Source organism: Onishia taeanensis (genome assembly GCF_003268885.1).
GTDB classification, from domain to species: Bacteria; Pseudomonadota; Gammaproteobacteria; order Pseudomonadales; family Halomonadaceae; genus Onishia; species Onishia taeanensis_A.
Genome location: NZ_QLSX01000006.1, coordinates 172,576 through 230,246, shown reverse-complemented (window position 1 = coordinate 230,246; position 57,671 = coordinate 172,576). Strand labels below are relative to the sequence as shown.

At 63.4% G+C, this 57,671-nt stretch carries 46 protein-coding genes, 1 tRNA gene and 2 pseudogenes (2 of these 49 only partly in view); 17 read left to right on the top strand and 32 right to left on the bottom strand.

Going from position 1 to position 57,671, the window contains the following annotated elements:
- The 3 genes from malG to malE all read right to left on the bottom strand — a co-directional run.
- Positions 1–802, bottom strand: the 5' portion of a protein-coding gene (gene malG / locus BCL93_RS10160) for a maltose ABC transporter permease MalG (protein ID WP_112055160.1). 89 nt of this gene lie to the left of the window's left edge; the window shows 802 of its 891 coding nt (coding positions 1–802); it begins with the start codon at positions 800–802; its stop codon lies off the left edge, out of view.
- Between the two features lie 13 nt (positions 803–815).
- Positions 816–2,369, bottom strand: a complete 1,554-nt coding sequence (malF, locus tag BCL93_RS10155) for a maltose ABC transporter permease MalF (protein ID WP_112055159.1) — start codon at positions 2,367–2,369, stop codon at positions 816–818.
- 84 nt (positions 2,370–2,453) lie between these two features.
- Entirely contained in the window at positions 2,454–3,638 is a 1,185-nt protein-coding gene (malE, locus tag BCL93_RS10150) for a maltose/maltodextrin ABC transporter substrate-binding protein MalE (protein ID WP_112055158.1), read from the bottom strand.
- Positions 3,639–4,095: 457 nt separating this feature from the next.
- Here malE and BCL93_RS10145 point away from each other — a divergent pair.
- Positions 4,096–5,042, top strand: a pseudogene (locus BCL93_RS10145) (IS1595 family transposase).
- A gap of 6 nt (positions 5,043–5,048) precedes the next feature.
- On the opposite strand, the gene rmuC reads toward BCL93_RS10145, so the two are convergent.
- The 3 genes from rmuC to BCL93_RS10130 are packed head-to-tail and all read right to left on the bottom strand — an operon-like array spanning position 5,049 to position 9,532.
- On the bottom strand, positions 5,049–7,103 hold the full coding sequence (rmuC, locus tag BCL93_RS10140; protein ID WP_258396332.1) for a DNA recombination protein RmuC: 2,055 nt from the start codon (positions 7,101–7,103) through the stop codon (positions 5,049–5,051).
- A gap of 56 nt (positions 7,104–7,159) precedes the next feature.
- The gene (gene cysK, locus BCL93_RS10135; protein WP_112055157.1) at positions 7,160–8,131 is read right to left on the bottom strand and encodes a cysteine synthase A; all 972 of its coding nucleotides are present in this window, start codon (positions 8,129–8,131) and stop codon (positions 7,160–7,162) included.
- Between the two features lie 57 nt (positions 8,132–8,188).
- On the bottom strand, positions 8,189–9,532 hold the full coding sequence (locus BCL93_RS10130) for a DUF2252 domain-containing protein (protein ID WP_112055156.1): 1,344 nt from the start codon (positions 9,530–9,532) through the stop codon (positions 8,189–8,191).
- 185 nt (positions 9,533–9,717) lie between these two features.
- Here BCL93_RS10130 and BCL93_RS10125 point away from each other — a divergent pair, with 185 nt between their 5' ends.
- From BCL93_RS10125 to BCL93_RS10105, 5 genes and pseudogenes are all read left to right on the top strand, one after another.
- The gene (locus BCL93_RS10125; RefSeq protein WP_112055155.1) at positions 9,718–9,927 is read left to right on the top strand and encodes a hypothetical protein; all 210 of its coding nucleotides are present in this window, start codon (positions 9,718–9,720) and stop codon (positions 9,925–9,927) included.
- A 105-nt stretch (positions 9,928–10,032) separates the two neighbouring features.
- Positions 10,033–10,506 (top strand): NfeD family protein, encoded by a 474-nt coding sequence (locus BCL93_RS10120; RefSeq protein ID WP_112055154.1) that lies wholly within the window; start codon positions 10,033–10,035, stop codon positions 10,504–10,506.
- 2 nt (positions 10,507–10,508) lie between these two features.
- On the top strand, positions 10,509–11,558 hold the full coding sequence (locus BCL93_RS10115; RefSeq protein ID WP_112055153.1) for an SPFH domain-containing protein: 1,050 nt from the start codon (positions 10,509–10,511) through the stop codon (positions 11,556–11,558).
- A gap of 322 nt (positions 11,559–11,880) precedes the next feature.
- Entirely contained in the window at positions 11,881–12,336 is a 456-nt protein-coding gene (locus tag BCL93_RS10110; protein ID WP_146742484.1) for a DUF2946 domain-containing protein, read from the top strand.
- 101 nt (positions 12,337–12,437) lie between these two features.
- Positions 12,438–13,825 (top strand): annotated as a pseudogene (locus tag BCL93_RS10105) (PepSY-associated TM helix domain-containing protein).
- A gap of 55 nt (positions 13,826–13,880) precedes the next feature.
- Here the strand turns inward: BCL93_RS10105 and zapE are convergent.
- From zapE to BCL93_RS10075, 6 genes are all read right to left on the bottom strand, one after another.
- Positions 13,881–15,044: a cell division protein ZapE gene (gene zapE, locus BCL93_RS10100; RefSeq protein ID WP_258396331.1), complete on the bottom strand. Its 1,164-nt coding sequence runs from the start codon at positions 15,042–15,044 to the stop codon at positions 13,881–13,883.
- Between the two features lie 241 nt (positions 15,045–15,285).
- Positions 15,286–16,629, bottom strand: a complete 1,344-nt coding sequence (astB, locus tag BCL93_RS10095; protein WP_112055151.1) for an N-succinylarginine dihydrolase — start codon at positions 16,627–16,629, stop codon at positions 15,286–15,288.
- Positions 16,626–18,095 carry a succinylglutamate-semialdehyde dehydrogenase gene (gene astD / locus BCL93_RS10090; RefSeq protein WP_112055150.1) on the bottom strand — a complete coding sequence of 490 codons (1,470 nt, stop codon included), beginning with the start codon at positions 18,093–18,095 and terminating at the stop codon, positions 16,626–16,628. The genes astB and astD overlap by 4 nt, the downstream gene beginning before the upstream one ends.
- 114 nt (positions 18,096–18,209) lie before the next feature.
- A complete protein-coding gene (astA, locus tag BCL93_RS10085) occupies positions 18,210–19,268 on the bottom strand; it encodes an arginine N-succinyltransferase (RefSeq protein WP_112055149.1) in 1,059 nt (352 codons plus the stop codon).
- On the bottom strand, positions 19,268–20,332 hold the full coding sequence (locus BCL93_RS10080) for an arginine N-succinyltransferase (protein WP_112055148.1): 1,065 nt from the start codon (positions 20,330–20,332) through the stop codon (positions 19,268–19,270). Before BCL93_RS10080 ends, astA begins: the two co-directional genes overlap by 1 nt.
- 65 nt (positions 20,333–20,397) lie before the next feature.
- Complete coding sequence (locus BCL93_RS10075) at positions 20,398–21,612, bottom strand: aspartate aminotransferase family protein (RefSeq protein ID WP_112055147.1); 1,215 nt, start codon at positions 21,610–21,612, stop codon at positions 20,398–20,400.
- A 259-nt stretch (positions 21,613–21,871) separates the two neighbouring features.
- On the opposite strand from BCL93_RS10075, the gene BCL93_RS10070 reads away from it, so the two are divergent.
- Positions 21,872–22,666, top strand: a complete 795-nt coding sequence (locus BCL93_RS10070; protein ID WP_112055146.1) for an SDR family NAD(P)-dependent oxidoreductase — start codon at positions 21,872–21,874, stop codon at positions 22,664–22,666.
- A 158-nt stretch (positions 22,667–22,824) separates the two neighbouring features.
- Positions 22,825–23,457 carry a class I SAM-dependent methyltransferase gene (locus BCL93_RS10065; RefSeq protein WP_112055145.1) on the top strand — a complete coding sequence of 211 codons (633 nt, stop codon included), beginning with the start codon at positions 22,825–22,827 and terminating at the stop codon, positions 23,455–23,457.
- On the opposite strand, the gene rluF is transcribed toward BCL93_RS10065, so the two are convergent.
- The 4 genes from rluF to fabV form a co-directional block, all read right to left on the bottom strand.
- The gene (gene rluF, locus BCL93_RS10060) at positions 23,437–24,600 is read right to left on the bottom strand and encodes a 23S rRNA pseudouridine(2604) synthase RluF (protein ID WP_112055144.1); all 1,164 of its coding nucleotides are present in this window, start codon (positions 24,598–24,600) and stop codon (positions 23,437–23,439) included. The genes BCL93_RS10065 and rluF overlap by 21 nt on opposite strands.
- 202 nt (positions 24,601–24,802) lie before the next feature.
- Positions 24,803–25,777, bottom strand: a complete 975-nt coding sequence (locus BCL93_RS10055; protein ID WP_181463077.1) for a GlxA family transcriptional regulator — start codon at positions 25,775–25,777, stop codon at positions 24,803–24,805.
- Between the two features lie 201 nt (positions 25,778–25,978).
- Positions 25,979–26,182 (bottom strand): hypothetical protein, encoded by a 204-nt coding sequence (locus BCL93_RS10050; protein ID WP_112055143.1) that lies wholly within the window; start codon positions 26,180–26,182, stop codon positions 25,979–25,981.
- A gap of 65 nt (positions 26,183–26,247) precedes the next feature.
- Complete coding sequence (gene fabV / locus BCL93_RS10045; protein ID WP_112055142.1) at positions 26,248–27,447, bottom strand: enoyl-ACP reductase FabV; 1,200 nt, start codon at positions 27,445–27,447, stop codon at positions 26,248–26,250.
- Between the two features lie 139 nt (positions 27,448–27,586).
- Between fabV and BCL93_RS10040 the strand changes: the two genes are divergently transcribed.
- A complete protein-coding gene (locus BCL93_RS10040; RefSeq protein ID WP_112055141.1) occupies positions 27,587–27,982 on the top strand; it encodes a DUF7079 family protein in 396 nt (131 codons plus the stop codon).
- Positions 27,983–28,038: 56 nt separating this feature from the next.
- On the opposite strand, the gene BCL93_RS10035 is transcribed toward BCL93_RS10040, so the two are convergent.
- From BCL93_RS10035 to BCL93_RS10015, 5 genes are read right to left on the bottom strand one after another with little or no spacing between them, the layout of a single operon-like run.
- A complete protein-coding gene (locus BCL93_RS10035; protein ID WP_112055140.1) occupies positions 28,039–28,533 on the bottom strand; it encodes a glutathione peroxidase in 495 nt (164 codons plus the stop codon).
- Positions 28,534–28,552: 19 nt separating this feature from the next.
- Positions 28,553–30,925, bottom strand: coding sequence for a transglutaminaseTgpA domain-containing protein (locus tag BCL93_RS10030; protein ID WP_112055139.1), 2,373 nt, complete (start codon positions 30,923–30,925; stop codon positions 28,553–28,555).
- A complete protein-coding gene (locus BCL93_RS10025) occupies positions 30,922–32,094 on the bottom strand; it encodes a DUF58 domain-containing protein (protein WP_112055138.1) in 1,173 nt (390 codons plus the stop codon). The genes BCL93_RS10030 and BCL93_RS10025 overlap by 4 nt, the downstream gene beginning before the upstream one ends.
- A 3-nt stretch (positions 32,095–32,097) precedes the next feature.
- Positions 32,098–33,027 (bottom strand): AAA family ATPase, encoded by a 930-nt coding sequence (locus BCL93_RS10020; RefSeq protein ID WP_112055137.1) that lies wholly within the window; start codon positions 33,025–33,027, stop codon positions 32,098–32,100.
- Complete coding sequence (locus tag BCL93_RS10015; RefSeq protein ID WP_112055136.1) at positions 33,024–33,563, bottom strand: NUDIX hydrolase; 540 nt, start codon at positions 33,561–33,563, stop codon at positions 33,024–33,026. Before BCL93_RS10015 ends, BCL93_RS10020 begins: the two co-directional genes overlap by 4 nt.
- A 163-nt stretch (positions 33,564–33,726) precedes the next feature.
- Here BCL93_RS10015 and BCL93_RS10010 point away from each other — a divergent pair, with 163 nt between their 5' ends.
- On the top strand, positions 33,727–35,379 hold the full coding sequence (locus tag BCL93_RS10010; protein ID WP_112055135.1) for an acyl-CoA dehydrogenase family protein: 1,653 nt from the start codon (positions 33,727–33,729) through the stop codon (positions 35,377–35,379).
- Between the two features lie 74 nt (positions 35,380–35,453).
- Here BCL93_RS10010 and BCL93_RS10005 read toward each other — a convergent pair whose 3' ends face one another.
- The 4 genes from BCL93_RS10005 to BCL93_RS09990 form a co-directional block, all read right to left on the bottom strand.
- Positions 35,454–36,713 (bottom strand): EAL domain-containing response regulator, encoded by a 1,260-nt coding sequence (locus tag BCL93_RS10005; RefSeq protein ID WP_112055134.1) that lies wholly within the window; start codon positions 36,711–36,713, stop codon positions 35,454–35,456.
- 108 nt (positions 36,714–36,821) lie between these two features.
- Positions 36,822–37,430 carry a LysE family translocator gene (locus BCL93_RS10000; RefSeq protein ID WP_112055133.1) on the bottom strand — a complete coding sequence of 203 codons (609 nt, stop codon included), beginning with the start codon at positions 37,428–37,430 and terminating at the stop codon, positions 36,822–36,824.
- A 339-nt stretch (positions 37,431–37,769) separates the two neighbouring features.
- Entirely contained in the window at positions 37,770–38,594 is an 825-nt protein-coding gene (locus BCL93_RS09995; protein ID WP_112055132.1) for a DODA-type extradiol aromatic ring-opening family dioxygenase, read from the bottom strand.
- Between the two features lie 153 nt (positions 38,595–38,747).
- Positions 38,748–39,218 carry a DoxX family protein gene (locus BCL93_RS09990; RefSeq protein ID WP_112055131.1) on the bottom strand — a complete coding sequence of 157 codons (471 nt, stop codon included), beginning with the start codon at positions 39,216–39,218 and terminating at the stop codon, positions 38,748–38,750.
- A 178-nt stretch (positions 39,219–39,396) separates the two neighbouring features.
- Here BCL93_RS09990 and BCL93_RS09985 point away from each other — a divergent pair, with 178 nt between their 5' ends.
- A complete protein-coding gene (locus tag BCL93_RS09985) occupies positions 39,397–40,329 on the top strand; it encodes a LysR family transcriptional regulator (RefSeq protein ID WP_112055130.1) in 933 nt (310 codons plus the stop codon).
- Positions 40,330–40,372: 43 nt separating this feature from the next.
- Here BCL93_RS09985 and BCL93_RS09980 read toward each other — a convergent pair whose 3' ends face one another.
- The 5 genes from BCL93_RS09980 to BCL93_RS09965 all read right to left on the bottom strand — a co-directional run bounded on the left by BCL93_RS09980 (position 40,373) and on the right by BCL93_RS09965 (position 48,662).
- Entirely contained in the window at positions 40,373–41,995 is a 1,623-nt protein-coding gene (locus tag BCL93_RS09980) for a putative bifunctional diguanylate cyclase/phosphodiesterase (RefSeq protein ID WP_181463076.1), read from the bottom strand.
- Positions 41,996–42,288: 293 nt separating this feature from the next.
- Positions 42,289–44,046: a methyl-accepting chemotaxis protein gene (locus BCL93_RS09975; protein ID WP_112055128.1), complete on the bottom strand. Its 1,758-nt coding sequence runs from the start codon at positions 44,044–44,046 to the stop codon at positions 42,289–42,291.
- A 287-nt stretch (positions 44,047–44,333) separates the two neighbouring features.
- Positions 44,334–46,088: a methyl-accepting chemotaxis protein gene (locus BCL93_RS09970; RefSeq protein ID WP_112055127.1), complete on the bottom strand. Its 1,755-nt coding sequence runs from the start codon at positions 46,086–46,088 to the stop codon at positions 44,334–44,336.
- A 1,061-nt stretch (positions 46,089–47,149) separates the two neighbouring features.
- Positions 47,150–48,031, bottom strand: a complete 882-nt coding sequence (locus tag BCL93_RS17120; protein ID WP_146742483.1) for a hypothetical protein — start codon at positions 48,029–48,031, stop codon at positions 47,150–47,152.
- Positions 48,032–48,575: 544 nt separating this feature from the next.
- Positions 48,576–48,662: transfer RNA gene (locus BCL93_RS09965), tRNA-Leu, on the bottom strand.
- Positions 48,663–48,819: 157 nt separating this feature from the next.
- Here BCL93_RS09965 and queA point away from each other — a divergent pair.
- The 5 genes from queA to secF all read left to right on the top strand — a co-directional run bounded on the left by queA (position 48,820) and on the right by secF (position 54,496).
- Positions 48,820–49,878 carry a tRNA preQ1(34) S-adenosylmethionine ribosyltransferase-isomerase QueA gene (gene queA, locus BCL93_RS09960; protein WP_112055126.1) on the top strand — a complete coding sequence of 353 codons (1,059 nt, stop codon included), beginning with the start codon at positions 48,820–48,822 and terminating at the stop codon, positions 49,876–49,878.
- Between the two features lie 174 nt (positions 49,879–50,052).
- Positions 50,053–51,180: a tRNA guanosine(34) transglycosylase Tgt gene (gene tgt, locus BCL93_RS09955; protein ID WP_220086268.1), complete on the top strand. Its 1,128-nt coding sequence runs from the start codon at positions 50,053–50,055 to the stop codon at positions 51,178–51,180.
- Positions 51,181–51,280: 100 nt separating this feature from the next.
- The gene (gene yajC, locus BCL93_RS09950; RefSeq protein WP_112055124.1) at positions 51,281–51,610 is read left to right on the top strand and encodes a preprotein translocase subunit YajC; all 330 of its coding nucleotides are present in this window, start codon (positions 51,281–51,283) and stop codon (positions 51,608–51,610) included.
- A 118-nt stretch (positions 51,611–51,728) separates the two neighbouring features.
- Positions 51,729–53,576: a protein translocase subunit SecD gene (gene secD / locus BCL93_RS09945; protein ID WP_112055123.1), complete on the top strand. Its 1,848-nt coding sequence runs from the start codon at positions 51,729–51,731 to the stop codon at positions 53,574–53,576.
- Between the two features lie 11 nt (positions 53,577–53,587).
- The gene (secF, locus tag BCL93_RS09940; protein WP_369700255.1) at positions 53,588–54,496 is read left to right on the top strand and encodes a protein translocase subunit SecF; all 909 of its coding nucleotides are present in this window, start codon (positions 53,588–53,590) and stop codon (positions 54,494–54,496) included.
- Between the two features lie 157 nt (positions 54,497–54,653).
- On the opposite strand, the gene BCL93_RS09935 is transcribed toward secF, so the two are convergent.
- Together BCL93_RS09935 and BCL93_RS09930 are read right to left on the bottom strand one after the other, a co-directional pair.
- A complete protein-coding gene (locus BCL93_RS09935) occupies positions 54,654–55,544 on the bottom strand; it encodes an NAD-dependent epimerase/dehydratase family protein (protein ID WP_112055121.1) in 891 nt (296 codons plus the stop codon).
- Positions 55,545–55,967: 423 nt separating this feature from the next.
- Complete coding sequence (locus tag BCL93_RS09930) at positions 55,968–56,765, bottom strand: inositol monophosphatase family protein (protein WP_112055120.1); 798 nt, start codon at positions 56,763–56,765, stop codon at positions 55,968–55,970.
- Between the two features lie 173 nt (positions 56,766–56,938).
- On the opposite strand from BCL93_RS09930, the gene BCL93_RS09925 reads away from it, so the two are divergent.
- A protein-coding gene (locus tag BCL93_RS09925; RefSeq protein WP_112055119.1) for an RNA methyltransferase crosses the window boundary here: on the top strand, positions 56,939–57,671 show its 5' portion. The gene runs 101 nt beyond the window's last position; only the first 733 of its 834 coding nucleotides appear in the window; it begins with the start codon at positions 56,939–56,941; its stop codon lies beyond the right edge, outside the window.

The following is a 57,671-nucleotide window of genomic DNA, read 5'->3' as shown; positions in this document are numbered from 1 at the left end:
CCGCCGCTGCAGCGAAGTCCCCCCAGCGCTGGTTGTGATCTGCCAGGTATTGCTGGGCACCAACTGCCAGGGTCAGCTTGTCTTCGTCGAGCAGAAGCACCGAGGCCATCGGATACTCCATGATCGACATGATGAAGGCGAGGATGAACACCACCATCAGGATCGGAACCGATAACGGCAGCAGAATATGGCAAAAGGCCTGCCAGGTGCTGGCTCCGTCAACCATGGCGGCTTCCTCAAGCGAACCGTCGATAGACTCGAAGTAGCCTTTGATGGTCCAGATATGTAGCGCCACCGCCCCCAATGAGGCGACGATGAGCGCACCATGGGTATTGATGCCGAGCCAGGGAACCAGTTGCCCCAGACGGTCGAACAGGGCGTAAAGAGCCACCAGCGAGAGTACCGCTGGGAACATCTGAAAGATCAGCATGCCCTTGAGAATCGGCGCCTTGCCTTTGAAGCGCATTCGGGCGAAAGCATAAGCGCTGGTGGTGGAGAGCAGCAGGATCATCAACGAGGACACCACCGCCACCTTGATCGAGTTCCATAGCCATAGCAGAACAGGAAATGGCGGCTGCACCACGCTGCCATCGGCACGCTCCCAAGGAATGCCCAGCGCCAATGCCCAATGCTCAAGGGCGAAACGCTCGGGGATCAGGCTACCGGTCGCAAAATTGCCCTCGCGAAAGGAAATTGAGATCACCAACAGCAGCGGAAACACCACCAGCGCGACAAAGCTTAGCAAGGCGAGGTGTGCGCCTAGTTTGCGGGCGCGGATCGAACGGGGTTGAACCATAGCCATAAGACAAATCCTTCTAGACCTTGACCTTCGACAAGCGCAGATTGAGCAGCGATAAGCCAACCACCAGCAGAAAAATCAGGGTGGCGATGGCCGCTGCCAAGCCAAAGTTCTGGCCGGCATCCTGAAAGGCAATGCGATAGGTGTAACTCACCAGCAAATCGGTGGTACCCGCTGGCGTGCTCGCACCCAGTATGTCGGGGCTTCCACCCGTAAGCAGTGCAATCAAAACGAAGTTATTGAAATTGAAAGCGAAAGCGGCGATCAACAGTGGCGTCAGCGGTTTGAGGATCAATGGCAAGGTGATCTGCATCATGTTGGTGAGCGGCCCACCTCCATCCACCGCCGAGGCTTCGTATAGATCACGAGGAATAGATTGGATCAGCCCCATGCACAGCAACAGCATGTAGGGGTAGCCCAGCCAAGTGTTGACGATCAGCAGCATGGCTCGGGCCAGAGCCGGATCCGTAAACCAATCAGGACTGATGCCAAAAAGGTTCTCAAGGATCAGATTTATCTCACCGTAGTTCTGGTTAAACATGCCCTTGAAGATCAGGATCGAGATAAAGGCCGGCACCGCATAGGGCAGAATCAAAAGGGTACGATAGACAGCCTTGCCCTTGAGCTGCTCCCACTGCAGTAGGGTGGCTAGGATGAACCCCACCGCCAGAGTGAAGACCACCGTCAATCCGGCAAAAACGAAGGTCCATACGAATATCTGCATGAAGGGACCGCGGATGGCCGGGTCGGTGAAGATCTTCTTATAGTTATCCAATCCAACCGCTACCGGCCAGCCCGGGTTGATCCTCTGGCCGCTCTCATCGACAAAGAAGCCGATCTCTTCATCCGGCGTCAGTACTCCCCCATCTCGCTCGTCTAGAAGTCGCCCTTCAGCCAGTTGTGAGTAACGCGGCAACAACGGTGCAAACTGGCGGAGTCCGGCCATGCGTAGCTCTACACCATCAGGGGTCTGCAGCGTAAGGCCCTGCAGCAGGGTGCGCTGACGGATCACCTCGCGCATCGCCAGCGGCTTGCCTGCGGGCGGCTCAGACGCACGGTCGAGCCCCACCCTGCGCGGTTCCGAATTGGCCAGGTTGAGCGGTGGGCTGACCAGGCTGGGGTCCCCTTCAAGATAGAGCCTGGCCATACCGTCTTCTTCATAGAGCGAGAAATCGAAGGCGCCACCTTCGGCCTGATAACGCATATCCAGAAGTTGATCGCGGACCCGCTCCTCACTTAGCAGGTTACTGGAGCTGTAATTGCTGAAGCTGATCCCGATGGTATAGAGCAACGGAAAGATAACGAACACGCCCATCCCGGCCAGAGCCGGAAAGATATAGCGATGGCTCATCAGCGAGCGCTTGAAGAAGACGATGGCAAACGACGTGCCCAGTACCAGGAAAAGTAGCGCGAACATCCACTGTCCCTGCAGATGGAAGGCCGCCACAAGCCAAAGTGTGGCGAGTATCAGCACTACAAGCAGCGCACGCATTGTCCAGCGGGAGTAACGCTCTCGCAGGTCGCGGGAACGATGTCGCGGCAGACCCCGCGTAGCATTGGTCGTATACATGCAATTGATCCTGCTCGACAGGCCGGCCCCGGCATGATTCTGGGGCCGACCAAGGAGCCCGGGGCTCCGATGGGTGAGGTGGCGTTACTGACGCATGCGCCGCGCGGCGGCGTCTAGAGCATCCTCGGGTGATTGCCGACCGCTACCGATGTTCTGCAGGGCTGGTTCCATGGCCGACCAGAAGGCGCCCATTTCAGGGATATTAGGCATCGGCTCACCGACTTCGGCGTTGGCTAGGGTGGCTGCAATCTTGGGATCGCTCTCCAAGTCTTGCTGGTACACCTTGTGGGCTACCGCTCCCAACGAGCCATCACTGTTGAAAGTGCGGAGACCCGGCTCACTGAGCAGATAGTTCTCGAGGAACTCGGTGGCCAAGAAGTCATTGGGTGAGGCCGAATTGATCATCGCTGTCATCACACCGAACAATGGCTTGGCACGGGCGTCACCGACTTTGGGCAGCAGGGCCACACCGAAGTCGATACCGCTCTGGCGCAGGTTATTCCAGGCCCAGGGCCCACTTATCATGGTGGCCACTTCCCCCTGGTTGAAGCGTGTGTCCATGACGCTGTAATCGGTACCCTCAGGAAGCACACCGCTTTCGATCAATGCCCGCAACCGCTTTGCCCCCTCTACGGCGCCGGCATTATTGACGCCGATGTCATTGACGTCGAAGCCATCGGCTGTGCGCTTGAAGGGGTAGCCACCGTTTGCGGCCAGCAGAGACCAGCCATAGTACGGTTCACCATAGTCAAAGAGGATAGCCTTCTTGCCCTCAGGGGAGAGTTTGGCATCAAGATCAGCGAGTTCGTCGAAGCTCTGTGGTACCTCGCCGACCAGCGCCTTGTTGTAGATCAGGCCCAAGGACTCCACCGAGATAGGATAGCCATAGGTTTCTCCGTTCCAGATCATCGCATCCCAAGTGAAGTCGAAGTAGCGATCACGGAAGTCCTCACTAGGCGCCAACGGCTTCAGCAGCCCGCTCTTGGCCCACTCTCCCATGCGGTCGTGAGCCCAGATCACGATATCGGGGCCCTGGCCGCTGCCCGCCGCCTGCTGAAAGCGATCGGTGAGATTGTCAGGATTGACGATGTTAATGGCGATGCCAGTATCTTGGGCGAACCTGTCGGCCACCTCGCGGATGCCCTCGGGCCCCTTGTTGTCGCCCATCCAGATAGTCAGGCCATCATCCTCGAAAGCCATGGCCGGCAGGGCCACGCTGGCTGCGAGCGGCAGCATGAGCATAGCGGTGAACGCTTGGCGTAGTGACATGCGAACGGACCTCTTCATTGTTATGACGTTAATTGATCAGCTGATGGTGGATATGGATAGCCTCGTCAATCTTCACCCTGAACGGCTCATCCTCCGTCGCATCCCCCCCGGCGTAGCAATAGGGCGTAAGCCAAAAGGCTATAGCTCATAAGGGCCAAGCGACCCAGAAACGAAATGCCCCGCGCATGAGCGCGGGGCATTTTGAGTCAGGATATTTCAGACGTCGACTGCGATAACGTGGAGCTCAATCGGCACGCCCGTCAGCCGATGCTGCCCGCCCCCTGGCGGGTGATGACAACCATCGAAGGGCGTGGCGGAGCATCCTGACAGTCGCTCTCCAACAGCCAAAGGCATGACGTTTAAGGCTGCTAGCCTGCCTGCCCTTTTTTCATGGCTATGTACCCGTTACGTGTTGGACAGCTATCCTGTTGATAGATGCCTTGAGAGGTACCTGCTCATGGATGCCCACGCCTTCCAGCATTGGCTTGGTCAACTGACCCAACTCAACACCAGACAAAAGAACCTTCTTCGGTGTCAGCTTCAAAAGCGACCCCAGCAGGACGCACTCCACGATACCTTGCCGACGCTCCAGGCCTGCCCGCACTGTGCGGCCGGTGCCGCGCAGTTAGCCCCATGGGGTTGGAGCCGCGGGTTGCGCCGCTACCGGTGACGGGAGTGCCGTCGTACCTGCAATGCCTTGACGGCCACACCACTGGCGCGTCTCCGTCAGGTCGAGTGCTGGCTGGGCTATGCCCAGGCACTGATCGAGGGGCTCACGGTAAGAGAGGCAGCGCGACGCTGTGGGATCAGCAAGAATACGGCCTTCCGATGGCGACATCGTTTTCTGGCGCGGGTCGCCGAGCATAGCGACACACGCGAAACCGGCATCATCGAAGCGGACGAAACCTTCTTCCTGGAATCCTTCAAAGGCCAACGTCGCCTGCCACGACCATCGCGCAAGCGAGGGGGTGTCGGGGCGACACGAGGCACAGGACCGGACCAGATTCCGGCTATGGTCGTTCGCGACCGAGCCGGCCACACGGCCGATTTCCAGTTGAAGAAGCTCGATGCCCGTCATGTGCGGGAGGCGCTCCAGCCCTTGGTTGATCGCGAGTCCGTGTTGTGCTCGGACAGTGCCAGTGTATACGCGGCCTTTGCCAGAGACTGCGGCATCACCCACCAGGTGGTGCATGCCAAGCCCGGGCAGCGAGTCCGGGCGGGCGCTTTGCCTACCACAGCCGGTTGAAGCGCTGGATGGGCCGTTTCCATGGGGTCGCCACCAAGTATTTGGTCAACTATCTCGGCTGGCGACGCATGCTGGAGCGCTATGCCAAGGCGATACAGCCCGTTCACTGTCTTCAGGAAGCGGTCGGGCGTCACATACAACACGTAACGGGTACATAGCCTTTTTCATGGGCGCTCCGCGGAGTCCCAGGCAAGTGTCGGCCGTGACGACGCATCGCCTGAATCTTCATGATGAGTGCTCTCTTGAGCCAAGCTTTCCTGGCCAGAGTTTTCTTGGCCGGGGGCAGCTTGATCAGAGGTGTTCGGCGCCGCGCCATGCGAGTCTTCGCCCTGCTCTATTTTGGCCGGCGCTTCAGCCTCTTCGCCGCCATCGACCGTATCGTCATTGATCTTGCCTTTATCCACCTCGCCGCTATCCATGCCGCCAGGCTCCAGTTCCAGCCGCGCTCGCTCGGTAATCTCCCGCGGCAGTTCCTTCTTCACCGCCACGCCGAGTTCGCGGAACTCGTTGGTCTGCTTGATCAGGTTGCCCTTGCCGGCGCTTAACTGATTCATGGCCTTATCAAAGCTCAGGCGAGCGCCGTCGAGCTTCTTGCCGACGTCTTCCATGCTGTTAAGGAACACACGCAGCTTGTCGTAGAACTTTTCGGCACGGCTGGCAAGCTCCGCCGAGTGTCGGCTCTGATCCTCGAAGCGCCAAAGCTGACGCACGATATTGAGGCTGGTCAGCAGCGTGGTCGGGGTGGCCACCAGGACGTTGTTTTCGATAGCACGCTGATAGAGGCTCTCGTCGTGCTTGAGGGCCTCGACGTAGGCGGACTCAACGGGAATGAACATCACCACCACTTCCGGCGAGTTGAGCCCCGGCAGATCATAGTAGTGGCGATCGGAGAGCTCGTTGATGCGATCGCCCACCGCCTTGCAGTGCTCGGCAAGTGCCTGATACCGCTCGCCGTCGCTGTCGCCGTTCACATAGCGCGTATAGGCGGCAAGCGACGTCTTGGCGTCGATCACCAAATGCTTTTGTTGGGGTAGGTAGACGATGGCATCTGGACGGCGACGACCGTCTTCGGTGGTGAAGCTGACTTCGCGGTCATAGTCCTTGCCCCGGCGCAGGCCGGCACCATCCAGCACGTTCTCGAGCATCAGCTCGCCCCAGTTGCCCTGGATCTTCTTCTGGCCCTGCAGGGCGTTGGTCAGCTTGTCGGCCTGATCGGTGATCGCCTGGTTCAGGCTCTGCAGGTGCTTGAGCTCGGTGCGCAGCTGCACGCGCTGCTCGCTCTCCTGCTGATGGATGGACTCAACCTTCTCGCGAAAGCCCTTCATCTCACTCTGTATCGGCTGCAGCAGGCCGGTCAGGCGCTGCTGAGACATGTCCGAGAAGGCCTTGCCCTTGCGCTCGAGGATCTCATTGGCAAGGTTCTCGAACTCCTGCTTCAACTGATCGCGACTCTCCTTGATCAGCGTCAGCTGTTCGTCGAAGTGCTGCTGCTTCTGGGAGAGCGTGCTGGTCAGCTCGCCATGAGTGGTCTTCAGGTTCGCAAGCTCTTCGGCCAGCGTCTCGCGGGCTGCCTTCTCGCGTTCCCACCAGGCCTGGTAGTTGACCAGCGCTGCCTGCTTCTCGTCGCGCTGGGTGCTTGCCGAGCGGAGATTCTCGCGCAGGTCGGCGACCTTCTCCTGGCTCTCCTCGAGCGCCTGCTCGAGCCTGACGCGCTGTGACTCGGCCCGCTCGAGCCGTTCCTCACGCTCCACCAACCGCTCATGGAAACCGTCCGAGAGTGCCGTCTGGTGCTCGCGTAACCGAGCCAGCGACTCGGTCAGCGTCGCTTTCTCTTCGCCTAGCGCCTGAGCCCGCTCTCGAGACTCGGTAAGCGCATCAGTAAGCCGCTCGACGTCTTGCTCGCGGGCGGTGAGCCTCTCTCGCAGGTTTGAAAGCTCGGTCTCCAGACGCGCCCTTGCAAGCTCGGCCTGAGAGAGCGCTTCGCCTTTCTCGACCAGCGCCGTCTCCCGCTCAGCAAGCATCGCGTCACGCGCTTCCAGCGTCTCAGCCTGATGGGCCAACGCCTCGCGCAGCGACTCAGCCTGCGACAGTGCCTCGGCCTGGGCTTGCTTGAGCGCCTCACGGCGCCGTCGACGGGCCAACACAGAAGTCACCAGCGCCCCCAGCACGAAGGCTACCATGGCCGCCAGCGTAGCCATCATTCTTGGATCAAGCGTCATGCTTCTGCCCTTATGATTCGTCGTTGCCGATGACGTGAGCCTTGCATCAATCGGCCTTACTGCACCGTTTCCTGTTCGCTAAAGCAGTCGGCAAAGAGCGCGGAACTCAGATAACGCTCGGCGTTATCGGGTAGCACCACGACGATATTCTTGCCGCGATGTTCAGGCTGCTGGCCGACACGCACGGCAGCGGCCACGGCGGCCCCGCAGGAGGTGCCACAGAGGATGCCTTCCTCGAGCATTAGCCGGTGCGCCATGGCCATGGCGTCTTCGTTGCTGACCTGCTCGACCTGGTCGATCATCTCAAGATCGAGGTTTTTGGGCACGAAACCGGCGCCGATCCCCTGAATTTTGTGCGGCGCGGGGGCCAACGGCTCGCCGGCCAGGGTCTGGGTGATGATAGGCGAGTCAGTGGGTTCGACGGCCACGCTGGTAATCGCCTTGCCCTGGGTCTGCTTGATGTAGCGCGAAACACCGGTCAGGGTACCGCCGGTGCCCACCCCGGCAACGAACACATCCACCGCGCCGTCGGTGTCGTTCCATATCTCGGGGCCGGTGGTGGTCTCGTGGATGCGCGGATTGGCCGGGTTATTGAACTGCTGGGGCATGAAGTAGCGTTCAGGCGCGGACGCGGCGATTTCCTCGGCCCTGGCGATGGCCCCCGGCATGCCCTTGGCGGGCTCGGTCAGCACCAGTTCGGCGCCCAGTGCCTTGAGCACCTGGCGCCGCTCCAGGCTCATCGACGCTGGCATGGTCAGCATCACCTTGTAGCCGCGAGCGGCAGCGGCGAAGGCAAGCGCGATGCCGGTATTGCCGCTGGTTGGCTCGATGATGGTCATGTCCGGCGTCAGCAGACCGCGTTCCTCGGCGTCCCAGATCATCGCCGCACCGACCCGACACTTCACCGAATAGGCCGGGTTGCGGCCCTCGATCTTGGCCCAGATGGTCGCGCCTGAGTTTACCCGGTTCAGACGCACCAGCGGGGTATTACCGATAGACAGCGAGTTGTCGTTGTGGATATTGGCCATGAGTCCTTCCCTGGGGATATATGTGTGAAATTGAATATCTGCCGATCATAGCACCGGCTAGGGTTTGTCCGAATAGCCGGGCATACGGGCCTCGACGAAGACCCGGTAATCCTGTGCCACGCAGTCGGCATAGGTCACCGCCAGGGTGCTGACGACCTCGACGAACGGCTCCAGCCGGCCATCGAGTCGCTCGCAAACATTGCGTGCAAAGCGCGCCGGGTCTTCCTGGTTGAGCGCACGGGCGCCGCGCAGGTGCTCGCGAGCGAGAATCCGCCCCCACTGTTTGACCAGCTGACGGTAGGGTTTGGCGCCGTCGAGTTTGTGGGTGGGAAAGTCTTCCTTGAACGGCGAGCGCTCCCGCACCGAAAACACCCTTTCGCCCAGGTGCAGCCAGCCCAGGTAGAGATCGGGATACTCGGCGATGGCGCTGAAGGCGGCGGCATGGCGGGTGCCTTCATGGGGGAAGGTGGCCTTCCAGGCACGCTTCTCGGCGGCATTCATCTTGCGCCAGCCCTCAGGGGGCGTCTGTTCCTTCACATCGAGAATCACGTCGTCGTGCTCATGCTTGTGTTCGAGCCCGCGCCCGCCTTCGATCAGCACGTAATAGCGTTCAAGCCCCAGCGAGCCGGTGCCGGCGTCGAGACGCCGCGCCATGTCCTTGATCCGGAAGTGATCCTCCTCGGCCTCGGCGCGCGCCCCGCCCAGGGTATTGCGGTATTCCTCCTCGATGGCCTTACGCAGCTGGCTGCCCAGGTGTGCAGGCAACCGGGCCAGCTTCTCTGGGCGGTCCTCGACGGCGAAGCGCCGCCCCGTCTCGTCGAGGGTGGTCCACTTGTCGAGCATCTTGGCCCGGCTTTCCTTGCGGGTCACCTTCTCGAGGAAAGGCGCCAGCGGTCCCTTGGCGGTCTCGAGGGTCACGGCCATCGGCGCCTCGCCGCGCACGTGGCCAGCCAGCTCGTCGTGATAGCTCTCGAGCAGCTTCTTCAATGCCTTGCGGATACCCTTGCGCGACAGGCCGACGTTCTCGCGGGCGTCGAGCACTAGGCTGATGGCCAGCCGCCAAAGATCGTACTGATAGTCGCCGATCAGGGCATCGTCGAAATCATCCATGCCGTAGCGCACCGCATCGTCGTGGTGGCCATAGGCGCCGAAATTGTAGGCATGGGCATCGCCCTGCAGCCAGGTCTGGGTCTCGGGCAGGCCACCGAACAGCGCGAAGCGCCAATCGTGCCAGACATCGTCCCAGTAGAGATGATTGGTGCCACGAAAGAAGCGGTACGGCGACTGTGCCAGCTTGGCGAACTTGGCCTCCCGGTCGGCATCGGAAAGGCTGGCGTTGGCGGCATCGATGGCATCGAGCACCTGCTGGGGTCGGTTATGGCGTGTCAGGGGCTGCGACATGCGGCGTGTCTCCTCGATAAGGGGCAATAGCCATGATAGCGGCCAGTCCCTTCATGGTAGAGGCGGATGACGTTCGATGATATGACACCAAGAGAGCGGTCACGAAGATGTCACCAGGCATAATGGCGGGGTATGATCACGGCATTACGCTTCGATCTTGTGCTATCCGTAGAAGGCTCATCGCCATGCCACACCCTCGTCTGCGCGCCCTGCCACTTATTGCCGGCCTCCTGCTCGCGATGCTGCTCACCGGCTGCACCATCAACACCTACCCGGATGGACACCGCGAGACCGTGCTCGGTGCGCCTGGCGACGAGACGCCCACGCCCTACTCGCCGGGCGTGATCCTCGATGAAACCGGTGAACCCCGCGCGATTTCCGACGCGCCGCGCTGACCCCCTCAGCGACGCAGCGCACGGATAATGGCGCGGATACCCTCGCCTGAAACACTGTACTCGGCATAACACAGGCGACTAGCTGCCTGCCCACAAGGAACCGTCATGCAATGGACCCCCGCGATGCTCTGGCTCGCCGCCGCCCTGGTGCTCGGCCTGGCCGAGCTGACATCCGGCACTCTGCTGCTGCTGGCACTCGCCATCGCCGCCGCTCTGACCGCGGCTACCACCGCCGTGCTCGGGCTACCCGTTAGCGGGCAACTGCTCGCCATGGGCGTGCTGGCCGGTGTGCTGGTTCCGCTGACCATCAAGGTGATCCGGCCTCGCTTCTCGCCCAAGGGTGTGGCCTATGGCACCACCGGCAGCGGCGCCGAGCAGGGTCGACATTACCTGACGCTGGACCGCGACTTCGATGGCGCCAGCGGCCTCAAGATCAACGGCGACTTCTACCGCCTGCGCGTTGCCGACGGCACCACCACTCGACTGCCTCCGGGCACCGAAGTCATCTTCAAGGAATTCGATGGCACCACCGCCATCGTCACGCTGGCATCCGCCAGCGCATCATCACAGGAGCAGTGAAAATGGAATTTCCGTTGAGCCCGGGACTGATCCTCAGTCTGATCGTGGTCGTCATAGGTATCGTGATCATCGCCAAGGGGCTGGTGATCGTGCGTCAGTCCGAGGTCATGGTCATCGAGCGGCTGGGCTCGTTCAACCGGGTGCTGGAGAGCGGCATCAATATCATCATCCCCTTCATCGAGCAGCCCCGCGCCATCACCATGATCCGCTACAAGAAGATGGGGGAGGAATACCTGCCGCTGACCAGCGACGAGGTTCGCATCGACCGCCGTGAAACGGTCATGGACTTTCCCGGCCAGCCGGTGGTGACCACCGACAACGTCACCGTGACTATCAACGGCGCACTCTACTATCAGATCATCGATCCCAAGCGGGCGGTCTACGAAGTCGAGAACATGAGCCAGGCAGTCGAGGTGCTGGCCAAGACCACCCTGCGCTCGGTGGTCGGCAAGATGGAACTCGACAAGCTGTTCGAGTCCCGTGCCGAGGTCAACAACGAGATCCAGGCCTCGATGGAAGAACCGGCTTCAAAGTGGGGCGTGAAGATTTCAAGGGTCGAGGTGCAGGACATCGCCATGCCCGAAGAGGTCGAGTCCGCGATGCGCCTGCAGATGGCCGCCGAGCGCAAGCGTCGTGCCACCGTCACCGAAGCCGAGGGCGAGAAGTCCGCCGCCATCGCCATGGCCCAGGGTCAGCGCGAGTCGTCGATCCTCAACGCCGAAGGCGACAAGGAGTCCGCCATTCTGCGCGCCCAGGGCGAGCAGGAATCGATCAAGCTGGTGCTCAACGCCATCGGCGAGAGCGAGGAGAACAAGCGCACCGTAGTCGGCTACCTGCTCGGTCAGAGCTACATCAAGGCCCTGCCGACCATGGCCAAGGACGGCGAGCGGGTCTTCGTGCCCTACGAGTCCTCGGCGCTGCTCGGTTCGATGGGCATGTTCCGCGAGATGGCCGGCTCCCCGGAAGACAGCGTGCGCCAGCATCTCAACTCAAATGCCAGCCAGTCCGGGCTGCGCAGCGGCATGCTGGGCGGGGCCAGCAGCGGCTCTTGAGCCATGATCGTTGGCAAGGCCATCGATGCCTAAGTGGAATGCTGAAAGCCCAGGCCCTGGGTTCTACTTCCTGAGCTCTGAACATTAGCCACCGGCTGTCAGAGCGCGTCGGCAAGCTCGCGCCAGGACTTGCCTTCAAGGCCAACCCTCACTATCACCCCCCTGTCGCAAGCGCCGCACCGAGCCCTGCTACAATAGGCCCTATGTCGCCGGTAGGCGACATAGGGCCGCTGTTTTATAGTGCGCTATATCATCCTCAGGCGAGCGTCGCTCCTGGGCCCGCTTCTTTCCTTTCTTCCTTTCACTTCGGATATCCGCTCTCTTGCCAAGGCCTGTACGTCACTCCCGAGCCCACCGCCCGCATGGCGACACCGGCCCGCGGATACGACCCGACCGCCGCCTGGCCTGGCTGGCGCTGGTCGCCATGCTGCTGGTATTCGTCGGCCCGCTGATCAGCCAATCGCAGCGCCTGCTGGTGCATGAGCAGCCCGACATGCCCATGGCTCAGGCTCAGGCTCAGGCTCAGGCTACGAGCGTGACTGAGACCCATGAGCCCGCCGACCACGGCGGGATGAGGCACCACGCCGATGCCCTGGCCGCCTGCGGCTATTGCCTGCTGTTCGCTCATACCCCGGGGCTGGTGCCGACGCTGGCACCGCTGGCAACGACGCCACCACCCGCCCGCGCACGTCCGGTGGCCAGTCTCCCGCTGGCGCACTCCGAAGCCTCTTATCCGGCGTTCGCGCCCCGCGCCCCGCCGCGCTCCCTGATGTCGTGACCCCACTCCCCTGACGGCAGGCGGCCATGGCCGCGCCTGCCGAACAGGCCTGTGCCCTGCACTGATCCGCAGGACATCGCTCCATACATCAGAGACGCCCGATGACCGAATCCGAGACGGCTTCCCCGCGCACCGCCAGCACCCTCAAGGCGCTGATCATCCGCCTACATGGTTATATCGGCCTAATGGTAGGCCCCTTCATCCTGTTCGCGGCGCTGACCGGCACCCTCTATGCCCTGACGCGGCGCTTGAGCAGGCGATCTATCATGTGGCCTTGACCACTGATCCCGCAGAAAGCGCGGGGGGCGCCTTACCAGCACCGCTTGCCCAGCAGATCGCCGCGGCCCAGGCCTATCTGGGGGATGACCGCACGCCCAGCGCCATCCGCCCGGCTCCCGAGCCCGGCACCACCACCCGCGTGATGTTCACGGACCCAAGCCTCGAGGGCGGCGAGCATCGCGCCATCTTCATCGATCCGATGAGCCTTGCGGTACGCGGTGACCTGACGGTTTACGGCACCAGCGGCGTGCTGCCGCTGCGGCGCTTCATCGACCAACTGCATCGCAACCTGATGCAGGGCGATATCGGCCGGCTCTACAGTGAGCTGGCAGCGTCCTGGCTGTGGCTCGCGGCCCTCGGCGGCCTGGCCATCTGGGCCTTCTCACCAACGCCCCAGGTCGATTCGCGCAAGCAGACCCGGACGGCCAAGCGCCTGCGCACTCGACGCCGCCACAGCCTGCTGGGCCTGGTGCTGCTGGTAGGGATGCTTGCCCTCTCCGCCACCGGCATGACCTGGTCGCAATGGGCAGGCGGCAACTTCTTCACCCTGCTCAAGGCCGGTGGCTGGGGCACCCCCAGGGTGTCGCTCGATCTCAGTACGCCCACCGCCGCAAATGCCCACGCGGAGCATCAGCCCTCGCACGCCCGGACGGCCCTTCTGAATACGGGCGATATCGACCGAGTGTTGGCCGTGGCCCGCCACGCGGGCCTGGATGCCGGCAAGATCGAGCTAAGGGTGCCCGGCCCTGATCAAGCGTGGAAGGTGCGCGAGATCGACCGCGGCTGGCCCTCACAGGTCGACGAGGTGGCCATCCACCCACACAGTTTTGAGGTGCTCGATCAGGTACGCTTTGGCGACTACTCGCTGCCGGCCAAGCTGACCCGCTGGGGCATCGATGCCCACATGGGCGTGCTGTTCGGCCTGCCCAACCAACTAATGTTAGCCGGGCTCGGGATCGGCATCATCGTCATGGTGAGCTGGGGATACATGATGTGGTGGCGGCGCCGTCAGCCAAATACCGGGCAGGCCCTGTGGCCACTGCTGCGCCGCCTGCCGCCGGCCACGCTGCTCGCGCTTGGTGTTATCGCCCTGGGACTGGGGGTTGGCATGCCGGTGCTGGGAGTGAGCCTGCTGGTTCTGCTGGCCATCGACGGGCTGCGCGGTGACAAGCGCGCGGCGGCCAGCGAAGCAGCGAGCGGTTCTCGCTAGGCGAATCCCTCCTCGTCCTTATACGGCCGGTCATTCAGCACCGATCGGCCGCTGCCTAGGCACCGAAGCGGCGAAGCTGCATCTCCTGCAGACGACTCAGACTGCGCCGGAACGGAAAGGCCAGGTGCCCCTTGGAGTAAAGCGCCTCGAGGGGCACGCGGGCGGCGAGGTAGAGAGGAATGCCCCGGTCGTAGCACTCATCGACCAGGGCAATGAAGCGGCGCACGCCGTCGTCCTGGGGCGAGAGCGCGGGCAGCGTCCGGTCGCCTGCCACCACCCGCTCCACGCCGTCCTCGGTGCCGCGGGCGATGCGCGCGGCCTCGGGCTCGCCGCCCAGGCTCGGCACCTCATCCAGCAGGATGGACCGAAACCGGTCGCACAGGCCGATGAAATCCAGCGCCGACAACGGCTGCTCGCAGAGCATGGCGTAGCGACACCAGAGCACGTCCTCGCCTCGCTGATTCACGTCGATCTCACGGTGGCCAAGGGTGATGGGCTCGCGCGTGGTCGTTTGCCCTGCTGCCAATTCCTCGAAGACTGCCGGCAGCGGGCTCGGCGTGCCGGGCTCGACCACCCAATAGCGCTCATGCGCCTCGCCCGGATGCTGGCGATGGTCCTGGCCGCCGTCGAGGTGAATCACCTCAAGATGCCGCTCAAGGGCGGCGATGGCCGGCAGGAAGCGCTCGCGGTTGAAGCCGTCTGCGTAGAGCTGATCCGGCGCCTGATTGGAGGTGGTAACCAGCACCACGCCCTGCTCGAACAGCGCTATCAGCACACCGCCCAGCAGCATGGCATCGGCGATGTCGTTGACGTAGAGCTCATCCAGGCACAGCACCCGCACCTCACCCGCAAGCTCAGCCGCCAGCTGGCCCAGCGGGTCGGCGGTACCCATCAGCTGGAACTGGCGCCGGTGCACCCAGCGCATGAAGTGATGAAAATGCTGGCGGCGCGCCGGCACCTCAAGCGAGGCCACAAAACGATCCATCAGCCAGGTCTTGCCTCGCCCCACCGGCCCCCAGAGGTAGAGGCCCCTGGCGCGTTCTGCCCGTGGGGACGTTGTCCCTGCTCCTGATCCCTGGGAGTTCGCTCTGTGCAGCGCCGCGACGCAGGCGTCCAGCGCCTCGGCAGCCTGGCGCTGGGCAGCGTCCTCGACAAAGCCGTTCTCAAGGGCGTGCTCATAGGCTTCAAGCGGCGAGAAGGTCATCGGCAGGGCCTGCATCGTGAAAGGAAATCTGAAGAGGCGTTACTGTGCCAGCGTCGGGGCTCGGTAGAAAGTGCCAGCCTCGCGGCAAGGTAAAAAGCGGCACGGCAGAAGGTGCCGGCGTGGGGGCACTATAAAAAGCGCCAGCGTCGGAGCAGCAATCAAGGCTACCAGAATAAAAAATGCCCCCGCCAGCCAGGGAGGCCGACGGGGGCGACGCATTGCCATGCCTCAAAGGACAAGCCCTCGAGGCAGCGGCCTATCCCAACTGGAACGGATACACCGAGCCGATCTCCAGAAGCTGTGTCAGCTCATCCAGGGCGCTGAGGGTCTCGACGGCAAGCTTCGGGTCGGCCAGATCCTCTACCGCCAGACGGTCGCGGTAGTGGCGCTCGACCCAGGCGGTGAGGTCGCCGTAGAGGCCGTCGTTGAGCAGCACCCGGCCGGTCACGGCGGCCCGCTCGGCGTCGGACAGCGCCACGCGCAGGCGCAGGCAGGCGGGACCACCGCCGTTGCGCATGCTCTGCTTGACGTCCTTGACCAGCACCTCGTTGATCGGGTTTGGGCCTGCGATCAAGAGATCCTGGATGGTGCGCCAGACCGCCTCGTTCTCCTGGCACTCACCTGGCACCACCAGGGTCATCGAGCCATCCGGGTTGGCGAGCAGCTGCGAGTTGAACAGGTACGACCCCACGGCGTCCTCGAGGCTGACCGCCTCTTCCGGCACCCGCACCGGGATCAAGGGCGTAGCCATCTTGGTGCGCAGCTCGTCCAGCGTGCCTTCTTCGTCGCGGAAGGCCTTAGCGTGGTAGAGCAACACCGGGCCATTGCCCACCGCGATCACGTCGTTGTGGAAGACGCCTGCGTCGATAGCGCCCGGGTGCTGCTGGGCGAACACCGTCTGGGCATCCGTCAGGCCGTGCTGGCGAGCGACGGCCTGGCTGGCCTCCAGCGTCTGGCGGGCCGGATAGCGCTTGGGCTCGATGCCATCGCCGCCGAAGGCTTGGCGGCCGTAGACGAACAGGTGCACGCCGGGCTCTCCGTAGGCGCCACACAGGCGGGTGTGGTTAGCAGCGCCCTCATCAGAGAAGGCGGGCGTGGCCGGCAGCACCGGATGATGGGCGAAGTGGCCTTCGTCCCGGAACATCGCCGAAAGCACCCGCCCAGTGGTCTGCGGTTCCAGATAGCGGTGGAAGCTCGACTGCAGGTTGGCCGGGGTGAAGTGCACCCGGCCATCCGGGGCATCGACGCTCGGCGTCACGGTGCCGGCATTGGCGGTCCACATGCTGGAGGCCGAACACACCGCCCGCAGGATCTGCGGGGCTTCCTTGGCGGCGCGGGCGAGCACTTCGCCGTCGCTGCCGCTGAAGCCCAGCGCCCGCAGGGCGCCAAGATCCGGGCGCTGCTGGGGCGGCAGCACGCCCTGGGCATAGCCCGCGTCCATCAGCGACTTCATCTTGGCAAGGCCCTGCAGGGCGCCTTCCCGGGGGTTGGAAACCAGGCCACCGTGGCTCATCGACGCCACGTTACCGTGGGCCAGCCCCGAATAGTTGTGGGTCGGGCCCACCAAACCATCGAAGTTCACTTCCCGCACGTCACTCATAGCACCACCCCCGCCGGCAGCGTCTCGGGCAACACCAGGCTCTCGGCCTCCATGGAGGCGACCGGGTAGGCACAGTAGTCGGCCGCGTAATAGGCACTGGGGCGATGGTTGCCGCTGTCGCCCACCCCGCCGAAGGGTGCATCGCCGGAGGCGCCGGTGGTCTGGCGGTTCCAATTGACGATGCCGGCGCGGATGCGCAGCAGGAAGTCGTCCCAGTCGGCCCGCTCACCGCCGATCAGGCCTGCTGAGAGGCCGTAGCGGGTGTCGTTGGCAAGCGCGATCGCCTCGTCCCAGTCAGCGTAGCGATGCACCTTGAGCAGCGGGCCGAAATGCTCCTCGTCGGGCACCGCGATGCCGGTGACGTCGATCAGCGCCGGCGACAGCAGGCTGGTGTCGTCTTCCAGGCGGCGCATGCGCGCGAGCACGCTGCCGCCCATGGCTTCCAGGTCGTCCTGGGCCTTGAGCAAGCCGTCGGCGGCCTCGACACTGACCAGGCCACCGTAGAAGGGCGCGTCCTCGCTGAACTGACCGGCCACCCGCAGCTTGGAGATGGCCGTGACCAGCGACTCGATCAGACGATCGCCGACCGGACCCTCCGGCACGATCAGGCGGCGCGCGCAGGTGCAGCGCTGGCCGCCGGAGAGGAACGCCGACTGCAGGATGGCCAGCACCGCAGCGTTTTCATCCGGCACGTCCTTGACCACCAGCGGATTGTTGCCACCAAGCTCCAGCGCCAGGATCTTGTCGAGCTGGCCCGCGAACTGGCGCTGCAGGATGCCGCCGACCTTGGCGCTGCCGGTGAACAGCAGGCCGTCGATGCCGGGGTGGGCGGAGAGCGCCTGGCCGACCGGGGCGGCGCCCTGCACGAGATTGATCACGCCGTCGGGCAGGCCGGCCTCGCGCCAGCACTGCAGGGTCAGGTCGGCGGTCAGCGGAGTCTGCTCGCTGGGCTTGAAGACCACGCTGTTGCCGGCCAGCAGCGCCGGCACCATATGCCCGTTGGGCAGGTGGCCGGGGAAGTTGTAGGGGCCAAACACCGCCAGCACGCCGTGGGGGCGATGGCGCAGCACCGCGGTGGTGCCGTTAACATCCTTGCTGCGCTCGCCGGTGCGCTCGTGATAGGCGGCCACCGACAGCGCCACCTTGCCGATCATGGCGCCGACTTCAGTTCTGGCCTCCCAGAGCGGCTTGCCGGTTTCCTGGGCGATGGCGGTGGCAAGTTCTTCGCGGCGGCTGTCGAGTACGTCGCGGAAGCGCTCGATCAGCGCCTGGCGCTCGGCGAAGGGCGTGCGGGCCCAGGCCGGGAAGGCGGCGCGGGCGGCCTCGATGGCGGCGCCGACCTGGTCGGCGCTGGCACTGCCGGCCTGCCAGAGAGTGTCGTGTGACACTGGGTCGATTTTGACGAAGCCCTCGGCCTCGCCGTCGAGCCAGGTACCGCCGATCAGGAGTTGCTGCTTGGCGTGCATGAAGTCTCTCCCTCGGCGCGGCGGGGCCGCCGCGCTCGCGAAATGGGTGGCGGACCGGGGGGCGGTGCTGCCGTGACGCCCGGTCGCGAATTGTTATGGTGGATCGTCAGCGGCTCAGGTGCTGAGCACCCGCACGGTGTCGCCGGCGCCGACGCCAAGGCGACGGGCCTCGGTCTCGCTCAGGGTGATGACCTCGCCCTCGGGGCCACGGCCCACCCAGCAGGCGCAGAAGCCGACCATCGCAGTGGTCGACACCAGCCATTCCGGGCGCTCACCGCTCTCACCTTCATTCTTGCCCCCGGCCTCAGTGGCGAGCTCGGCGCTCACCTCAACCTGGCAGAGCGTCGAGTTGCGAACCGCGCGCACGTCGTCGATATAGGCCTCAACGGTGGGGCCGGCATCGAAGATGTCGATATAGCCTTCCCAGCGCAGCCCTTCCTTCTTGAGCATCTCGAGCGCCGGGCGGGTGTGCTCGTGGACCTCGCCGATGCAGGCCTGCGCTTCCTTCGAGAGGAAGGTGGTATAGATCGGGAACTTGGGCATCAGCTCGCCGATGAAGCTCTTCTGGCCAAGGCCGGTCAGGCGGTCGGCCTGATTGAAATTGAGCGGGAAGAAGTGGCTGCCCAGGTTCTCCCAGAAGGGGCTCACGCCCTCCTCGTTGAAGACGCCGCGCATCTCGGCCAGCACCTTGTCCGGGAAACGATCGCGGAACTGCGCCATAAACAGCCAGCGCGCCTTGGACAACAGGGCCCCGTTGCGTTCATGGCGACGATCCGCGCCGCGATACTCCGGGCGCAGGAACAGCGAGGCCACTTCGGCATCGCCGGTGTGATCTGAACTCAGGAACAGGGTGTCGATGGTGCGGTGCAAGTCGAGCTGCACCGAGGAGTGCGCCAGGGTGCCGAGCCGGTAGTGATAAAACGGCACCTCGCGCCCCACCTGGGCCTCGATGGCGCAGCAGCCGGCCAGCTCGCCGCTGTCCTCGTCTTCCAGCACGAAGAAGTACAGGCGGTCATCGACCGGAGTGCGTTCCTCGAAGGCGCGCGCCGCCGACTCGATCTTGCTGGCAAGAAACTCGCGATTATCGGGCAGCGAAGTGAAACCGACGCCGGTCTGTCGGGAGAGGGCCTGCAGGCCGTCCAGGTCGCCGCGGGCAATCGGACGAATGCGCATCACAGTTCTCCTTCGTCGAGGGCATCGATGGCGTCGGGCAGCGCAAGCGGCGCGGCCAGCACGGCGCGGCCCTCTTCGACGCCGAGGATCTCGGCGTGCTCGGGGGACAGCATCAGTTGGCCAGTGGGCGACAGGGCATAGCGGGCCACCACGCAGCGGAACTCGCCGAGCTTCTGGTTGGCGATCATCGCCGGCTCCGCATCGGGCAGCGACGACGCCGGGCGAATCCGCACCGGATGCCAGCTGGCGCGACGGAAGGTCTCCAGGCGGTCACGTTCGCCCTTGATCACCGGGCCGGCATCGAAGATGTCGACATGTCGGCTACGCACAAAGCCCTCGGCCAGCATCTCCTCGAGCGCCACCTCGTGATCCGGGTGCTCGCGACCGATAGCGGCCCGCGCCGGCGGCGTGAGCAGTGGCAGATAGAGCGGGAACTGCGGCATCACCTCGGCGATGAAGCTTTTCGAGCGCACTCCGGCGATGTGGTTGATCTCCTGATAGCCGCGCTGGAAGAAGTGCTCGCCGACGCTCGCCCAGAACGGTGACTCACCGGCCTCATCGAGAAAACCCGGGAAGGCCACCGCCAAGAGGTCGGCGAAGCGCTCCGGATACTGGGCGATGAACATCAGCCGCGCCCGACGCAGAAGGCTCTCGGCGCTGGTGCCCTTGTAGCGCGGGTCCAGCGACAGCGCGCAGAGCAGCGACGCCTCGGAGACCTCGTGGGACAGCGACAGGGTCTGCACCTCGCGGCGCACGTTGAGCTGCTGCGAGGCGTGGATCAGGGTTTCCTGGCGATAGGTGTAGTACGCGTCCACCGCCCCTGCCTGAGCGCGAATGGTGGCGGTACCCACCACCTCGCCGCGCTCCCGGTCCTCGAGCACGAAGGTGTAGTGCTCATCGCCGGGAAAGTCGACCGCGCGACCAAAGGAGCGCTGGGAGCGGGTGATCCGCTCTTCCAGACGATCGCGGTGAGCCGGCAGGTTGGTCAGGCGCGGCGTGGCGGTGCCGGCCAGGCGCTCAAGGGCCGGCAGATCCGCCGAGCGAGCAGGACGAACGACCAGCATGGGCTGTCCTCCATCGTGGCCATGAGTGGGGGCTGAACCTTGGGCTGAGGCCGTCATGGTCGCGCTCATGCCTGGGCGACGAGCTTGGCGATGGCCCGCTCGAGGCGCGCCATGCCCTCGCGGATGTCTTCCTCGGGGATCACCAGCGACGGCGCCATGCGCAGCACGTTGGGCCCGGCGATCAGCGCCATCAGGCCCTCTTCGATGGCCAGCGGCAGGATGTCCTTGGCGCGGCCCTCATAGGCCGGCGACATCTGGGCACCCATCAGCATGCCCATGCCGCGCACCTCCTGGAAGACACCATGCTTCTGGTTGATCTCCTCGAGCAGCTCGCGGAACAGCGCGTGGCGACGCTTGACGCCCTCGAGCACCTCGGGGGTGTCGATGAACTCGACCGCGGCCAGCGCCACGGCAGAGGCCAGGGCGTTGCCACCGTAGGTGGAGCCGTGGGTACCGATGCCCAGCGCCGGGGCGATGGCGTCGGTGGTCAGCATGGCGCCGACCGGGAAGCCGCCGCCCAGCGACTTGGCGCTGGTCAGAATGTCCGGGGTCACGCCGTACTCCATGTAGGCGTAAAGCGAGCCGCTGCGGCCGACGCCAGTCTGCACCTCGTCGAAGATCAGCAGCGCCTGGTGCTCGTCACACAGCGCCCGCACGCCCTCGAGGAATTCCTGGGTGGCCGGCACGATGCCGCCCTCGCCCTGCATCGGCTCGACCATCACCGCGCAGGTGTCGTCGCCCATCAGCTCGCGCACCGCCTCGAGGTCGTTGAACTCGGCGTGCAGGATGCCGCCCGGCACCGGCCCGAAGCCCTGGGAATACTTGGGCTGGCCGCCGACGCTGACGGTGAAGAAGGTGCGGCCGTGGAACGACTGGCGGAAGGAAATGATCTTGTCCTTGTGCTCGCCGTGCTCGTTATAGGCCCAGCGACGAGCCAGCTTAAGCGCCGCTTCATTGGCCTCGCCGCCGGAGGAACACAGGAACACCTTGTCGGCGAAGGTACGCTCGACAAGCGTCTTGGCGAGCTTCAGCGCCGGCTCGTTGGTGTAGACGTTGGCCAGGTGCCAGACTTTATCGGCCTGATCCTTGAGGGCATCGACCAGCACCGGATGGCAGTGGCCGAGGGCGTTGACGGCGATGCCGCCGGCGAAATCGATATACTCGCGGCCGTCCTGATCCCAAAGGCGACTCCCCTCGCCGCGCACCGGGATCACTTGCTGGGGCGCGTAGTTGGGCGCCATATAGCGGTCGAAGTCGCTGCGGGTCGGGGTATAGCTCATGGTCTGTTCCATCCTTTTGGGATCTGGGTATTGAAAGAGTATACGGGGGCGCCGTCACGCTCGGCTTTCAGCGATGGGACGGCGAATTATGAAAAGCGGCGGGCGGCCATCAGGCCATCGGCGTCGATAACCATCCTTGAAGACGGCCCTTGAAGAATCCGGCGAGCGCCCCATCTTTTTAGCAGGCTAAAGACATCTCCTGCCCCGCCAGGGCTTTTTGACGAGCCCACCAGGGCCTATTCCACAAGGAGTCTGCCACATGCATATCGATCTATCCGGCAAGCATGCCATCGTCACCGGTTCCACCGCCGGCATCGGCTATTCCATTGCCAGTGGGCTCGCCGAAGCCGGCGCCGAGGTGGTGATCACCGGGCGCACCCAGTCCCGCGTCGATGACGCCATCTCAAGCCTGAAGAAGGCGCTTCCTCAGGCGAGCATTACGGGGGTCGCCGCCGACCTGGGCACTGCTGAAGGCTGTCAGGCGCTGATCGCTGCAAAGCCTGAAACCGATATTCTGATCAACAACGTGGGCATCTTCGCCCCCCAAGACTTCTTCGAGACCGACGACGAGACCTGGCAGCAGTTCTTCGACGTCAACGTCATGAGCGCGGTGCGTCTGTCGCGCCACTACGCCAAGGGCATGCGCGAGCGCGACTGGGGGCGGATCCAGTTCCTGTCCAGCGAATCGGCGCTGAACATTCCCAGCGAAATGGTCCACTACGGCATGACCAAGAGCGCGGTGCAGTCGATCTCCCGCGGGCTTGCCAAGGTGCTCGCCGGTACCAACGTCACCGTCAACGCCATCCTGCCGGGGCCGACCCGTTCCGAAGGCGTGATCAAGATGCTCAAGCAGGCCGCCGATGAGGCGGGCATCTCCCAAGAAGAGATGGAAGCCCGCTTCGTGCAGGAGAACCGTCCCTCTTCGATCATTCAGCGCCTGGCAACGCCAGAGGAAGTCGCCAACATGAGCGTCTACGCGGCCTCGCCCCAAGCTAGCGCCACCACCGGCGCGGCGCTCAGGGTGGAAGGTGGCATCGTGGACACCATGGCCTAAGCGATCCCGGGGCGCAGCAGCTACAGCAGTCGGAAAGATCCGCCTTGCCATTGGTTGATGGCAAGGCCCGGGGCTCTTCTCAGCTTTGCGAGACTGGCGCATGATGCAGACATGCATGGAGCCAAAAGCGGCCAGGTGAGCCCAAGGGAGACATCGCGATGTTCAATACCACCGGCTGGAACCGACTGCGCTATACCCTCTACGCCCCGGTCTATGACCTGGTCGCCGAAGGCGCCTTTCGCCGCGCCCGCCGCCAGGCGCTGTCCGCCGTGGACTGGCAAACCGGCCAGCGAGTGCTTATCGTCGGCGCCGGCACCGGGCTCGACCTGCCTTGGCTGCCCCGCTGCATCGAGCTGCATGGCACCGATCTCTCCCCGGCCATGGTGCGCCGCTTTCAGGCACGCTCAGACCGCCTGGGCATCGATGCCAGCGCCCGGGTCATGGACGCCGAGCACCTCGACTACCCGGATGCTCACTTCGATGTGGTGGTGATGCACCTGATACTCGCGGTCATGCCGCAGCCACAGCAGGGCCTGCGTGAGGCCTACAGGGTGCTGGCCGATGACGGTCAGCTGTGCGTGCTGGACAAGTTCCAGCCCGATCACCGCCCGGCAGGCGCAGTAAGGCGGGCCTTGAACCTGGTGACCAGCGCCATCGCCACCGATATTACCCGCCAGGCCCAGCCACTGCTGGACGGCGCTGGATTCGTGATCGAGAACGACGAGCCGGTGATGATGGGCGAGCTGTTTCGCGCCCTGCTGGCGCGAAAGTCAGGAACGCCCGCGCGGTGAGCGCCTCGCGGGTCGGCCGCCGGCCTTGCTCGGGCCTTGCTTGCTGGATCCTGGCTTACTGAATCCTTTCTTGCTGCCTGTCCTGTTGTCTGCCTTGCTAGCCCCTGGCTTGCTGCCTGACTTGGTCGGCGATTTGCTATTGAATCCCGCCTTGCCTTGACCGCCCTTGCCTGCGGGCTTGCCGTCCCCCGGTTTGGCCGCCTGCTTGATCGCCCGCTTGGGCTTGGCGGCGGGCTTACCCTGCGCTGACTTATTCTGACCCGGCTTACTCTGGCCGGGCTTACGCTTCCCGGGCTCGGCGGTGCGCTTGGCGCCGGGCTTGGCCGCGGCCGATTTGCCGGAGCCTGGTTTACCAGCGCCTGTCTTCCCAGCCCCTTGCTTAGCGGGCTTGGCCTTGCGCTTGGGCAGCGAGGCATCTTCGGTCTTGCGCGAATCGCCGAGCATACCTTCAAGGGTGGCCATCTCATCATCGCTCAGCTCGCGCCACTGGCCGGACGACAGCCTGTCCAGATGAATATTCATCAGCCGCACACGCTTGAGGTAGGTGACCTCATAGCCCAGGTACTCGGTCATGCGACGGATCTGGCGGTTGAGGCCCTGCGTCAACACGATGGTGAAGCTGTTGGGTCCGGTCTGTCGGACCGGACAGGGCTGGGTCACGGTGCCGAGAATCGGAATGCCCGCGCCCATGCGCTCGATGAAGCTCTGATCGATCGGGCGATCGACCCGCACTAGGTATTCCTTCTCGTGGGCGTTACCGGCCCTCAGGATCTTGTTGACGATATCGCCATCGTTGGTCAGCAGAATCAGCCCCTGGGAGGGCTTGTCGAGCCGCCCGATGGGAAAGATCCGCTCGGGGTAGTTGATCGCATCGACGATGTTGGTGGGGTCGGCGGGATCGGTGGTACAGGTCACGCCGACCGGCTTGTTGTAAAGCAGGTAGACCGGCCGGGGCTTGGCCCGCAGCGGCTTGCCGCGCACCGTGACCCGGTCGGCGTCGGTCACCCGCATGCCCATCTCGGCGCGGCGACCGTTGACCTTGACCGCCCCTTCTTCGATCAGCCGGTCGGCCTCGCGACGCGACACGATGCCGGTTTCGCTGATGAACTTGTTGAGGCGGGTATCGCTTGCGTCGAGTGCCATGGGGGAAACCGTGGAGAGTCGAGGGCATGACACGGGCGTCGAGACAGGGCTCGATGGTCGCCGCATCCTGCGTGCATGAATGTCGGCCAATGGTAGCGTCCCGGGCCGCCCGCGCCCAGCGGCGGCGGCAGATGGCCGGCTTTCGGCTATACCGTTCAGGCGCTCTGCCCTGTCATCCTGCTCGGACACGCCGCCGCGGCCGTTACGCCAAGCGCTCTTCCCGGGGCGTCATGCCGAAGTGGTTACGATAGGCGGTGGAGAAGTGGGCGCCGGAAGAGAAGCCGGTCTGCAGGGCGATGTCGCCCACCGCGCGATCACTCTCGCGCAGCAGCTTGCGCGCCTCCTGCAGGCGCAGGTCCAGGTAGTAGCGGCTCGGTACCGCCTGCAGGTACTTCTTGAAGAGCCGCTCGAGCTGGCGCCGGGAGATACCCAGGTGCTCGGCCAGTTCGTGGGTGGTCAGCGGCTCCTCGATGTTGGCCTCCATCAGCGACACGGCGTCGATCAGGCTCTGCGGGGCATGACCAAGCCGGGAGCGCAGCGGCACGTGCTGAGGCTCGTCGGCCATGCGGATACGCTCACAGACGAAGTGTTCGGACACCTTCTCGGCCAGTCGCTGGCCGTGGTGCATGCCGATCAGGGTCATCACCATGTCCATGGCCGAGGTGCCGCCGCCGCAGGTCAGCCGGTCTCGATCGATCTCGAAGAGCTGCGGCGACAGATTGATGCCCGGATGTTCCTGCCCCACGGCATCGACCCGCTGCCAGGGCAGCGTCGCCCGGTAGCCATCCAGCACCCCCGCCCAGGCCAGTACCTCGGCGCCGCCGGCGATGCCGCCCAGTACCACGCCTCGCCCCGCCAGGCGCTTGAGCCAGTCGGCGAGGCTCGCCGGCAGCGCGGCGGCCAGCGGGCTCGGCGCGCAGACCAGCAGCACGTCGAGCTCCCGGTCGTCGTCGCCAGGCACCAGCGGCGGCGAAAGCGACAGCTCGGCGGCGCTGGTCACCGCCCGGGCATCGAGGCCGAAGGCCACCGGCGCATAGAGCCGCCGGCCGGCCAGTTGGCTGGCCACCGCCAGGGGTTCCAGGGCACAGGCCTGGGCCAGCAGCGAGAAACCGGTCAGCAGCAGCACCCCCACCTGACGCGGCGGCTGAGCCGAAGGATCAACAGAAAGGTCATGCATTGCGGATCGCCATCATCTATCCAGCGCGGGAAGCACATCATAGGGCATCGCCGTCCCGCCGACAGCTCGGCGGAGCGAGGATGAAACTAGCGGTGCCAGCATGAAAAAACGCCCGAGCGAGGACGGGCGTTACGAGAACGACGGCCGCCGCGAGGCGGCCGTGCGAACAGACATGTCACCGACGGGTGGCGTGGGCGCCACTCAGGCTTTCAGCAGTACGAAGGCCACGCCCGCGACCAACACCAGGACCACCACGATCGGCAGCACCCAGTGCAGGCCATGAGCCGGCTCCAGCGCCTCGGGCTGACTTGCGTCGGGCTCCGGATGCTTGAAGTCCTCGGGCTGGCTGACCTCCTTGAGATGCTCAAGCTCTTCCTCGGAACTCTGACTGGTTCGTGTGTCCATCACGCACCTCCGCGATCGCTGATTCGTTGGCATCAGAGACCGTCAGGCTGTGCGCCAAAGGCCTCTTACAGTGTTACGACATCAAAATCGGCGACAGTATCCACATCGGCCTCGTAATCGACATCGTCACGCTCGAAGCCAAACAGCTTGAGGAACTCGTGCTTGTAGCCGGCGTAGTCGGTGATGTCGAACAGGTTCTCGGTGGTGACCTGCGGCCACAGCTCCTGGCAAGCCTTCTGGACATCATCACGCAGCTCCCAGTCGTCCAGGCGCAGGCGTCCGGCTTCGTCGGTGGCCGCTGGCGCACCCGAGTAGAGCGCCTCGCCGTAGAGACGGTTGAGCTGCTCAATGGTGCCCTCGTGCAGGCCCTGCTCCTTCATCACCTTGTAGACCATGGCGATGTAGAGCGGCATGACCGGAATGGCGGCGCTGGCCTGAGTGACCACCGACTTGAGCACCGCCACGTTGGCGCCGCCGTCGGTCGCCTTGAGCTTGGCGTCGATGGCGTGAGCGGCGCGGTCCAGGTCTTCCTTGGCCTTGCCCAGCGCGCCGTGCCAGTAGATCGGCCAGGTGATCTCGGTGCCGATATAGCTGAAGGCCACGCTCTTGGCGCCCGGGGCCAGCACACCCGCCTCGTCGAGGGCGTTCATCCACAGCTCCCAGTCCTCACCGCCCATCACGGTGATGGTGTCCTGGATTTCCTGCTCGGTGGCCGGCTCGACCTCGGCCTCGATGATGGCGTCCTTGTTGGTGTCGATCGCGGTGGCACGATAAGTATCGCCGATCGGTTTGAGCACCGAGCGCTTCATCTCACCGCTGTCCGGCAATTTACGCACCGGGGATGCCAGCGAGTAGACCACCAGATCGACCTGCCCCATATCCTCCTTGATCAGCTCGATGGCCTTCTCGCGGGCTTCATGAGAGAAGGCATCGCCGTTGATCGACTTGCTGTACAGGCCCTCGGCCTTGGCAAACTTGTCGAAGGCCGCCGAGTTGTACCAGCCGGCGGTGCCGGTCTTCTTCTCGGTACCGGGCTTCTCGAAGAACACGCCCAGGGTGTCGGCGCCGTAGCCAAAGGCCGAGGTGATACGTGCCGCCAGGCCATAGCCACTGGAGGCCCCGATCACCAACACCTTCTTGGGTCCGCTCGCCTTGTCAAGACCACGCGCCTTGGTGGCTTCGATCTGCTCGAGGACGTTCTTCTCGCAGCCGACGGGGTGAGTGGTGGTGCAGATGAAACCGCGAACCTTGGGTTTGATGATCACAGGCAACCTCGACAGTCGGTGATAAAGTGCAAGCAAAATGACAGTGGTGCATATTCTAGCGACTTGGCGCGCGAGTGTCCGCCCCTTGAGTCGGCTGCGCCCATCACCGAAGATGCTCTCCTCAACCGAGAGGATAACCATGGACACCCAAACCCTGGTCGACCTGCGTGCCGAACTCTGGCTCGCCCTGGCCCCGCTGTGGCTCGAACGCGAGCCCCGCGAGAGCGACTACGCGCGCATGGTCGAGGAGATCGAGCGCCACGATCTGACGCTCAAGGAGCTGGAGTGGATCTTTCGCCTGGAACTGGCGCCGGTCCTGGCGCGCCACCAGCTATCGGTAGCCGGAGAGTGGCGACGCTTCGATGACCGTAAGCTGGTAGGCCAGCTGGTCGCGCACTACAAGCGGCTCTCCGGCTGGCGCAAGAAGATGTGGATGCTGTTCTCGGGACTGACCACCATGATGACCCGCCATCGCTGGAACGAGCTGATGATGCGGGTGATGGTGGCGCGCGGGGAAACACCCGACTCGCGCTGACCCGCCCCAGCGGCGCAGCTTCGGGCTAAAAAGACGCCTCGGGCTAAAAAGGTGCCTCAGGCAGAAAAAGGCGCATCCAGCGCCGCTTCCAGCGCCACGCGGATCTCCCGCGCGCCGTCCCGGGGGCCGAAGCGGCAAAGCACCTGGCCCTCTCGACCCACCAGGAACTTGGTGAAGTTCCACTTGATCATCTTGGTGCCCAGCAGCCCCGGCGCCTGGCGGCGCAGCTCAATGAACAGCGGATGGGCGCCAGCGCCGTTGACCTTGACCTTCTCGAGCAGCGGGAAGGTCACCCCGAATTCCTGCTCGCCGAAAGTGCAGAAGGCGCCTGCCGATTCCGGCGACTGATGGGCAAACTGGTTGCAGGGAAAGCCGAGCACCGTAAAGCCCCGGTCGCGATAGCGCCGATAGAGACTTTCGAGCTCCTTGAGCTGGGGAGTAAAACCGCAGCGGCTGGCGACGTTGACTACCAGCAGTACCTGCCCGCGCAGGGCCAGCAGGTTGAAGGGGTCGCCCGCGGCAGTCTGACAGTCTATGTCGTGGATATGCATGGCGAGCACCGGTCCGGCTTTAGCGTCCAAGATGCCATGTCTGTCGCCAACGCGCCAGCCTGCCGGCATCTCCCGAGCGACATCGGCTCACACGGCGAAAAACGCCTCGCCAGTGTCGGCGCCGCGCATGGAAGTACTGCCGCCAGCGGCGTCGCTCGCTTTCGTCGAGAGGCGCGTAATAGAGCCGCTCGATGGCCTCGGCCAGGGCTTGGCTGGCCGCCGCGAGGTCTCGCTGATGCTTCAGCACATCAGGCACCCGCCCGCCGGCCAAGCCCGGCTCATCACATGACGACCCTCCGCATGGCCACGCTGCCGCCAGGCGACGCAAGTGCGCCGATGGCGATTCCCCGGGCCGTGCCGGATAGCCATGACGCGCAAGCCAGGCCGCGTCGGCAAGCAGCAGTTCGCGTAGCGTCGACGGTCGGCGCCAGCGTCGGACTCCCTCCTTCAGGCCGAAGCCGAACAGCGCCGCGAGCATCAGCACGCCCAGTATCTCAGCGCCCATGCGCAGGGCACCGAAGCCGCCGTTCGACATCAGTGACAACGCACGCTCCTTGAGCGTATTGAGCGCCTGCCAAGGTGTCTCCAGCACCTGCAGCAAGCGCGTCAGCAGTGCCTCACGATCACGACTCTCATAGCCCACGACCTGTCGCTGCCAGCGATACTCGAGCCGCTCCCAGGCAAGCCTTGCACGGTTCAGCCAGGCGACATCGCGAAAGCGCAGCGGCGACAGGCCGGCATCGGCCAGGAAGGCCTCGCTCCCGGCCGTCAGGGCGGCGGTGCCTTGCTCGATGCGCTCGGGCGCGATCACCGATGTGGGATCCAGCCGATGCCAGGCCCCGTCGCGCCAGACCTCGACCCAGGCGTGGGCGTCGTAATCACGCACCGTCAGGTGGCCATCCGGGTGGCGCTCGCCGCCCTGAAAGCCGGCCACCACTCGCGCCGGGATGCCCACCGCCCGCGCCAGCACGGCGGTAGCCGAGGCGTAATGAGAGCAGTAGCCGGCCTGGCTATCGAACAGGAAGGCATCGACGCGGTGCTCACCCGTGAGCCGCGGCGGCTCCAGGGTATAGCGATATGGCGCCTCGCCGAAGCGCGCCATCACGGCGGCCAGATAGGCCTGCGGATCGCCCTCGGCGCCCCGCCACAGCCGCTTGGCCAGCGCCAGGGTGCGAGGGTTGCGCCCTCGGGGCAGCAGCGTATGCCAGGCACGTCCCGCCGGGTCTGAGAAGGCCGGCGCCTGGCCGCTGCTTTCGAGGGTGACCAGGCCGCGTGAGGAAAGCGCCGTCAGCCCCTCGAGGGTGCCATCGCCGAGAAAGCGCTGTCGTTCCGGGCTTGCAAGCGGCGTTCCCAGCGCTGGACGCCAGGGGCGGCTGTCCGGCTCCAGCAGGAATTCCGTGCGATAGTGTGGCGAGCGCGGAATGTCGCCTGAGCTCGCTCCTGAGTTCGAGCCTGAGTTCGAACTGGTGTTCGAGCGGGAACTGGATACGTCGCCGGATAGGCCAGAGGCCGCCCTCGTGGCCGTATCTGCCGCAAAGGGATTGCGCCGCGAGGTCCTGGCGAAGTCGCTGAGCGGTCGCTCGAGGGTCGTCGCCAGTGCCTCCGGCGTCTCCCGCGACCAGCGCTCACCGTCGAAGTGCGTCAGGGTATAGACCCGCCAGTAGCGCTTGGCTGGCGGCGGCACCGGGCCCTCGAAGCTGACACGAAAGGCCCTCGCATCGCTTCGTGACAGCCTCGCAATCTCGCCGGGCGCCATGCTGTCGGTGAGCCCCGTCGAGGCACGCTCAAGTGTCGGCAGACTCCATAGCGGCCCGAACCGCGGCATGACAATAAACAGCGCCACCATCAGCGGCGCCGACAGGCCCACCAGCCAGGCGGTCTCACGCCAGGCGACGCGATTGGCGTGGGCCTGCGAACCTCCCGACAGCGCGACCAGCGATTGCACCAGCCAGGTCGCCGCCACCACCGCGCCCAGCGCCATCACGATGCTCTGGTCATGCAGGAAGCTCGCCGCCAGGGCCACGAAGCCGATACCGACCACCACCCGCGCGTCGCGCCGGGTGCGAGCCTCCAGAAGCTTCAGCAGGTAGATGCCGATCAGCATCCCGAGCAGCGCCTCGAGATCGCCAAAGCCACCGTATTGGACCCACAGCGCACCCAGCAGCGCCGCAATCGAGACCAGGCGCAGGGCCACGCCGGCCCGGGGCGCACGTTTAATGAGCTGGCGATGACGACGCCAAGCCACCAGCGCGGCCACCGCCAGCAGCCACAGCGGCATGAACGCCAGATGCATGCCAAGCACCAGACACTGACCGATGAACAGCCGACGCAGCATGGCCGCAGAGAGGCTCTCACCGTCGGCCAGCAGGACAGGCGCGGAAAACTCGCTCATGCGCCCACCTCGCGTGCCTCGCCACCCGGTGCACCCGCGTCAGGCGCAGCGGGCGAGTCATTGTCGCGGAAAGCGTCTTCTAAAGCGCCATGGACAGGGCCTTCTAACGCGGCGTTTTCCAGAGAAAAGCGCGCCAGGGCGGTAAGCGCGCGGCGCCGCTGAACGGAACCGCTGGCGGGCGGCAGCGTGAGGCCGGGCAGGCGCAGGCCGAAGGACTCGCCGCGGCGGTGATAGGCGCTCACCTGATAGCAGAGCCACGACAAACGCGTTTCCACATCGCCCATCACCGCAGCGTAGTCGAGCCAGGTAGGCGCCGCGGGGGGCTCGCTGAAGTGCTTGGTGGCGAGCACCCCGGTGCGGCTCCACTGCTTCCAGGCAAGCCGCGAAGGGGCATCCCCTGGCACGTAGCGCCGAAGCCCGGCGAAGTCCTGCGCCTCACGCGGCGTTTTCGGCGCTGCCGATTGGGGCGCCGGCTCATCCAGCGAACGGGGCTCGGGAATGGCGGCATCGGTACTCGACCAGGGCGTCGGATAGACCAGCAGCGTCTCGGCACTATCGACCCAGGCCAGCGCCCTCACCAACCCCAGCGGCCAGTCGCTTTCCAGACGCAGTCGCGGCAGTGGCTGATCGCCCCGCACAGTGACCGGCCAGCCAAGCGTCAGGCTGGCCTCGCCACCGACGAGATCGACCACCTCGCGGTGACCTTCAGGGTGTCGCCCGACGCGGCGACCTGCACTGCGGCCTGCCCGTCGACCTGCCCTGCGACCGAGCCGCCGCCCGAGGCACACCGCCAGCGCCTGGCGATCCCGGGAGGCAGCGAGCCGCACCCGAAGCCGCGCCTCGCCGCCGGCGAAGGCCTCGCCCTCGGGGGTGATCGTCAGACGCACGCCCAGCAGGTTGCGCCAGCCGCGAAACAGCGCCACCAGGGCAATGGCGAGCAGCCAAAAGGACAGGCCATAGGCCAGATTGTTCTGATAGTTGGTGCCGAACAGGAAAAGGATCAGTATCAGGCCCGCCCAGGCCAGGCCGAAGCCAGTCGGCACCACGAACAGCCGATGTTGGGAAAGCGGCGCATCGGCTGGGGTTGAACGCCGGGTCCAGCTCCAGTGACGCAGCCGCGCCCAGCCACGAGTCAGCGGCCCAGCCAAGGGGGCGCCCCGCTTTTTCATCGGCTAGCCCAGCACCGGCACGGCGGCAAGCAGGTCGCGTGCCACCCTCTCGTCGGCATCGCGACTGCCGTTGCTAAGCCGGTGGGCGACAACGGGCACCCACACCGCCTGAATATCCTCGGGCAAGACATGATCCCGACCCTCGAGCAGCGCCCAGCCCCGGCTGGCCTGTAGCAGCGCCAGCACGCCGCGGGTGGAGAGCCCCCAGGGCAGGTCGCGATGACTGCGGCTGGCCGCCGCCAGCGCCTGCACGTAGTCGAGCAATGGCTCGGCGACATGCAGGCCTGCCAGGCGTGCCTGCATGTCTTGCAGGGTAGCCGCATCGAGCAGCACCGGCAGCTCATCGAGGCGCGAGCGCCCGGCTTCGCCGCGCAGAATCTCGCGTTCGGCCTGGCGCTCGGGGTAGCCAAGCGACAGGCGCATCAGGAAGCGGTCGAGCTGGGACTCGGGTAGCGGAAAGGTACCGGCCTGATCCTGTGGATTCTGGGTGGCAATCACGAAGAACGGATCCGGCAGCGCCCGGGTCTCGCCCTCGACGGTCACCTGTCCTTCCTCCATCGCCTCGAGCAGCGCGCTCTGGGTCTTGGGCGTGGCGCGGTTCACCTCGTCGGCTAGCACCAGGCCATGAAAGACCGGGCCAGGATGAAAATGAAAGCGCCCCTGCCCCGGGTCAAACACCGAGACGCCGAGCACGTCGGCGGGCAGCAGGTCGCTGGTGAACTGCAGCCGCTGCATGTCGAGCCCGGTGACCCTGGCCAGCGCCTGGGCCAGCGTGGTCTTACCCAGCCCCGGCAGATCCTCGATCAGCAGATGGCCGCGACACAGCAGGCAGCACAGCGCAAGCCGCACCTCGCGCGGCTTGCCGCGCACCACCGTCGACAGCGCCGCAATGACCTCATTGAAGCTTGCTTGGCGCTGCGAGAGCTGGTTCATGCCACCTCCTTGAGCCAGCCACCCGCATATAGCATGCCCAGCGCGCAGCGGGTATCCGGCGTGGCGGTGTCGAGGGCCAGTGCCTTCCTGAGCGGCATCCAGCGCACCGAATCGACCTCTTCGGGCTGCAGGCAAAGCGGCCCATCGTAATCAACCAGATAGACGCTGCCGTAGATATGATTGCCGCCTTCTGAATAGCGAAACCCGCCACAGGCGCGTAGCGGCTGGCCGCGAATGCCGAGCTCTTCGGCAAGTTCGCGGCGGGCGGCCAGGTGTACCGCTTCGCCGGCGCCGACTACCCCGCCTGCGGCCAGATCATCACCGCCGGGGAAAACTTCCTTGATCAGGGTGCGACGCTGCACGCAGATCTCTCCCCTTGAGTTGCGCACCACGATGTAGGTGGCCCGGTGCCAGAAGTGGAAGCGGCGCATCAGCGCCCGGGGTGCACTGCCGCAGGGGCGATTGCGGGCATCGACCAACTGAATGTGTTCTTCGGCGATCACCGGCGTCGGCAGCGTGGAATCATCGGCGGTCATCGGACTCTCCCTATCGGATCAGCCTTTTAGCCTAACCAGTCCACCGGGTCGGGGCCAGCCTCAAGGCGTTTGACCGATTACCGGGCGCTGACCATGCTCAAAGGACTCATGCCTTGAGACCGGTCATAAGCGCCTGCCTCGAGACACCGCCTGGAGCCCCGCCATGGCCGATAGCGCCCCCCGCGAACACCTCGCCACCCATGAGGTCATCAACCAGCCGCCGCCGCCCGAAGACGAGGACTGGCTGGCCGACGACACCCCGCTGCGCGAGGCGCTGGCGCGTGAAGCCCCCACCTGGGTCGCCGGTCGCCTCGCCGCGCTCGGCCGGGCGGTAGGCAGCCGGCGGCTGCAGGCGCTGGGCGAGGCCGCCAACCAGCACCCGCCGCGCCTGCGGCTCTTCGATCGGCATGGACGTCGTCTGGACGAGGTCGAGTACCACCCCGCCTACCATGAGCTGATGCACGAAGCCTTCGACCACGGCTGGCATGCAGTGGCCTGGCAGGAAGAAGGCCGCGGCGGCCATCAGGCGCATGTTGCCGCGCTCTATTTGATGACCCAGGCGGAACCCGGCGTCTGCTGCCCGCTGACCATGACCCATGCCGCCATGCCGGTGCTGGCTCAGGACGATTGGATGCTGGACAACTGGGGCTCGCGGCTGCTGACCTGGGACTATGACCCGCGAGCGCTGCCACTCAATGACAAGGCAGCGGTGACGCTGGGCATGGCGATGACCGAAAAACAGGGCGGCAGCGACGTGCGGGCCAACACCACCCGCGCCAAGGCCGACAACGACGGCAACTGGCTGACCGGCCACAAGTGGTTCTGCAGCGCGCCGATGTCGGATGCCTTCCTGACCCTGGCTCAGACGCCAGACGGTCTCAGTTGCTTCCTGGTGCCGCGCTTCCAGCCCGACGGCAGCCGCAATCCCATCGAGATTCAGCGTCTCAAGGACAAGTGCGGCAATCGCGCCAACGCCTCCGCCGAGATCGAGTACCGTCACGCCTGGGCGCAGCCCATCGGCTCGCCGGGCCGCGGCATCGCCACCATCCTCGAGATGGTCCAGCAGACCCGACTCGACGCTGCCGTGGCCCCGGTGGGCATGATGCGACAGGCCCTGCGCGAAGCATGGCGCTTCGCACGCCATCGCCACGCCTTTGGCCGGCCGCTCGCCGAGCAGCCGCTGATGCGGATGGTGATCGCCGACCTGGCGCTAGAAGTCGAGGCCGGCGTGACGCTGAGTCTGCGCGCCGCCCGCGCCTTCGATGGTGAAGCCAGCGGCAGCGACCACGAGCGAGCCCTGGCACGCTTGCTGCCGACGCTTGCCAAGTACTGGCACAACAAACGCGGGCCCGGCTTCATGGCCGAGGCCATGGAATGCCTGGGCGGCATCGGCTACGTGGAGGAAACGCCGCTGGCCCGGCTATACCGAGAGGCGCCGGTGAACTCGATCTGGGAGGGGTCGGGCAACGTCATTTGCCTGGATGTGCTGCGTGTGATGGCGCGCCATCCGGAGAGCATCCAGGCGCTGGTGAACGAGCTCAGGGCGGCGCGCGGTCAGCAGGCCGACTTCGACCGTGCCCTGGTCGAGCTCGACGAGGCGCTGACGCAGCCCAGCGAGACCCTGACCCTGCGCGCACGCTGGCTGGCCCAGCGCATGGCCCAGGCCCTGCAGGCCGCTCTGCTGCTGCGCTTCGCCCCGGCGGCAGTGGCCGATACCTTCTGCCGAACGCGGCTCGGCGAGGCGCCGAGCCCGGCTTATGGTGTACTTCCCGTGGATGCCCCCTTGGCCGCGATCCTCGAGCGAATCACGCCCTGAGCGCCACGGAGGAAGCGTCCGCTGCCGCCAAGACAAGTACACCACGCGTGGCCAGAAAAGCAGCAGTGCCTCGATCAGGGCGCGCTACTGGCGGGCTTGGCGTTGCGTGGCATCCAGAACTGATAGGTCTGGGGCGTGGCGGGATCGGACGCCGCGGGCTGACAGCTGCCCAGACTCGCGATCAGCGCCAGCAGACCCTCGACCGGCATGGGTCTCGCCAGCGCATAGCCCTGAGCATGGGTGCAGCCAAAACGTGCCAACTGCGCCAGGCTCTCCAGCGTCTCAACGCCCTCGGCCACCACCCGGATGCCGAGGCGCTGACCGAGCAATGCCACGGCTTCGACGATAGCCGCATCCTCGGAGTTGTCGTGGAGGTGGCGAACGAAATTTCGGTCGATCTTCACTTCACTGATCGGCAACAGCTGCAGACGTGCCAGAGACGAAAAGCCAATCCCGAAGTCGTCAACCGACAGCTCCATGCCAAGCAGATGCAGCCGTGCCGCCACCTCGCTGCTTAACAGCTCATCATGCATGGCATCGTTTTCGGTGATTTCCAGCACCAGCGACAGCCGACACCCCAGCGACTGCTGCAGTTCGTCCATCAGCGGGACCAGCTCATCGTGAAGCAGTTCATTGGGAGAAATGTTGATCGACACCGACAGCTGCTGGTCTGACACCCGCCAGAGCTGAGAGTCACGAGCCACCTGCGCCACGATCTGGCGCGTCATCAGCCGCGTCTGCTCCTGGGTCATCAGCTTCAGGAAGTGGCTCGGCCAGATCAGCCCACACTCGGGATGCTGCCAGCGCACCAGCGCCTCGACACCGCTGAGGGTCTGGGAAGTCAAATCAAACTGGGGCTGGTAATGAACCACCAGCTCCTGCTCTTTCAGGGCGCGAACGATCTCCTCGCGGCCCCATTCTTTACCGTGCTTGCCGGCGGCTTCGCTCTGGGACGGCATCCGCAGTCCATCGAGGCTGTCGTGCAGGGCATTCAGTTCATACGGCTTGCTCAGCGAATCCAGCATGTTCAGGCCAAGGGTATGACCCATCCGTTCGGCGATCCGCATTACCTTGGGGTCCACGGCGCTGAGCAGCATCACCGAGCCTCGATAGCCGACGTCCGCCAGATAGCGCAGGGTGTCGATTCCCTCGACCCCGTCGATTTCCAGATCGAGGATCACTAGCCGAGGTCTAAGGTGAGTAAGGCAAGCTTGTAGGTCAGTAGGCTGGTGGTGAGTGTCGAGCCCCAGAGTGCGAAATAGTTGAGTCAGGTCGGCCAAAACACCTGGATCCTTGTCGACGACGACGGCCAGTGGCGCAGTATCCAGAAGCATGAGAGCTCTCACACAATTAAGTTGTCGCTAGGCCAGAGGGAGCCTGGCCCCTCACTTATACACCCAACTGATACGACCAACTAAGCGATTAGCGTATAAATGACTGCGCTATCCGATGAGTACCCGTACGGCCAACCCCAGCAGGATCACCCCGGTAAGACGATTGAGCCAGTGAGCCCGGGCCTGAAGCCATGGCAGCACTGCAGAATGCGATAGCGCAACGGCCACCAGCACGTACCAGCCACCGTCGATGATCATCGCTGTAGCGACGATCAAGGCCTTGGCCGACGCGCTCATATCAGGGCTGACGAACTGACTGAGCAGCGCGACGAAGAACAGAATCAGCTTGGGGTTGCCAAGCGCCACCAGCACTCCGTCTCGGGCGGCCTGCGCCCGGGTCGTGGCCACACCACTGGCCTGCAGTGCTGATGCCTGGCCGGCCCGCAGCGCCTTCACCCCAAGCCAGGCGAGATAGGCTGCGCCGGCCCAGGTGATGACCTGGAACAGCTGCGTATGGCGGGCGATCACTGCACCCAGCCCCCAGACGGTCAACAGCGCATAGAGCCCCACGCCCAGCGCATGCGCAAGCGCCGCGGCCACGCCGGGCAGACGACCCCCGCCCAGGGTATGGCGCAACACCAGCGCGAGGCTCGGCCCGGGCGACATGGCCCCCATCGCGCAGACTGCCGCAAGCGACAGCCACAGGGTCAACGGCATGAACATCTCCTTATTTCATGGCTGGCAGCAAATCCTTGCCGGCCGCCCTCCTTGGCAACGCCTTATCCAGGCAAACTTGCCCCCGGCCATAGCTGGATGGATAACCGAGGACGCGATAGAAGGGCACTATATTAGGCGCCGGCCGTGCCCCGGCCAAGCCGACCTTCGATGCAGCATTCGCGGCTCCTTTTGCCTCGTTCTTCCACTGCGTTCTTTCGCCTCATTCTTTCACCCTCGGGTATTTCCCGGAGCACTTCCGGCTGCACGTCCGGCTTTATCCTCTATCAGACCTCTACCATCTCTCTACCGGCCCTCGATCTCTGCCTACACGTGCACCGGTCAGGGTGCACCGAACACGAAGGCCGACTGTACGCTGCCCATCACCTCGTCCTCGAAGACCTTCTTACCGGGGGCGTCACCGCCGGCACCAGCCACCACAAACAGCGGCAGCAGGTGCTCCTCTTCCGGGTGGGATGCCCGGGCGCCGGGTGCTGACGTCCAGTCCTGCAAACGTGACGAGCGGGCCGCGCCGGGGAGCGCTACGGTCTCGCCGAGCCAGGTATCAAAGGCGCGGGAGTCCGGATCGACAGCCGCACCGCCACGCCTCAAGCGCGCCATATTGTGATAACTCATACCGCTGCCGATGATCAGCACACCCTGCTCGCGAAGCGGGGCCAGGGCGCGCCCCAGGGCCAGATGCTCGGCGGGGTCGAGCCCCTCTTTCAGCGACAGCTGCACCACCGGCACCTCGGCCTCGGGGAAGACCAGCTTGAGCGGAATGAAGACGCCATGATCGAGCCCGCGCTGATGCTCTTGGCCAGAGGAAAGGCCTGCCTCGGTCAGCCGCTCGCGCACCGCCGCAGCAAGTTCAGGATCCCCAGCCGCCGGCCAGCTCAGCCGATAGGTGTGATCGGGAAAGCCGTAGTAGTCGTAGTAAAGCGATGGTGACGCCTGGGCATTGACGGTGAAGGTTTCAGCCTGCCAGTGCGCGGAGATGACCAAGATCGCTCGTGGCTTCACCTGCAGCGCCTCGGTTAAACCGCTCAACCAGGCGGCCATGCGATCCCAGAGCCCGGCCGGCTGCCAGTCCATGAAAAAGCAGGGCCCGGCGCCATGGGGCAGAAACACTGCTGGCAAGGAAGTGGAAGAAGCAGAAAGGGTCATGGTCAAACCTCCGTGACTCGAGGGAGGAAACATCGCCGCAGGGCCAGCTCATCGAAGCTGGCTCTGCGGCGATAAGAGGTGAGCTCAAGATAGGGGTGAGCCCAAGATAGGAAGTGACGCTCAAGATAGGAAGTGACGCTCAAGGATGCCTTGTTAGATCTTGAGGCCAAACCTGGCATCCAGCGAGAAGCGATCACCGCCGCGCAGAAAGATGCCCAGCGCCACCAGCCCCCACATCAGCGGATACTCGAGGCCACCGTTGGTCCAGAAGAAACCATTGGGGATGTGCACGCTCAGCGCCACGCCCATCAGCACCATCACCCCCAGCGCCGCAGGGCGTGTGAGCAGGCCAAGCACCAATGCCAGGCCACCGAAGAACTCGACCAGGCCCGCCATCAGGGCAAACAGCACCCCTGGCGTCATGCCGAGGCTGTCGGCGAAGAACTGGCCGGTGGCTTCCAGACCATAGCCGCCGAACCAGCCAAACAGCTTCTGGGCGCCGTGAGGCATCAGCAGCAAGCCCGCGGTCACGCGAATCAGCGGATAGGACAGCACCGACAGGCGCTGGAAGATCGCCGGACCGGGCGTGGCATTGGAAGCGGCGGCGTTGATGTTCTGGTTCATGAGCGTGTCCTCGTATCGTCTGTGGTTCGCAACGTCTGTGGTTTGCAACGTCTGTGGTTTGCAACATCTGGGGTAGCGATGCGACAGCTAGTTGATCGCAACAGGCGCTTGCGCCCTGTCGATGGAAGACAGCATATTGGGGTTTCCAGTTTTGCAGGAGATAGCGGAATGACAACTCATGGTTGATGAAATGGAAACCTCAGGCAGTGCAGCGCTGGGCGGCGCCCTGGAAGACATCCGCGCGTTCTGTGCGGTGGTGGAATTCGGCTCCATCTCCGCGGCAGCGCGGGAGCTTGATGAAACCAAAGGAGGCGTCAGCCGGCGCATTTCGCGGCTGGAAGGCCGACTCGGTGCGGCGCTACTGGCCCGCACCCCGCGGGCGGTCACCGCCACCGAAGAGGGTCTCTTGTTCCATGCCAAGGCCCGGGAGGCGCTGCGGCTGTTGGGAGATGCCACCGAAAGCGCCCGCGCCTCACGCTCGGTGCCCGAAGGAAATCTGCGCGTCACTGCCCCGATCGACATGGGCATCGACCTGTTGCCTGCCTTGGTAGTGGCCTTCCAGGAGCGCCACCCGCAGATTCGCATCGAACTGTTGATCACCGATACGCCGCTGGACCTGGCCGCCAACCGCATCGACCTGGCGCTGCGGGCCAGCGCCGACGACCTGCCCGACATGAACTATCGTGCCTCGGGTATCGCCGACTTCTGCATGCGGCTCTATGCGGCACCGGGCTATCTGGAAAGGCACGGCACACCGGCAGACCCGAGCGACCTGCAGCATCACGCACTGGCGATCCGTCGCGGACTGGAAGGCCCCACGCCGCTGGTGCTCACCGACCGACGCGGCAAGCGCAGCGAGATCAACGCCCAGCCTCGCCTGCGTACAACCGACTACGCCAGCCTCGCCCGTCTGCTGGCCGCTGGTGGCGGCATTGGCGTGCTGCCCGACCTGATCGTTCAGCCCCTGGTGGATGAGCACAAGCTGGTGCCCGTACTGCCCGACCATAGCGTCGCGACGGCGAGGCTCTATGCCATCACGCTATCAGGGCTCGAAGCCCCGGCGCGGGTCCGCGTGTTTCGCGAGTTTCTGCGCGAGGCGCTCAGCGGCTGAGGCATGCCCGACACAGGCCAAACAGGAAGCCAAGCCAGTCGCTTCAGGGCAAGGTGTTGGCATGAGCCTGGCACCAGGCAAGGTAGTCACTCGCCGGCAGCGCCCCCGTATAGAAAAACCCCTGCGCCTGATCACAGCCAAGCTCGCGCAGGATATCCGCCTGCCCTTGCGTCTCCACGCCCTCGGCGGTGACCGTCAGGTCCAGCGCATGCCCCATCTCGATCATGCAGGCCATCAGCTTACGGGCACGAGCGTTAACTTCCAGCTGGGCGACAAAGGTACGGTCGATCTTTAGCCCCGTGATCGGCAGGTGCTGAAGGTACTCAAAAGAGGCAAACCCCGTTCCGAAGTCATCAATGCTCACCCCGATCCCCGCATCACGAATGCGCTGAATGGCACGGCGTGCCGCCGCCAGGTCACCAATCAGTGCAGTCTCGGTAATTTCCACCTCCAGCCACTCGGCGGTCAGGTCGACTTGCTCGACCAGTTCGATGAGCAGATCGATCAGTTCGTCATCATAGAGGTTGTGCACGGACAGATTGATGCTGATGGCACCCCAGCCCGCATGCCGACAGGCAAAGCTGGCGGCCTCGCGAGCCACGAAGTGGGTAACGGGATTGATCAGTGAGGTGTTTTCCACCTTGGGCATGAACTGGCCGGGCGGAACCAGGCTGCCATCGGCCTGTGGCCAGCGGATCAGTCCCTCGCTGCCACACACATGACCGTTTACCAGGCAGATTTTGGGCTGGTAGTGCAGCGAGAACTCTTTCTCTTGGAGCGCGCAGCGCACACGGGCGATCAGTTGCAGGCTATCGAGGGAATGCCGCTCGAATCCGGGGGAAAAATGCTTGTGATCGCTGCCTTCCTGGATGGCCGTGAACAGAGCAATACGGGCCTCACGGACAAGGTCTTCCTGTTTGACGGTGTCGCCTTGTCGAAGGCTGCTGCCGATCGCCAGCTGCATGCGCACAGGTACCTGCTGAATCAGATAGCTTTCTTCACCGACATCCAGCAGTCGTGTAGCGATCCGTTCGATATCATGCAGATCGATATCGTGAAGGATCAGTGCCAACTCATCGTGATTGATCCGATAGGCGAACGGCTTTCCACATACGGCACCTTTCAAACGCTCGCTCAGCGAGAGCACCAGTTCATCGGCGGCGTCCAGGCCCATGGCATCGATGACGTCCGTGATGTCGGTGATCCGCACCAGCATCAGCCCGGTCGTCGCCCCTCGCGTGGCGGGCAAGTCAAGATGCCGGCCCAGATCTTCATTGAGCGCGACCTGATTAGCGAGGCCCGACAAAGGGTCGGTGCGCGCCATGGTTCTATGACGGCTGGCCGACCGACGACGCAGCAGGAACAGCCACCCCGACACCCCACCCAACAACAGGTACTGGGCTATTCGAACCAGATAATTGGATGTGCTCTGCTCGATACTGAGCGCGGCATCCTGAGGCATGAACGCCATCAGGATGCCGGCGGCGAACGCCACGCAAAGCCCGCCGACCAGCGCATACCAGAAGGCGCCGATCAGCACGGGCGCCAGCATCAGATAAGGATAAGCGTAGGCCGTGCCTCCCGTGGCATAGACAATCCAGGTGCCCATGAGCAACAACAGTGCCAGGCTGACGCAGCGCTTGAGATGGTGGATAGCAGGTAGCATATCCCCACGATCCCTCCACTCCGTTGTTGTCAGAACATCGAATGACCTCATGACCTGCTGTCCTCATGTACCCCCAGAAGGTCTACAAGGGTATACAAAGACGCCAGGCCCATCAGGCTAAAACGTCACTCGATACCAACGCTGTCCCAGAAAAGCCGCACATGAGGCAGTAGCGGGACGGGAATATCCATCACCCCCTCCTTTCCCCCGGTCTGTCTTTCTTCTCGCTTGCAGCGCAAAGCTGGCCCGCCACCGAGACGATGGCGGGCCTGGCGATCAGAAGCTTTCCGTCCTTAGAAGGCCTCCCACTCCTCCTCGTTGCGAACCGCCGACTTGGGACGAGTCGTAGCCGATGCATGCGAGGATGCGCCGGACGCCGAGGGCAGCGAAGGGGCCTTTTCCTCCCCGCGGGGGAGCGGCTGGGCGTTATCATCGCCCAGCTCGAAGGAGCCGAGCAGGCGCTGCAGCTGTTCGGCCTGATCGCGCATCTTGCTCGCCGTGGTGGTCGACTGCTGGACCATGGCGGCATTCTGCTGGGTCATGGTGTCCATCTCGGTGACGGCCGTGTTGACCTGACCGATGCCGGAACTCTGCTCCTTGGCGCCGGCCGTGATCTCTCCGATCACGTCCGTCACCTTGGCCACGCTCGCGGCGATCTCCTGCATGGTCGTACCCGCATCGCGCACCAGCTTGGCACCCGATTCGGTATGCGCGGCAGAGGTATCGATCAGCGCGCGAATCTCTTTTGAGGCATCGCTTGAACGCTGCGCCAGAGTCCGCACTTCTTCGGCTACCACAGCGAAGCCACGACCGTGCTCACCGGCGCGGGCGGCCTCTACCGAGGCATTGAGTGCCAGGATATTGGTCTGGAAGGCGATCGAATCGATCATGGTGACGATGTCGCTGACCTTGCTGGACGAATCATTGATATCCGCCATAGTGCGTTCGACATCCTGCATGGCCGACTCGCCGCGGCGCGCTACCTCACCGGTGCCCAGCACCAGCTGGTTGGCCTGCTGGGCAGACTGAGCGCTGTGATCCACGGTGGAGGTAATTTCTTCCATCGACGACGAGGTCTGCTGCAGGTTGGCGGCCGCCTGCTCGGTGCGGGTGGCCAGCTCCTGGCTGCTCTGTTCCATGTCGCTCGCAGCGTCACGCACGTGGCTGGTGGTGCTGCGCACCTCACGCAGGGTGTCCTGCATGCGGGACACGAAGAGATTAAAGCCCTCGGCCAGTTGGCCGACCTCGTCGTGAGTCGAGACGTTCAGGCGCTGGGTCAGATCGCCCTTGCCGCTGGCGATGTTGCTCATCGTCTGGGCCGCGGAGCGGATCGGCTGCAGCGTGCGTTTGACCACCCAACCTGCCACCAGCGCGACGCCGATAAACAGCGCCAGCGCCATCAGCAGAGAACTGATGATCGAATTCCGCAGATTGTCGTTGGCCGTCGCCTGGGCATCGGCCATGGCCTCTTCCACGTCCACCGCATAGACACCGGCGCCCAGCATCCACCCCCATTTATCCAGCCCTACCGAATAGGAGTATTTGTCCTCTTCCTGTTTGGTCGTGGGGTGCGGCCATGGATATTCATGAAAGCCACCGCCGGCCTTGGCGTTCTCGATCAGTGTGCGAATCATGTAGCCACCGTCAGGGCCCTGCAGGTCAATCAGGTTCTTGCCCTCGAGATCGCGATTGATATGGGCAACGGTGGTGCCGTCGTAACGAAACACAAAGATGTAGTTATCGCCGTCGAAGCGAATCGACCGCAGGATCTCTGCCGCACGCGCCTTGGCGTCCTCGTCATTGGGCCCCGCCTTGTCATAGATAGGGGCGATGGCGCTCTTGGCCGCCAGCACCACATCCTTTACCGCCTCCTGGCGCCCTTTCAGCAGCTCTTCACGCTGCTGCGCCAGGTTGTCATGGGAAGACTGAATTCGTTGATAGGTACTCATGCCCACCAAGGTGAGCGTGATCAGCAACAGCGGTACCAGCACCAGCGTCATCACCTTGGTCTGCAGGTTCCACCGGCTTGGACGAGAGTGTTGTGTCGTCATGGATACTTCCCTGAAGTGGTTTGCGAAGCGCGTAATCACTATCGATATCGGCATTACTATCCATATCGGCCTGCTCGGAAAGCGACTTGAGATAGCCAAGACTAAAGGAGGAAGGGGAAAGCGGTTCTGGAGAGCTCTTCAGAACAAGACATAGCCAGACAAGAAAAAGCCAGACAAGAAAAAGCCGGCTGATCATTCGATCAGCCGGCTTCATGTATTGCGCTTTAGCGAGTTGCTCGCTTGCTGTTCAGGCTGGCCCGCCACCTAGACGATGACGGGCCTGGCGATCAGAACGCTTCCCACTCTTCCTCGTTGCGAGCCGACGACTTGCCACGCGTCGTCGCCGGTGCACGCGAAGACGCACCAGAGGCCGAGGGCAGCGAGGGCGTCTCAGAGCGGTAAGAGGAATCAACGTCGCCGTCACCCAGCACGAAGGAGCCGAGCAGGCGCTGCAGCTGTTCGGCCTGGTCGCGCATCTGGCTGGCGGTGGTGGTCGACTGCTGAACCATGGCCGCATTCTGCTGGGTCATGGTGTCCATCTCGGTGACGGCCGTATTGACCTGACCGATACCGGTGCTCTGTTCCTTGGCGCCGGCCGAGATCTCACCGATCACATCCGTCACCTTGGCCACGCTTTCGGCGATCTCCTGCATGGTGGCACCCGCATTGCGCACCAGCTCAGCGCCCGATTTGGTGTGCTCAGCAGAGGTATCGATCAGCGCACGAATCTCCTTCGACGCGTCACTGGAGCGACTCGCCAAGGTGCGCACTTCCTCGGCCACCACCGCGAAGCCACGACCGTGTTCACCGGCGCGTGCGGCCTCTACCGAGGCGTTGAGCGCCAAAATATTGGTCTGGAAGGCAATCGAGTCGATCATGGTGACGATGTCGCTGACCTTGCTGGACGAGTCGTGGATGTCCGACATGGTGCGCTCGACTTGCTGCATGGCCGACTCGCCGCGGCGTGCCACCTCACCGGTGCTGAGCACCAGCTGATTGGCCTGCTGGGCAGACTGGGAACTGTGGTCCACGGTGGAAGTGATCTCTTCCATCGAGGCCGACGTCTGCTGCAGGTTGGCGGCCGCCTGCTCGGTGCGGGTGGCCAGCTCCTGGCTGCCCTGCTCCATTTCGGTTGCGGCGTCACGCACGTGGCTGGTGCTGATGCGCACTTCACGCAGGGTGTCCTGCATGCGCGAGACGAACACATTGAAGCCGTCGGCCAACTGGCCAACCTCGTCGCGGGTCGAGACGTTCATTCGCTGAGTCAGGTCCCCCTGACCGCTGGCAATGCTACTCATCGCCTCGGCGGCGGAACGAATCGGCTGCAGAGTGCGCTTGACTAACCAACCCGCCACCACCGCAACGACGATAAACAGCGCCAACGCCGTCAGCAGCGAGCTGATGATTGAATCCCGCAGGTTTTCGTTGGCGGTCGCCTGGGCTTCGGCCATGACTTCTTCCACATCCACCGCATAGACGCCGGCGCCCAGCATCCAGCCCCACTTTTCCAGTGGCGCGGCGTAGGAGTACTTGGCCTCGTCCTTTCGCGTTTCAGGGTGCGGCCAGGAGTACTGATAGAAGCCACCGCCTTCTTGCGCCGTTTCGATCAGGCCTCGCACCAGGTATTTGCCATTGGCATCCTGGAGCCCAATCATGTTGGTGCCTTCCTTGTCGCGCGCATGCGGCAGCACCACGTTGGTGCCATCGTACTGATAGACAAAGATATAGTTCTTGCCATCGAAGCGAATCGACCGCAGCACCTCAGCCGCGCGGGCCTTGGCTTCTGCGTCGTTGGGACCCGCCTTGTCATAGATGGGAGCGATGGCGCTCTTGGCAGCCAGCACCACATCTTTCACTGCCTGCTCGCGGCTTGCCAACAGCTCCTCGCGCTGATGCGCCAGGTTTTCGTGGGAAGACTGAATGCTCTGGTAGGACTTCATCCCCACCAGGATGAGAGTGACCAGCAATATCGGAACCAGCACCAGCGTCATGGTTTTGGTCTGTAGATTCCACCAGCTTACCCTAGCTTTTTGTGTTGTCATGAATGACTTTTCCGTAGTGGTTTGCGAAGCGCGTGATGGGACCTATATCGGCTAGCACACTAAGCAACTTGATATGACATAGACTAAAGGTGTAGGCGAAAGACGCTACCTGAGACAGGACCGCACACGACGCTCGGCACTGCCAGGCATCGCATATGGCTGGCCGAACGGGTAGCAAAAAGCCATCACCGGAGCGAGGGAGGCACTGGATTGATCAATTCGGGGGGGACTGAGGCCATCAAGACTCGGAGGGAGGAAGTGAGTGCTTGATGTTGTGGTGCCGGCGGTCGGACTCGAACCGACACACTGTATCCAGCGGCGGATTTTGAATTTTGCCAGAACCTGCTCAAAGCAGCATATTAGCCGCAAGTTCAATCGATTACAGATCACCACATGCTTACTTAAAGCCACTTTGGCACATTGCCCTAGACAAAAATCAGGCAACAGCCCCTACTGTGCGCCCTTGTGCTACATTAGCTTACGTCTATAAAGCTTCTGGATGATCACGGATGATCAAACGTACCCTGCTACTAGCTATGGCACTTCTGCCCCTTTCCGCTCACGCCCAGGTCTACAAGTGCGAGGTGGACGGCTCAACAGCTTACCAGGATACCCCATGCACTGATGGTGAGGTCTTCATTACTCGTGACACGCTAACCTCTTTAGAAGCTCAGGCTCACGTCCGCTCCGATCCCTCTCCTGCTCGCCAGCCTATCCGTCGCCCCTCAAGCCAGCCTAGCCAACAACCCTCTAGCCAGTCTCCAAGCACTAGCTCATATCGATCTGAGCTCGAAGATAGGAATGCTCGAGTGAAAGCAGGTATTCGAGGAGAGATCGTAGAGGGTATGACCAAAGGCCAACTCTATATGATGTTAGGTGAGCCTGACCATGAAAGAAAGTACACACGTTCTGATGGAATGAGGTGTCAATACTGGACCTGGTCCGAACCCAGATTCGTACGTGAAGATATTTATCAAGCTACTATTTGCAATGGAAAAGTCATAACACACAACTAAAGAAAGGCGGCAGAAACAAGCCGCCAAAAATAATTACCAAGGAGGTTAATATCCATTATTCTCTGTGTACCTACTAACTACATTTATAGCTTTATCCACATCCCATGGCGCAACACTAATATCAACACTCCCATTTTTTTCAATCAAATCAGTACTAATCCCTTTGCTCACCAACTCCTGTTCTAAAACAAGCGCCTCACTTAAATCTGTGGTCGTCAACAAAAGATCCCCACCTTTACCCATTTTTTTCATTACCAGATGACCACCAAATCCGTGTCCACTCTTTCCATAACCTCTTTCTATATCATTAACTCTTGCTCCTAGAGATCTCAAACCTGATGACACCTCTTTCATAGATTCGTATACATCTGCAACTAGAGAAGCGCCATCAAGCCCAGAAAGATCTATATCCTTCAACGCATTTTCAATAATATTCTCTTTTGCCTTAGATATAACAGGATTATAAGCATTTGACTCAACCCCATCTTTACTGCCCAAAAGCCCTTTAAGCTTCTGACTTAAATCAAGGCCACCTTGCATATCATCAGAATAAAAAATTGTCCTCTGATCGTACATATCAAATGGAAGGTCCGTACCATTCTCACAGATCAGTATTACAGGCTTTCCTGTCGAGTGCCGAATGCCCAGCTCGTACATAACATTCGAATTAAGACCAGTTAGATTAACAATAACTAAATCATCATCTATTAAGTGTTCAATAACTCTTTGCGATATTGATCCTTGCTCGGACTCTTGGTGAGAGGCAACGCACTTATACCCATAACTCTCAACAACAGGCTTTACAACTGAATCAATCAGTCCATCAGTTGCTCTTCTTATTTTTGATCCATGTGGACCGATGGGAGTAACAAAAAATGCTTTTTTTAATATTTCACTTTCTTTACTTTTACTTTCTTTAACTGCCATCCCTGCCCCCATTTACAAACTCATAATAAATTTATATATCACCTACCTCACCCTAACCCCACCTATCCACAACCCTCTTGGCTAGTCGGTAGCCGTTCCCGTTGGCTTAAACGCTTTACGCGCCTTCTCTATCTCTGGGCTTACCTGCCCCGCTTCTTCGATCACTAGCCCCTCTTCCATACGTCATGGCTGCCTGCCACCGTCGCTTGTGCGACGGCTTCTCCCTGCGCTCAACCTTGCGGCGAACCTGCTTTGGCTTGCCGACCGGATGCAGGGCGACTGTATATGGACTTGTACTGATTCAAGCCTATCACAGCAAAATGAGAGCGGGTGCCGCGAAGGTCGGGGAACATGAAACTGCACCGAGCGCCCGTCAGGCGGGCACGGATAGCACGTGTAGAGCGTCTCGCTGCCAATCATGGCGGCAAGAAAAAATGCGCATGGGAAATACACAGGCACCGAGATTCGGTGGCAGGCTGTAGATACTTACGAGGGTGCTGAGGGCATCAAGACTCGAGGGGAGAGAAGTGAGTGCTTGATGTTATGGTGCCGGCGGTCGGACTCGAACCGACACACTGTCTCCAGCGGCGGATTTTGAATCCGCTGCGTCTACCAATTCCGCCACGCCGGCAGCGGGGACGCATTATACGGCAGACGCCCCACAGGTCAATCATAAACGCATCGCAAGCGACTGACTTCACTGGCGGGAACGGGTATCCTAGGCGCCTTGTCCGAATGGCCCAGTGCCATTACTGCACCGCTTTTGCTAGCCCGAGTCGATATCTCCCATGCAGCGCGCCGATTTCCATTACGAGCTCCCCGACGAGCTGATTGCCCGTTATCCCTCCGAGCGTCGCAGTGACTGCCGTCTGTTGTGCGTCGATGGCGCCTCGGAGGCGCTTGACCACCGCCGCTTCCCGGACCTGCTCGAGATCCTCGAGCCGGGCGATCTGCTGGTATTCAACGACACCCGGGTGATCCCGGCCCGCCTGCACGGCCAGAAAGCCAGCGGTGGGCGCGTCGAGATGCTGCTCGAGCGGCCGCTGGATGCCCACCGTGGCCTGGCGCACATTCGCGCCAGCAAGTCGCCGAAGCCGGGCACCGAACTGATCTTCGAGGGCGACGTGCGGGCGGTGGTGGAAGGCCGTCAGGATGCGCTGTTCGAGCTGCGCTTTCTCGGCGAAACGCCGCTGATCGCGCTGCTCGAGGCCCACGGCCACATGCCGTTGCCGCCCTACATCACCCGCGAGGATGAACTGGCCGACCGCGAGCGCTACCAGACCGTCTACGCGCGCCGCGACGGTGCGGTAGCCGCCCCCACCGCCGGCCTGCACTTCGATGAGCCGATGATGGCGGCGCTTGCGGAGAAAGGCATCGAGAGCGCCTTCGTCACCCTGCATGTGGGCGCCGGCACCTTCCAGCCGGTGCGCGCCGACGACATCCGCGACCACCACATGCACAGCGAGTGGATCGAGGTCGACGAGGCCGCCTGCGCCAAGGTTCGCGAGGCCAAGGCGCGGGGCAACCGGGTGGTGGCGGTGGGCACCACCGGCGTGCGCTGCCTGGAATCGGCCTGCATGAAGAGCCCGGGAGATAACAAAGAGGCAGGCGAGATCGCGCCCTACAGCGGCGAGACCGACATCTTCATCTACCCAGGCTATGAATGGCGCTGCGTCGATGCGCTGGTCACCAACTTCCACCTGCCGGAGTCGACGCTGATGATGCTGGTGGCCTCCTTCGCGGGCTTCGAGCCGGTGATGAACGCCTACCGGGCCGCGGTCGAGGAGCGCTACGCCTTCTTCAGCTATGGCGACGCCATGTTCCTGACCCGCGCCGACGCCACCTAGCGACGTTCGACAGTCGATATCCGGCAGGCAATATCCAAATACCCCCATTAGCCAGGGCCCGGCGCGTCGGGCCACCCTTCTTTTGGCGCTCTCATGACGGACGGGCCATGCTTGTCACCCGCCCCTTGTCGAGAGCCTTGATACGAGACAGCCTTCATGCGTAACGAATGCTTCATGACCTTCGAGCGCCTGGCCACCGATGGCCGGGCCCGCCGCGGCCGCCTAAGTTTCCCCCGCGGCACCGTGGAAACCCCGGCCTTTATGCCGGTCGGCACCTACGGCACCGTCAAGGGCATGACGCCCCAGTCGGTCGAGGAGATCGGCGCCGAGATCATTCTCGGCAATACCTTCCACCTGTGGCTGCGCCCGGGCACCGAGGTCATCGAAGCACACGGCGACCTGCATGACTTCGCCCACTGGAACAAGCCGATCCTCACCGACTCCGGCGGCTTCCAGGTCTTCTCGCTCGGCAAGACGCGCAAGATCACCGAGGAAGGGGTGCACTTCCGCTCGCCGGTCGACGGTTCCAAGGTCTTCATGGGGCCGGAAGAATCGATGGCGGTGCAGCGCTCGCTGGGCTCGGACGTGGTGATGATCTTCGATGAGTGCACGCCCTACCCGGCTACTCATGATGAAGCCAAGCGCTCGATGGAAATGTCGCTGCGCTGGGCCAAGCGCTCCCGCGATGCGCATGGCGACTCGCCGTCGGCGCTGTTCGGCATCATTCAGGGCGGCATGTACGCGGACCTGCGTGAGGCGTCGCTCAAGGGTCTGGATGAGATCGGCTGCGATGGCTACGCGATCGGTGGGCTTTCCGTGGGCGAGCCCAAGGAAGAGATGATCAAGGTGCTCGACTACCTGCCCGAGTGGATGCCGGCCGACAAGCCGCGCTATCTGATGGGTGTGGGCAAGCCGGAAGACCTGGTCGAAGGCGTGCGTCGCGGCGTCGACATGTTCGACTGCGTGATGCCGACCCGCAATGGTCGCAACGGCCACCTGTTCACCTTCGAAGGCACGATCAAGATCCGCAACGCCCGGCACCGTTACGACACGGCGCCGCTGGAAGCCGACTGCGACTGCTACACTTGCCAGCACTTCTCGCGGGCCTATCTGCATCATCTGGATCGCTGCAGCGAGATGCTCGGCTCGATGCTCAACACCATCCACAATCTTCGCCACTACCAGCGCCTGATGGCCGGTTTGCGCGGTGCCATCGAAGCGGGTACATTGGCGAACTTTGTAGAAGCATACTATGGTCGTCGCGGAATGCCGGTTCCACTGCTGGAACCAAACCCCGAATAACGGGGTCGCAAGCCCGTCTACACCGAATCTGACGACCGGGTGATGGCCTCATCACCCGGTCATTATTGACCCTAGAAACCCTCTCAGGAGAACCAAACCCATGCTGGACTTCTTCATTTCCCCGGCACACGCTGAAGGCGGCGCGGCCGCGGGCGGCGGTATCGCCCAAATCGTTATGCTGGGCGGCTTCGTGCTGATCTTCTACTTCCTGCTGTGGCGTCCTCAGGCCAAGCGGGCCAAGCAGCACAAGCAGCTTATCGGCGGCCTGTCCAAGGGCGACGAAGTGGTCATCGGCGGCGGCATGCTGGGCCGGATCACCAAGGTGACCGACGAGTTCATCTCTATGGAAATCGCCGAAGGCACCGAGATCAACGTGCAGAAGAACGCCGTTGCCTCTGTCCTGCCCAAGGGCACCATCAAGTCAATCTGATCTCGCACCCCGGCACCGCCGGCGGGCAGGCCCGCGCCCGCCCGTTGGCGGTGCGCTGGTGGCGACCCCCTCTTTCGCTCTCGCGATGTCGCCATGTTAGCTACAAGGCAGGGCCTGCATGCTTAACCGTTACCCCCTATGGAAGTATCTGCTGATACTTCTTGTCCTCGCCGTCGGCCTGGTCTATTCGCTGCCCAACCTCTTCCCCGCGGACCCCGCGGTGCAGATCAGCCCAGCCAGTGGCGGCGAAAACCTCAGCGAGTCTCAGCTGGAGCGGGTTCAGTCCGCCCTGGCCGATGCCGACATTCCTCTCAAGTCCACCGAACGCGATACCAATAGCGTCCTGCTGCGCCTCGATAGTGCATCTGATCAGATGCGCGCCCGTGGCGTGGTCGATGGCCTGCTCGACGACAACCATGTCGTCGCCGTGAACCTTGCCGAGTCGACGCCGTCCTGGCTCAAGGACCTGGCCGCCTCGCCGATGACCCTGGGCCTGGATCTGCGCGGTGGCGTGCACTTCCTGCTCGAGGTCGACATGGACGCCGCGGTGACCCAGCGCCTCGAGGTCAACGCCAGCGCCATGCGCGAGACACTGCGCAGCGAACGCATCCGCTACCGCAACACCGACATCAGCGGCCGCACGGTGAGCATGGACTTCATGAACGCCGAGGATCGTGATCAGGCCAGAAACCTGATCAGTCGCGACTTCCCGGACTTCCAGTACGCGGACACCGAGGCGGACCGTGGCGCGACCCTGACCATGACGCTCAGCGATCAGGCGGTCGACGAAATCCAGGACTACGCGATCAATCAGAACCTGACCACCCTGCGCAACCGCGTCAACGAGCTGGGCGTGGCCGAGCCGCTGGTGCAGCGCCAAGGCCCCAATCGCATCGTGGTCGAGCTGCCGGGCGTGCAGGACACCGCCGCCGCCAAGCGCGTGGTAGGTGCCACCGCCAACCTGGAGTTCCGCCTCGAGGCCCGCCCGGACACCCCGGATCAGGAAACCGAGACCGTCGAGTTCCGCTCTAGCCCGCGCACCGCCGAGCTGATGCGCGACGTGATCATCACCGGCGACAGCGTCTCGAGCGCCACGCGCAGCTTCGATGAGAACGGCCGCCCGCAGGTCAACATCGATCTGGACGGCACCGGCGGCACCCTGATGAACCGGGCGACCCGCTCCAACATCGGCCGCAACATGGCCGTGGTATTCATCGAGCACAAGACCAACGACCGCACCGTGATGCAGGACGGCGAGCCGGTGGTAGTGCGCGACCCTTATACCGAGCGCGGCATCATCAGTCTTGCCACCATCCAGAGCGCCCTGGGCAACAGTTTCCGCATCACCGGGCTTGAATCGCCCACCGAAGCGGCCGAGCTGTCGCTGCTGCTGCGCTCAGGCTCGCTGGCCGCACCGATCTACTTCGTGCAGGAACGCACCATCGGCCCAAGCCTCGGGCAGGACAACATCGATCGCGGCATTCTCTCGGTGCAGATTGGTCTGCTGCTGGTGGTGGCCTTCATGCTGGTGCGCTACAAGGCCTTCGGTGTGATCGCCAACGTGGCGCTGGGCATCAACCTGGTGCTGGTGATCGCCGCCATGTCGATGCTCGGCGCTACCCTGACGCTACCCGGCATCGCTGGTATCGTGCTGACCCTCGGCATGGCCGTGGACGCCAACGTGCTGATATTCGAGCGCATACGCGAGGAGTTGCGAACCGGGCTCTCGGTGCAGCAGGCGATCCACGCCGGCTATGAGCGTGCCTTCACCTCGATCGTCGACGCCAACCTGACCACCCTGCTGGTAGCGCTGATCCTGTTCTCGATCGGCACCGGCCCGGTCAAAGGCTTCGCCGTAACCCTGTCGCTGGGCATCCTGACCTCGATGTTCACCGCCCTGATGGTGACCCGCGCCATGGTCAATCTGACCGTCGGCGGCAAGCCACTCAAGAAACTCTGGATATGAGGAGCCTAGCGATGCGACAGTTCGATTTCATGGGCAAGCGCCGCCTGGCCTTCACTACCTCGGCGGTGATGCTGCTGATCGCCCTGGTGTCTCTGGCGGTGCAGCAACTGAGCCTGGGGCTCGACTTCACTGGCGGCACCCTCGTCGAGGTCAGCTATCACACGGCGCCGTCGCTTGACACCGTGCGACAGGCACTGGAGGCCGCCGGCTTCCAGGATATCTCGGTGCAGACCTTCGGCACCGCCGACGAGATCCTGATCCGCCTGCAGCAGGCCTTCGACCCCGATGTCGGCCAGCAGGTCACTGACCTGCTGCGCGCCAGCGGCGATCAGGTCTCGCTGGTGCGGGCCGAATTCGTCGGCGCCCAGGTCGGCGAGCAGCTGCGCGACCAGAGCGGCCTCGGCATGCTGGTAGCGCTGGGCATGGTGATGCTCTACGTGGCCTTCCGTTTCCAGTACAAGTTCGCCGTCGGCGCGATTGTAGCGCTGATTCACGACGTGATCCTGGTGCTTGGCGCCTTCTCGCTGTTCCGGATCGAGTTCGACCTGACGGTGCTGGCTGCGGTGCTGGCGGTGATCGGCTACTCGCTGAACGACACCATCATCGTCTACGACCGGATCCGCGAGAACATCCGTCTTTCGCGTATCGATGACATGTCGGCCATCTTCAACGACGCCATCAACCAGACCCTGAGCCGTACCCTTGCGACATCGGGTACCACGGTGCTGGTGCTGCTGGCCCTGCTGGTACTGGGCGGCGACATGATCCACAACTTCGCCGTGGCGCTGCTGATCGGCGTCGGTGTGGGTACCTTCTCGTCAATCTACGTCGCCTCGGCGCTGCTGCTGCCGCTCAAGCTGCAGCGCACCGACCTGATTCCAGCGCCGAAGGAAAACGAGGACGCAGAGGAGCTGCCTTAATAGGCACCCTACTCTGACGCGCCCCCGTCGTTTCACTGACGGACTCTCACGCCCCCGCTCATCGAGCGGGGGCGTTTTTTTGGTGTGAGGCGATGCGCAACGTCAACGACGTTTCGTAAAACGCCTGGAACGATTGCTGATCCAGTTACTGATCCAGTTACTGACCCAGTTCGTCTCGCCAGGAGTAGCGCGGCGCGAAGCCGACCAGACGACGGGCTTTTTCGATGCAGTAAAAGGTCTCGAATTCGCCCATTTCACGCCTGACCGGCACGTCAGAATAGAAGCGCTCGATCACCTGAGCCGTGGTCAACCCCACCGACATATCGTTATTGGCGACGTTGAACACCTGGTACCCCAGGCCATCCGTTTTCAGGCAGCAATCGACCATCTGCCCCAGGTCCCGGGCGTCGATATAGGCAAAGATGTTGCGACGACGCAGCGCCGGGTTGTCCATATAGGCCGGGAAATGCTGGCGGTACTCGTGGGGCTCGATGACGTTGTTGATGCGCAGACCGTAGATATCGATGCCTGAGCGTTCATGGAAGGAGCGCGCCGTCACCTCGTTGACCACCTTGCTCATGGCGTAGCTATCCTGGGGCACTGTGGGATGGTCTTCATCCACAGGCAGATAGTCCGGTTTCTTCTCGCCATCGGCGAAGCAGACGCCGTAAGTGGTCTCGCTGGAGGCGAAGATAACCTTGGGAATGCCTAGCTTAGTGGCGGCATCCAGCACGTTGTAGGTGCTCAAGGTGTTGATGCGGTAGGTCTCGTTGTCCGGCCGGTGCAGTATGGCGGGTATGGCCCCGAAGTGAACAATGGCATCGTAACGCGGCACGCCGGTGCCCGGTTCCAGCTCGTCGATCCCGGCGTAGGCCTGGCAGGCATTGAACACCTGACCGGCGTCGGTCAGGTCCACCTTGAGGGTGGTAATGCCGGGCACATCGGACGCCATCCAATCCAGGTTGGTGACTCTGTGCCCCTGATCGCGAAGATAGGCCGTGGCATGGCGACCCGCCTTTCCGCTGCCGCCAGTGAACAGAAGACGCATATGGATTCCTTAGTCGGTGGAACGAAAAGCTTAATGCAATAAGATGACCCCGCTCATCCTAGCAACAACCCGCTATCCGCGCCGACAAGCAGCCACGCCCTTCTTGATCGACTGCCATTCAGTCGTGGCCTTTCAGTCATCGCCTTTCAGCCGAGGACACTCAATCAAGGCCATTCAATCGAGGCCATTCGATCGAGGCCATTCGATCGAGGCCATTAGCAGTCTTTTGATAGTCAGGCTGACTGCCTTGTGAAGGCGTGATGGCAGGCATAAAAAAACCCCACACGCCTGAGCATGTGGGGTTTCATCTGTGTCTTTCTAACTCTTTCTATCGCTATCGATGCAGGCCTTGCGCCAATCGATGCATGCATTGCACCAATGACAGCGCGCCAATGACGAGCCGTCAATCAAGAGGCGGGGCACTCAGACCATATGCGGCTTGAGCTGCTGCATCATCGCCTTGTAGAGGCGCGGACCGGCGGCCATCAGCTGGCCTTCGATCTCGACGCTGGGGCCGCCGTCCGGGGTGCCCATCAGAGCGCCGGTTTCCTTGAGAAGCAGCGTGCCGACCAGTTTGTCCTGCTCCTCGAGGCCGAGCACGAAGGCCGCATCGCAGCGACCGCTGGCCAGTTCGGCCAGGTCGAGCAGGCCGCTGCCGGTGGCGATCTGCGTTTCGACCTGCGGGCCGAGCTGCTGCACCAGTGTCAGGTAGGTCGGCAGGTGACGCGGGCGCAGCCACATCTCAGGCAGCCCCATCGCCAGACGCGAGCCGGCAATGGCCGTGGTCTTCGGCACGCGAATGCGCTTGCCGTTACGCTGGGCGCCACGACCGCGGCTGGCCAGGAATTCGGTATCGGCGAACGGGCAGATCACAATGGCGTGTTCGGGACGACCCTTGACCAGGCACACCAGCGACAGGGCAAAGCCGCTGCCGGCAACGCTCAAGTTGGAATAGCCGTGGAAGGGTTCGATCTTCCAGTGATGATCGCCGCCTTCGCCCTGACCCTCACGGTAGGGAATGTAGCGACCGGAAACGCCGTGCTCGGGATAACCGCGGGACAGCTGGTTGGCCACCAGCGTCTCGACGTTGCGGCCGGCGTCTTCGAGCAGGCGGTCGAGATTGTGTTCATCATGAGAGTTTTCGATGCGCTCACGAATGCGCACGAACTGTTCGGCGGCACTACGCATGGCGCGCAGACCGAATTGGACCATCGGATGCATGATCGGGCCTTCGAGGAGTCGGGTACTGTTAAAGAACGGTGACGCAAATCGGGGCGTATACTAGCAGATTCGCCATCCCTTCGCCATCGACAGCACAGGCCAAGGGCCGCAAGCGACCGGTGGTGCATGCTAGACTGTGCCGCCCATCGACACTCAAGACAGGCCCTGGCCCCATGCTCGAGCGCATTCGCATCGTCCTCATCGGCACCAGCCATCCCGGTAATATCGGCGCCACCGCCCGCGCCATGCACAACATGGGCCTCGCCGATCTGGCCCTGGTCGCGCCGCGCAGCGAGTCGCGCTCGGCAGAGGCTATCTCGCGGGCCTCGGGGGCCGACAAGATCCTCCATCACGCCCCGGTGTACGACAACCTGGAAAGCGCCGTGGCCGACTGCCGGCTGGTAGTCGGCGCCAGCGCCCGCTCGCGCACCCTGCCCTGGCCGATGATCACCCCGCGTGCCCTCGGCGAGCGCCTGCCGGCGGAGCTTGCCGATGCCGATGCCCGGGTAGCGCTGGTGTTCGGCCGCGAGGATACCGGCCTGACCAACGCCGAATTGCAGCGCTGTCATGCCCATGTGCATATCCCCACCAACCCGGACTACAGCTCGCTGAACCTGGCCGCCGCCGTACAGGTGCTGACCTATGAATGCCGCCTGGCCTGGCTTGATCACCAACCGGGCGGCCCGGCACCGGAAGCCGACACCGAGTCGGCCACGCAGCGCGACGCCGAGGCCGACCAGGCGGCGGCGAGCGCCGAGCATGAGGCCGTCTTCGGCATCGCCTGGGATCACCCACCGGCCAGCCACGCCGATCTGGAGCGTTACTTCGAACACCTGGAGCGCACGCTGATCACCCTCAAGTTCCATGACCCTGACAAGCCCCGCCAGCTGATGGCCCGGCTACGCC

Excerpts from the sequence above, each read along its gene's own strand:
- malF (WP_112055159.1), bottom strand. The coding sequence starts at position 2,369 with ATGTATACGACCAATGCTACGCGGGGTCTGCCGCGACATCGTTCCCGC.
- malE (WP_112055158.1), bottom strand. The coding sequence starts at position 3,638 with ATGTCACTACGCCAAGCGTTCACCGCTATGCTCATGCTGCCGCTCGCA.
- rmuC (WP_258396332.1), bottom strand. The coding sequence starts at position 7,103 with ATGACGCTTGATCCAAGAATGATGGCTACGCTGGCGGCCATGGTAGCC.
- cysK (WP_112055157.1), bottom strand. The coding sequence starts at position 8,131 with ATGGCCAATATCCACAACGACAACTCGCTGTCTATCGGTAATACCCCG.
- BCL93_RS10130 (WP_112055156.1), bottom strand. The coding sequence starts at position 9,532 with ATGTCGCAGCCCCTGACACGCCATAACCGACCCCAGCAGGTGCTCGAT.
- BCL93_RS10125 (WP_112055155.1), top strand. The coding sequence starts at position 9,718 with ATGCCACACCCTCGTCTGCGCGCCCTGCCACTTATTGCCGGCCTCCTG.
- BCL93_RS10120 (WP_112055154.1), top strand. The coding sequence starts at position 10,033 with ATGCAATGGACCCCCGCGATGCTCTGGCTCGCCGCCGCCCTGGTGCTC.
- BCL93_RS10115 (WP_112055153.1), top strand. The coding sequence starts at position 10,509 with ATGGAATTTCCGTTGAGCCCGGGACTGATCCTCAGTCTGATCGTGGTC.
- zapE (WP_258396331.1), bottom strand. The coding sequence starts at position 15,044 with ATGCAGGCCCTGCCGATGACCTTCTCGCCGCTTGAAGCCTATGAGCAC.
- astB (WP_112055151.1), bottom strand. The coding sequence starts at position 16,629 with ATGAGTGACGTGCGGGAAGTGAACTTCGATGGTTTGGTGGGCCCGACC.
- astD (WP_112055150.1), bottom strand. The coding sequence starts at position 18,095 with ATGCACGCCAAGCAGCAACTCCTGATCGGCGGTACCTGGCTCGACGGC.
- astA (WP_112055149.1), bottom strand. The coding sequence starts at position 19,268 with ATGCGCATTCGTCCGATTGCCCGCGGCGACCTGGACGGCCTGCAGGCC.
- BCL93_RS10080 (WP_112055148.1), bottom strand. The coding sequence starts at position 20,332 with ATGCTGGTCGTTCGTCCTGCTCGCTCGGCGGATCTGCCGGCCCTTGAG.
- BCL93_RS10075 (WP_112055147.1), bottom strand. The coding sequence starts at position 21,612 with ATGAGCTATACCCCGACCCGCAGCGACTTCGACCGCTATATGGCGCCC.
- BCL93_RS10070 (WP_112055146.1), top strand. The coding sequence starts at position 21,872 with ATGCATATCGATCTATCCGGCAAGCATGCCATCGTCACCGGTTCCACC.
- BCL93_RS10065 (WP_112055145.1), top strand. The coding sequence starts at position 22,825 with ATGTTCAATACCACCGGCTGGAACCGACTGCGCTATACCCTCTACGCC.
- rluF (WP_112055144.1), bottom strand. The coding sequence starts at position 24,600 with ATGGCACTCGACGCAAGCGATACCCGCCTCAACAAGTTCATCAGCGAA.
- BCL93_RS10055 (WP_181463077.1), bottom strand. The coding sequence starts at position 25,777 with ATGCATGACCTTTCTGTTGATCCTTCGGCTCAGCCGCCGCGTCAGGTG.
- BCL93_RS10050 (WP_112055143.1), bottom strand. The coding sequence starts at position 26,182 with ATGGACACACGAACCAGTCAGAGTTCCGAGGAAGAGCTTGAGCATCTC.
- BCL93_RS10040 (WP_112055141.1), top strand. The coding sequence starts at position 27,587 with ATGGACACCCAAACCCTGGTCGACCTGCGTGCCGAACTCTGGCTCGCC.
- BCL93_RS10035 (WP_112055140.1), bottom strand. The coding sequence starts at position 28,533 with ATGCATATCCACGACATAGACTGTCAGACTGCCGCGGGCGACCCCTTC.
- BCL93_RS10030 (WP_112055139.1), bottom strand. The coding sequence starts at position 30,925 with ATGAGCGAGTTTTCCGCGCCTGTCCTGCTGGCCGACGGTGAGAGCCTC.
- BCL93_RS10025 (WP_112055138.1), bottom strand. The coding sequence starts at position 32,094 with ATGAAAAAGCGGGGCGCCCCCTTGGCTGGGCCGCTGACTCGTGGCTGG.
- BCL93_RS10020 (WP_112055137.1), bottom strand. The coding sequence starts at position 33,027 with ATGAACCAGCTCTCGCAGCGCCAAGCAAGCTTCAATGAGGTCATTGCG.
- BCL93_RS10015 (WP_112055136.1), bottom strand. The coding sequence starts at position 33,563 with ATGACCGCCGATGATTCCACGCTGCCGACGCCGGTGATCGCCGAAGAA.
- BCL93_RS10010 (WP_112055135.1), top strand. The coding sequence starts at position 33,727 with ATGGCCGATAGCGCCCCCCGCGAACACCTCGCCACCCATGAGGTCATC.
- BCL93_RS10005 (WP_112055134.1), bottom strand. The coding sequence starts at position 36,713 with ATGCTTCTGGATACTGCGCCACTGGCCGTCGTCGTCGACAAGGATCCA.
- BCL93_RS10000 (WP_112055133.1), bottom strand. The coding sequence starts at position 37,430 with ATGCCGTTGACCCTGTGGCTGTCGCTTGCGGCAGTCTGCGCGATGGGG.
- BCL93_RS09995 (WP_112055132.1), bottom strand. The coding sequence starts at position 38,594 with ATGACCCTTTCTGCTTCTTCCACTTCCTTGCCAGCAGTGTTTCTGCCC.
- BCL93_RS09990 (WP_112055131.1), bottom strand. The coding sequence starts at position 39,218 with ATGAACCAGAACATCAACGCCGCCGCTTCCAATGCCACGCCCGGTCCG.
- BCL93_RS09985 (WP_112055130.1), top strand. The coding sequence starts at position 39,397 with ATGGTTGATGAAATGGAAACCTCAGGCAGTGCAGCGCTGGGCGGCGCC.
- BCL93_RS09980 (WP_181463076.1), bottom strand. The coding sequence starts at position 41,995 with ATGCTACCTGCTATCCACCATCTCAAGCGCTGCGTCAGCCTGGCACTG.
- BCL93_RS09975 (WP_112055128.1), bottom strand. The coding sequence starts at position 44,046 with ATGACGACACAACACTCTCGTCCAAGCCGGTGGAACCTGCAGACCAAG.
- BCL93_RS09970 (WP_112055127.1), bottom strand. The coding sequence starts at position 46,088 with ATGACAACACAAAAAGCTAGGGTAAGCTGGTGGAATCTACAGACCAAA.
- BCL93_RS17120 (WP_146742483.1), bottom strand. The coding sequence starts at position 48,031 with ATGGCAGTTAAAGAAAGTAAAAGTAAAGAAAGTGAAATATTAAAAAAA.
- queA (WP_112055126.1), top strand. The coding sequence starts at position 48,820 with ATGCAGCGCGCCGATTTCCATTACGAGCTCCCCGACGAGCTGATTGCC.
- tgt (WP_220086268.1), top strand. The coding sequence starts at position 50,053 with ATGACCTTCGAGCGCCTGGCCACCGATGGCCGGGCCCGCCGCGGCCGC.
- yajC (WP_112055124.1), top strand. The coding sequence starts at position 51,281 with ATGCTGGACTTCTTCATTTCCCCGGCACACGCTGAAGGCGGCGCGGCC.
- secD (WP_112055123.1), top strand. The coding sequence starts at position 51,729 with ATGCTTAACCGTTACCCCCTATGGAAGTATCTGCTGATACTTCTTGTC.
- secF (WP_369700255.1), top strand. The coding sequence starts at position 53,588 with ATGCGACAGTTCGATTTCATGGGCAAGCGCCGCCTGGCCTTCACTACC.
- BCL93_RS09935 (WP_112055121.1), bottom strand. The coding sequence starts at position 55,544 with ATGCGTCTTCTGTTCACTGGCGGCAGCGGAAAGGCGGGTCGCCATGCC.
- BCL93_RS09930 (WP_112055120.1), bottom strand. The coding sequence starts at position 56,765 with ATGCATCCGATGGTCCAATTCGGTCTGCGCGCCATGCGTAGTGCCGCC.